Here is a 57,671-nt window from a genome sequence, read left to right as displayed (position 1 = left end):
CTCTTGCGCGTATTTGAAGTCGGATGAACCTGACGAAATGACCCATCTAGTTTGGGGGGACAGCTCTTTCGCTACTCTAATTGCCTCAAGACCATCTATCTTTGGCATACGGATGTCTACGAAAGCGAGCTGAGGCTGATGCAATTGAGACATTTCAATCAATTCTTCGCCATTGCTTGCTTCTCCAACAATATCGAGAGGCATGTCTAGCTCCATCAGCATATTTTTAATTGTCGTTCTAACCCAAGTCTCATCATCGGCAATGATAATTCTCATAAATGTGCTCCTTCTAGTGGAATAGTAATATGAACGGTTGTCCCCACTCCAGGTCTACTCTGAATCATGAAACTAGCATCAGGATAAAGCATTTCTAATCTTGCTTTTACGTTAGAGATTCCAATATGTTGCTTGGTTGATTGAAAGTCACTCATTTCGAATCCGACCCCAGTATCACGTACTTTAATTTGGATGAATTCCTTATCTTCATGGACATAAATAAGAGCCTTAGCTTCAACAAGACCTGGTTTTTCGCTAGGTTCAATGCCATGAATGATCGCATTCTCCACAATCGGTTGAATTAAAAGCTTAGGAATTTGAAAAGAACCTACAAGTTTCTCGTAACCGATATCAATTTGCAGTTTCTCGTTGAACCGGAGTTTTTGAAGCAAGGCATATCCCTGCAAAATTTGAAACTCTTGTTCAATTGTCGTGGTTTGATTATTGGCAAGAATATAGCGGAGCATACCGCTCAAGGCAAATATGGCATCTTCAAGTTTTCGCTTTTCACCTAGTTGATTCAAACCAATAAATCCTGTCAATACATTGTAAAGAAAATGAGGTTGAATTTGTGATTGAAGGGCTTGATATTCAGCTTCTTTTAAGGAAAGGGCCGTTTTATATTCGCGGTTAATCATATCATTCAATTGAGAAATCATCTTGTTTAAGGATTGTCCAAGCTGTGAAATCTCATCCTTTCCGATAGAGGTAAAACGTGCTTGTAAGTTTCCTGTCCGGACTTCTTTCATGACGCCATTCATTTGTTTAAATGGTGTTACGATCCATCTGGTTAAATACATAAAAAGAATGAAAGTGACCAAGATACCACCGGCCGAGACAATGATAGCAACAGTGGAAATCCATTGTATTTTAGAATTCATTTCTGACTCAGAAAGAAGCACGACAATATTCCAATTCGCAGATTTTAGGTTTTTGGAAAGGGTTACGTATTTTTGGTCACCGATTGTAATCTTGCTGCTTTTGTTAGAGAGTTGAGTCACCAAAGTGTCAGGCACTTCTTTATTGGAATAAAGCAGTTGATTGTCCTCATCCATAATCACAATCATAGAATTCATACTAAATGAAATATCTTCCGTTATTTTGCTCAGTGCCCCATAATCTGCATCTGCTATGATAACAGCAATAGGTTCTTTGGAATCGGGATCTTTGATCATACGAGCTACTGAGAATACGCGAGTGTTATTCGTTCCGGATAAGTAGTCTTGTTTATGGGATCCTACAAAAGCTGCATTACCATTGGCTAGAAGTGCCTTCTGGAACCAATTTTGCTCCTGAAAGGGAAAGTCCTGCACAAGATTATTCGCATCAAACCTACTACTCAAATATCCTTTTCCATCTTTGGTCACAATAACTGTGTTTAGGATCTCTTTTCTTGTATTGATCAAATAACTGGGCAAGGCCCCATTAAGAGCACGATAAGTTCTTAGTTTGGTATAATCGTCTAAGCTCGAATTGGACTGGTATGCGGTAATTTTGAGAGCTTGTATAAGTTCATCGTTATAATAAGGTAATAAGGTCAGACGATCCAAGTCATCCAAATATGTTTCTAAGTTTCTGGATAAGGAATTCATGGCGCCGGAGGTTACATGCTGCGTTTCTTCACTAATCAAGCTTTTGAAATAATAAGGTAGAATTATCGCTAGAGTAAGAAAAGGCAAAATAATGGTTGCCGTAAAAATAATCATTAATTTATTGCGAAGAGATAGGCTGATTGTCATGAAAGCGCCTCCTATGAGACAAGCATATAGTTAGGGGGCTGACGTGTCAATCCATGTTGAACTGTGTAGAAAATCGCAATCAGAGTGTAGATATCCATCATTGAAAACGGTTTTACTCATGTTAGGATATGAATGTAAGCAGTTACAAAACATATCTGAGGGGGAAGACAAAGATGAAAAGTGTAAAATGGCAAGCCACATTGTGCATATTAATCGCAACTACAGGAATTTTGTCCGCTTGTGGCTCAAACAAACAGGCAGCCGATATCAAACCTGCTGCTACAACGGAAACAAAGCAAGAGGATAAGAAGGATTCAGCTAAGCCAGTAACGATTAGTGTAGCAACAAACGTGGTTGGTGAACAAGCCAAAGTCCTTCAAACCATCGCTGATAATTTTACGAAAGAGAATCCAACCATCAAGGTTGAATTCAGTGCTCCAGGTAAAGATTACGAAAACATGATGAAAGTAAAAATGGCAAGTAATGATCTACCGGATGTTTTCTCTACACATGGTTGGGCCAAAATCAGATATGGACAGTATTTGGCTGATTTGAAAGATCAAGCTTGGGTAGGAGCTCTGGATGATGCTATTAAACCTGCTGTAACTGACGACAAAGGTAAAGTATACGTTTTGCCAATGGATCAAGATAAATCAGGAATTGCTTACAATGTGGATGTATTAGAAAAATACAACATTGCAGTTCCTAAAACGTATGATCAAATGATGCAAGCGGCAGAAACAATTAAAACCAAAAGTGGTGGTACAGTAGCGCCTTTCCATATGGGTGGTTCAGATAACTGGCCAGTGGGACAGTATTTTGACTATTTTGCTACTCCGCTTTATGCAAGTGCCGCTACAAACAATTCTGCCCAGCTGCTAGATGGTACTTTTGATTGGAATAACTGGGATAAATTCGCCAATATGTTTGCTGATCTATACAAAAAAGGTTACTTAAACAAAGATGTCTTAACGGCTAAGTACAATGATGATGCGAAAGCATTAGCAGAAGGAAAAACGGCCTTTCTTTTCTACGGAGCTTATGTGATTGAAGAAGCAAAGAAAGTGAATCCAAAGTTGAATGCTGGTTTCATGCCAATTCCATCTATCGTTGAAGGTGACAGCCCTACCTTTGTCGGCGGGGAAAAAACAACATGGGGAGTCTCCAAAGATTCCAAAAACATAGAAGCAGCCAAAAAGTTTGTCGCTTACTACGCAAAACCTGAGAATGCTCAATTGGTGGCTGTTTCCAATGCGTTGCCTTCAGGAATCAAAGGTGCCAAAGTGGATGCCGGCGATTTAAGCAAATACTATGAGCAGTATAAAGATGTGCGTGTACTTCCATATTTTGACCGTGTATTTTTACCGAATGGCATGTGGGATGTTATGTGTAAAAATGGTCAAGATATCATTGCTGGCGGAATTACAGCTAAGCAATTCTCTGAAAATATGAAAAAAGAATACACTCGTTTAAGAGCAACAGTTACAAAGTAAAGATAAATAGATGGAAATAGAATAGCCCCTACGTGCATTTATGTTTATGGGCTATTCTTGTTCCGCCTCGCAATGGTTTAGGAAGGAGAGAGAAAAATTGAATACTGTAGATACGAAAGCGATACAAAATAAAAATCGCGTAGAAATACATAAATCTAGTTGGATTAAGAAGCTGCTTTTGTCTCCAAATGCGTTAAACATCATGTACTTACCTGCTTTGCTTTTGTTTGGTTTATTTATTTTTTATCCATTGGTCAAAGGAATTAGAATCTCTTTTACGGATTGGGATGGCTACTCACCAACGTTTAACTGGATAGGTTGGGATAAATATACCCAGATGTTCACGGATAAAAAAATATTCATAACGATGAAGAATACGCTTATATATGGGCTTGGAAGCACACTGTTTCAAAACCTGTTAGGGCTTGCATACGCCTTGTTCCTGGATCAGAAAATACGTGGAAAAGGTTTGGTCAGAACCATTGTTTATCTGCCAGTTATTATTAGTCCGTTGATTATGGGTTACATTTGGTATTTCTTTTTTCAATATGATGGTGGAGCGATTAACGATATTAGGATCCTGTTTCATCAAGCTCCCACCGATTGGCTCGCTAATGGCCCTGTGGCTGTAGGGATTATTACTTTTGTTAACACCTATCAGTTTATGGGAGTAGCGATGATTATTTACTTGGCAGGCTTGCAATCGATACCCAAAGATTACTATGAAGCTGCTTCAATCGATGGCGCCAGATGGTTTGCACGTTTCCAAAATGTAACCTTACCGTTATTGATGCCGTCGATTACGATTAATGTTGTCGTCAATATCATTGGTGGTTTGAAGCTATTTGACGTTATTGTGGCGCTGACCAACGGGGGGCCTGGCTATGCGTCTCAATCATTATCTACGATGATGTACAACTTGTACTTTGCACGACAAGACGCCGGATATGCAGCTGCTCTGGGTAATGTGATGTTTATACTCATTGGTATTGTCAGCTTGACCTTATTGAGAATGCTACGTAAAAAGGAAGTGAGCATGTGAGTAAGAACATTTTGAAGTATTTCATCATCGGGCTCATCTCGATTGTTCATATTGTTCCTTTTTATATTTTAATAAACTTATCATTTAAGGGTGCAAGCGATGTAAGTTCCAAGTGGCTTCCAGCTACTTCATTAAGTCTTAGTAACTTTGTGGACGTTTGGAAGCAAGCGCACTTAGGCAAAGCGATTCTGAACAATATAATCATCACAGCTATCGTTCTTGTGCTAGTTATTCTAATTGGTTCGATTGCTTCCTATCCGCTGGCTAGACATAGAACCAAATGGAACAATTTTATTTACACCGTCTGCATATCATGCTTAATTATCCCTGCACTTACGATTCTAGTACCTCTGTATAAATTGATTGTGGATATTGGAGGTATTAATACGTACTGGGCGATCTCGTTAGCACAAGTAACGTTTGCTCTTCCAATGACCATTTTTCTCTACACTGGCTTTATAAGCACAATTCCAAAGGAATTGGATGAAGCAGGCGTCATTGACGGTTGCAATCAGTACGCTATTTTCTTTCGTCTAATTTTGCCATTATTAAAACCTATCACTGCGACTATTGTTATATTAATTGGTGTCCAAGTTTGGAATGATTATCAATTTTCCTTATTTTTTCTGCAAAAAAGAGAGTTTCAAACGGTTCCCGTTGTTCTATCCATGTTTATTTCACAGTTCCAAAGTAATATTAATTGGGTAGCAGCCGGATGTTTGATGGGGATGTTGCCAATTACAGTTGTTTATCTGTTTCTTCAAAAGTTTTTTGTAAAAGGTATGGCGGATGGAGCCATTAAAGGATAGGTGCTTGTGTTAGATGCATTCATGGAGGAAGAACATGCAGGAAAACAAACAAAGATGGACCCTTGGTGTATATTTACGGAAGGTTTATTCGGTATTAAGCCAACTGGATTAAGCGGCGGAATTTCTCACACTGGCTCGCAAAGGGCATGGCTTGACGGAGGAACCGCTAAAAAAGTAAGTCAGATGATTAGTGTACCTATAGCCGGAACATATACTCTTTCTGGTTGGGTGGCATCTATATCTACAGGCGGCGTGTTTGGGATAAAGGTTAATAATGCGGTAATTGCTAGTGTAAATATTCCTAATAATACAACTTATAACCTACAAACGATGTCCAATATATCGTTAAATGTAGGTGATAGTGTAGAAGTATATGTTACAGGTGCAACTACAAATTGGGTAAACTTTGATGACGTTACTTTATCAAAATGAAATAACTAATGTATTATTTGATCACACAAATTGTGGTATTTCTTAAATGGAATCTTATTTTGCTAAACCTAAGCGACGTCAATACTAAGCTGAAACCCTTTGATTTAACACGGGGGTTCAGCTTGTTTTTATGATTAGCGAAGTATCCCATCTCGTTGGAGCATGGAATGTAACATACCGTAGGCAAAGCCTTGGGTTTGCGGCTCTGCGCAACAATTGCGACTTGTAGGCGACAAGGATTGAATCGTATATTGCAAATATCAAATTCTAAGCAGGCCGCAACAAGAGGTTGTTTCAATATTCTATGAAAGCGAGTGACAAAATGAAAACAGCAGCACAGCTTTATACAATAAGGGATTTTCTAAAAACACCCGAGGATATTTCTATCAGTCTGAAAAAGATTAAACAAATCGGATATCACGCCATTCAAGTTTCAGGAATAGGTCCTATCGGTAATAAGGAATTGAAAGAAATTGCAGACCGGGAGCAACTGACGATCTGTGCGACCCATATTCCATATGCGGATTTAACCAATAACTTGGATGCTGTTATTGAGAAGCATAAGATTTGGGATTGTAAATATGTAGGATTAGGAGGTATGCCGCCGGGAAATCGCAGCAGCAAAGAAGGATATATAACTTTCGCCAAAGAAGCATCGGACATTGGAAGAAAATTAAAACAGGCAGGATTACAATTCTTTTATCATAACCATTCTTTTGAGTTCGCGAAATTCGATGGGAAAACCGGGCTAGAAATCCTCATGGAGGAGACTGACCCAGAAGACTTTGAATTCTTACTTGATCTCTACTGGGTACAATCTGGAGGAGCAGATCCAATAGAATGGATAAACAAACTGAAAGGAAGAATGAAACTCGTACATTTGAAAGATTTTGCAGTAATGAGTGATATGGAGCAGCGATTTGCCGAGATTGGTGAAGGTAATATGAATTACTCCCGGATTTTGGAGGCTTGTAAACAAGTTGGTGTTGAATGGGCGCCGGTTGAACAAGACGACTGTTATGGTCGAGATCCATTTGACTGCTTGGCGACGAGCTTCAATTATTTGAAGAAACTTGGTTTGGATGTTTAATTTTTAAGGTAGGGCAGCTTGCCGCTGAGCGGTAAGTTGCTTCCTTTATGTGTTGTAATTAATTCGAAAGCATCAATAGATAGGCGTTCACTCTATTTGGAGAACGCTTATTATTTTTGTTGTATGGAGGAGGCCTTAGGCGTTATGTACATGGAAGCAAGTCAACCCGGGTATTTAGCTAGGCGTTCAGAATCGAAAAAAATGTATAAAATAGTACAAAATAAACTTCTTCCCGATGAGAGTAAAGACTTGTATAATATTAGAAAACAAAACTTGGGAATTTTTGAAAGCGTTCTCCTTCGATAAGCCGAATTAATGGAGGTGTACACACTGTATAGAATTGTGATCGTCGATGATGAAGCTGAAGTGAGAGAAGGAATAAAGGAGAGTATAGAGTGGGATAGGCACGGTTTTGAATGTATTGGAGACTATCGGAATGGCAAAGAAGCTTTGGAAGCCATTTCAGAACTCAAGCCAGACCTCGTCTTGTCTGATATTTGTATGCCATTTATGGACGGAATTGAATTGACTAGACAAATTCATTTGAATTATCCCTATATCAAGGTGATCATCCTTACCGGTCATGATGAGTTTGACTACGCCCAGAAGGCACTGCGCTTGAAAGTACACGATTTTATCGTAAAGCCTATTACGGCAAACGAACTTCGCAGTCTGCTTGACAAAGTGAAAATAGAGATGGATAAGGAAGCGGAAAATCGCGAAAATCTCTCTCACCTTAAAATGCAACTTCATCAAAGCTTACCTTTATTAAGAGAACGCTTTCTTGAACAGTTAATCAACGGGACATTAAGAGATTTAAAGATCCAAGAAAGGTTTGAATATTTCAGCCTTCCTCTGATATCTCCACCTTATCTTGTCGTAGCGATTGACATTGACGACTTAGACGAAATAAAAAAAGAAAGATGGCAAAACGATCCTGAGCTTTTCCGATACGCGGCCTTTAATATTGTTCAAGAAGTTATGGAGGGTAAAGATGTAATCGTCTTTCGAACGAGGGAAGAACGAATTATCGTTATTTTTTCCGGGGAGGCGGAAGAAGGACTCAATGAAACTGCGATCAACTTATCTGAAGTGATTCGCTTCTGCATAGAGAAATATTTGAAATTTACAGTAACGGTTGGTGTCGGTAAGCTGTGCAGCACCTTAAACGAGCTCCCTTTTTCTTACAAAGGGGCAATCTCCGCACTGGATTACCGTTTTTTGCATGGTAAAAATAGGGTCATCAGCATCCTGGATATGGAAGGTGCAAATAAACCCGCGCAGCAGCTGGATATCGAATGGAACCGCAGGTTTTCTACGCTGATAAAGACGGGGACGTTCGAGGAAGCCCAAATTCTAATTGGGCAATTAATCAGCAAACTAAAGGATTCCTTGATGTCATTGGGAGCCTGTTATTTACAAATTCAAGCGATTATTATTGCTATTATGACTATGATTCACGAGTTGGTTGGAGATGACAGTGCTCATTTTAAAGGACATGAAATCCTACTAGAAGATATCAATCGGTTCAAAACTCTGGATGAAATTGAAACATGGCTCAACACGATTTGTAAAGAAGCAATTTCATATATTTCAGAGCAAAGAAACGATCAAACGAAAATGCAAGTTCTGAGCGTGATTGCCTATATCGAGAAGCATTATTCTGACGAGAACCTTACGGTCGATGACCTCTGCCGCCATGTACATTTGAGTAAAAGCTACTTCAGTACTGTATTTAAGCAGCATAAGGAACAAACGATTATGGAATATGTAACTCGAGTTAGGATTGAAAAAGCCAAAGATTTGCTGCAGCATACCCCAATGAAATCCTATGAAGTTGCGTCAAAAGTAGGCTATGGCGATCCCCAATACTTTAGTGTGCTGTTTAAAAAAAATACGGGGACAACCCCTACCGAATATCGAGAAAAGTTGTTGAGGGAGAAAATTCAATGAGAAAAGAAAGGGATGTCGGGTTGTTTCTTTTCAAATTTAGAAGCATCCAATCCAGTATTTCTGTCGTCTTTTCTTGCTTAATCTTATTTTTAATCGTAATCACGAGCTATATCTCCTATCGTCTCTCGGCTGACGCGGTAGAAACGAATTCCAAACATTACATATCTGAAATTATCCAACAGATTAATATCAACATCCAATCCTACATAACCAATATGGAAGATATCTCTATGCTGGCATCAACGAACAAAGACGTGAAATATTACATTACGGAGACGAGCTTCATAAACGATGAGGAACGTAGGCCGTATGAGAAAAGAATATCCGATTTATTTCAATCGATATTAATTACCCGCAAAGATATTGCCTCGATCATGGTTTTTGGGTATAACAACCGATTTGTCTCAGACCGCAGAATTACAAGTTTGAACATAAACGCAAATATTGAGGAACAGCCTTGGTTCAAAAATGCGAAGGCAGAAGGTGGTAAATCCGTCATTTCTGCCCCGCACGTCCAAAATATTATCCAGAATGAGTACCGCTGGGTCGTTTCATTGAGTCGGGAGCTGAAGAGTGCAGACGGCATAACAGGAGAAGGCATTTTCTTGGTTGATTTGAATTTGAGTGTCATCAATGAAATTTGTAATCACATTAACCTGGGAAAAAGAGGATATGTATTCATCGTCGACAAGGATGGAAGCATCGTTTATCACCCTCAGCAGAAGCTTATTAACAGCAATCTAAAGACGGAGATGATCGATAAGGTCAAACAATCCAGCAGTGGCAGCTTCATAACGGGAGAAGGAAACAAAAAACGGATTTACACGATCCAAGAGACTCATTTCGGATGGAAAATCGTCGGCGTCGCCTATGCAAGCGAGCTGATCGCCAACCAATATCAAATCAATTTGTCTTATTTTTTATGGACGATTTTAGCTTTAGTGATCGCTTTGTACCTCTCCTTTTTCATCTCCCGCCACCTTTCGCGACCCATCAAGATGCTGCAAAGCAACATGAAACAAGTGGAAAAAGGAGACTTCAGCATCCGATCGGAATTTCGGAGCAAGAATGAAATTGGACAATTGAGTCATACCTTCAATATCATGGTGGGTCGAATCAGAGATTTAATGAATCAAATTATTCAGAATGAGGAAAGCAAACGAAAGAGCGAAATGAAGCTGCTTGAAGCACAGATCAATCCCCATTTTTTGTACAATACCTTGGATTCGATTATTTGGATGGCGGAACGTAAAAAGCACGATGAAGTTGTTCTGATGACTTCTTCTTTAGCCAAGCTGTTTCGCTCAATTATTAATAAAAATAATGAAACGGTCCCCGTGCGAGTTGAAATTGAACATATTACCAACTATCTGTTGATTCAAACGATGAGATACAAGGATAAGCTTGACTTTCAGATCGATGTTGATCCCAGTATACTTGAAGTTCATATTCCCAAAATTATTTTACAGCCTATTGTTGAAAATGCGATCTATCATGGTATCAAAAATAAGTTGGAGTCTGGCTTAGTTAAAATAACTGGGAAAGCAGACGGGGATACCATTGTATTTGTCGTTGCGGATGATGGAGTAGGCATGGAACAGGAAAAGCTGGACCAAATTTTGAAGTTGAAAGAGGGTATTATCAGGGGGATTGGGGTCAGCAATGTGAATGAGCGAATTAAATTGTTCGGAAATGAGTTTGGTCTTACCTTTGAGAGCGAAAAGTGGGAAGGTACTAAGGTTACGATCGTACTACCCAAATGTGTCCAGAAAGGAGTTATAGATGGCACATAAGAAGCCTGTTTTTTTGGCCGTACTTCTCGTTATTGTGATCGGATTTTTAGTGGTATACAGCGTGGAGATGCTGCGAATTACGAAGCAAAGAAAGTTTGAGATCGCTGTCGTGTTGAAATCGAACAATATTCGCTCAGACTATTGGCAGATGGTTAGTACAGGTGTAAAGGCAGCAGCAAAGGAATTCGATGTAAATATCGACATTACGGGACCGTTATCGGAATCGGATACAGCTGGACAAATTCGCAACGTGGACGAGGCTCTTGAGAAAAAGCCCGACGCTATCATCCTCGCAGCAACAGATTACGATCGGCTTACACCTGCCGCCCAAAAAATAAAGGAGTCCGGCACTAGGCTGATCCTGATCGATTCACCCATCCATACCCATGTAGAGGCAAGCCTTATTGCAACCGACAATACGGAAGCGGGGAGAAAAGCCGGAATGATATTGGCCGGAAGGCGGAACGGCAAATTATATAAAGTAATGACGCTAAGCAGCGGCACAGGATCGATAGCTGAAAAGGAACGTAAGGACGGATTTAAGGAAGCAGTTGCTGATTCTCCAGGAATTGAATATGCAGGTAATTACGAGTTTAATGGGACAGAGGATGCAGCGTATGACCTGGTGAAGAATCTGCTGTCCATGTATCCGGACATTCAAGGCATTGCCGGTTTGAATGAATCGGCTACTTTAGGGGCAGCCAGGGCTGTTAAAGAGAAACAATGGATAGATAAAGTCAAGATTGTCGGTTTCGACAGTTCCATTTACCAGATCAAACTTTTGGAGGAAGGCATCATACAGGCGACAGTTGTGCAAAAGCCGTTCAATATGGGTTATTTGTCCGTTGAAACGGCGGTACAGGCCCTAAACGGGATCAAAGTGAACCCAAAGGTGAATATAGATGCCATTGTCATTACGAAAGAAAACATGTATACCCAGGAAAATCAAGAGCTTCTATTCCCTTTGGTGGAAAAGTAGCGGTGTGACGGAAGGGTGGATCAATTAATGAGCCAATTACATAAAAGAAAAATGGGTTCTTTGCTCGTACTCCTTCAATTTACGACAATGCTGCTCACCGGATGCATGTGGGGGGACGCTCATCATCCAGTTTCGACCGATACCGACGCTAAAGCGTCTATTATGTTTGTGGCTCCTGAGTATAGCGCGTCTACTAGACCCTATTTTGAAAACTTAGTGAAAGAGTTCGAGAAGAAGTACCCTAACATAAAGGTCGAACTCCAAGTGATTAACTGGGACATATTAGATAGTGCTTACAATACCATGATCAGCCGCAATCAACCTCCAGATTTGCTGCTCACGAACATATACGCGCATTTCGCTAAGGATGGACTGTTGAATCGTATGGAGGACCTTCTTTCTCCCGAATTGAAGGATAAATTTTACCCTTATCTTATGGATAGCAGTAAAATGCTTGGCACTCAATATACGGTTCCCTATGTAACGACGATCCGGGAATTGTATTATAACAAAGATATTTTCAATGAAGTTGGTCTTACAGAACCGCCAAAAACATGGAGAGATCTAGAGGAAGATGCACGCAAAATCAAAGATATGAAACAAGTGGACGGTTTCGGTGTCGATTTGACGGATAATGAAATTTGGGCTTATCTCTCCTATTTTTTCTACGGAGCCGGAGGAGGCTGGATGAAGGATGGCGAGTGGGTTATCAATTCTCCTGAAAATGTGGAAGGTATAACGTTTCTAAGAAACCTTTATGAAAAGGGTTTAACGGACCCAGAGCCAGCAATCACGACGCGCGACGAAAAACAGCGAATTCTAGGAAACGGCAAATTGGGGATGCTCATTTCCGGCAATTATTTTGAGGCGGTCGTACCGCAGGAATTCCCAGGGTTAAAATGGGCGAAAGGACCGATTCCGGTAAAAGAGGGACAGACTCCTCTGGTACTAGGTGTGCAGGACGTTTGGATGTCATTCAAAACTGATCATACCAACAAGGAAGCGTTGTCTAAATTTCTCGATTTTATTTACGAAGATGCACGTTATGAAGAGTTTGTCCTTAGGGAAGGATTTCTTCCTACAATTCGTACGGTAGGCGATAAATTGGCGGCTACTGATACATTCATGAAACAAAATCTCAACTCTATCCAAAGCGCGAGGTTTTACCCGATTAATAATCCAGCGTGGTCTGCCGTTCTTAACGCGACCAGAAATATGGGGCAAACCGTTTTGCTCGGCCAGATGACACCCAAACAAGCACTCGATCGGCTGCAGCAAATCGCACTCGACAAAAGTCACTAATCCATGTAAGAACGAAGGGGCTTGTCCTGCAATTCATTTTTGGATTTTTGAACCCCCACCCTGACATGAATTTTCCTATCAAAAAACGTCTCCATCCCCATTTGCGTAGTGGTTTTGGAGGCGTTTTTGCATGTTTTTTGGGACTCGTTCATTCACTGATACCCTTTTGGGACAGCTCCTTTCATTATTTGTTTTGGGTTTGGGGGAAGCGAAGCATACCCCTTATTTATTAGGCCGTAGCGGAAACGGATGTATTCATCGCAGAAGTGTGGGAATGGTGCTATAGCGAAGTGAGAGCTCGAAATGCACTTTTCAGATGCTCTAAGTAAAGTAGCATATTGAATCCTGAGAAGGCAGAAAGGGGCGTCTCAGAGGCCTGAACTGAGCGAAAGTGTCCTGAGACGCCTGAAAAGGACCTCTCAGCTGCTGAGAGAAGGCAAGTTAGCGGGTTTTGCGTCCTGAGAAGTCTGAAAAGGCTGTCTCGGAGGCCCGAATGCAGCGGAAGTGTCCTGAGACGTCTGAAAAAGACCTCTCAACTGCTGAGTGAAGGCGAGTTAGCGGGTTTTGCGTCCTGAGAAGTCTGAAAAGGCTGTCTCGGAGGCCTGAACTGAGCGAAAGTGTCCTGAGACGCCTGAAAAGGACCTCTCAGCTGCTGAGAGAAGGCAAGTTAGCGGGTTTAGCGTCCTGAGACGCCTGAAAAAGACCTCTCAACTGCTGTTTGCTTATATGCTGCTGCATCAATATTTTAAGAAGTGGAGATCACATTGCATGGGCTTAATTTGTATAAGCTTAGAGGTGATCGTTCTCCAAATGACAAAAGACAGTACATTTTTAACTATTTACAGTACTAATTTCAATGGTTGTATACCGGGAAAATCAATATGATAAAGGTGCACGAACCAATAGACAATTGTTCGAAGTGGATGCTTCCGAAACAGGTATGCTCCGCAAAATTCTAGGGAGGTCGTTTCAATGATTAATTCAAAAAAAGCAATGGCATGGAGTATGGTTTTGTCGACTGTTTTTCTTACACTAACGGGTTGCGGAAGTAACAATGCGGGTACGAAGCCCGCTGAAAGTGTAAAACCGGTCGAAAGCACCAAACCGGCTGCTAGCGCAAAGCCAGAGGGAACAAAGCTTGCTGGAGACTTTGAGATCCAGTATTTTGTAGGTGGGTATGGTGACGCGTGGTGGAAACAAGCCATTGGCGATTTCCAGAAGATGAACCCGGACCTTAAGATCAAAGAATCCGCTGGAGCGAAAATTAATGATCAAATGAAACCGCGCTGGATTCAAGGGAACCCGCCAGATTTTGTTTACATCGATGGAGCCGGCTCCAATACAAGACAAATGGTAACCGATGACCAACTTATGGATATTACAGACTGGTTGAAGGATGCGAAGAACGTAGATGGGAAGAAAATTCTCGATCTCCTGATCGCTCAGCCTGAGGAATATAAGCCAGGAAAAGCATTTGCCGTTCCGTTAGTCTTCGGTTCTTGGGGGACGTTCTACGATAAAGCGTTATTCAAGAATAAAGGCTGGCAAGCGCCTGCCGACTTCGAAAGCTTCATGGCTTTAGGAGAAAAAATTAAAGCTGATGGCCAGATGAGTGATTACATCCATACGGGGGTTTATCCGTACTACATCAACGGGGGCTTATTAGACCCAACGATTATTGCAATGAACAACTATGATACATCCATCTTTAAGAAAATTAACTCCCTCGAAAAAGGTGTTTGGAAAAGCGAACCCGTTATGAAATCACTTGCTAAAATTGTGGGAATGAGAGATAAAGGCCTCATCGACAAAGGGTCACCGGCTCTGAATCACACGGATTCCCAATCCCAATGGCTGCAACACAAAGCGGCTTTCATACCGACTGGCATTTGGGTTGAGAGTGAAATGGCGAAGGACATTCCAGCAGGATTTGAATTTGGATTCTTACCTTCCATTGGTCAAGACAAAGGTGGTAAATTCGTAGCGAATCCATACACCTCTACTGTAGGAATAGCGAAGAAAGCGAAAAACCCTGAAGCGGCCAAAGCGTTCATGCAATTTATTTTCACAGAAAAGCAAAGTAAGGCATGGGCAGAGCTTTCCAAAGCCCCTTCGAACATCAAGGCGGATCTCGAAGGAACGAATGCACCGGCTCTAACGAAAGAGGCAGCCAAATTCTATAATTCACCGAATACCGTTGTTGCGCCTGAAATCGTTATTCCAGAGGAACTAGTAACAGCGAGAAACAACGCAACTGTTGCTCTTACCAAAGGTGAAATTACACCGCAGCAGTGGGCAGATCGCATGGAAGAAGCGACTGATAAAATTCGCTCCAAAGAAAAGAAATAAGCCATATTAAGGATTTGAATGATAATGAGGGAGATCATAAGAGTCCCTTATTATCATTCAGAAATTTAGATTGGAGGAAAGTATGAAAGAGAGCAAGACAGCCGTTACTGGCATGATCGATCAGAAAAAAAGTGTTAGAACCGGCACAGCGAAGATGAAGCGTAATATCTTCATTCTTTCCTTTACCCTTCCAACCTTGCTTCTTTATCTCGTATTTACCGTTTACCCGATGTTTAAAGGTATTTATCTTAGTTTGTTTGATTGGTCGGGCGGCTCTGAAACCTATAACTTTATCGGTCTTGGAAATTTCAATGAGATGATGCATGACAGTGTGATCATGAAGACAATTCGAAACGATTACATTCTTGTCTTCGGCAAAGTCATTGGTTTTATGGTCCTGTCCATGTTCTTCGCGGTAGCGTTAACCCGTTTCAACATCAAAGGCGCGGGTATTTATCGGATCATTTTCTTTATACCTAATGTGCTTTCTGTTGTTGTGGTCGGCGTCCTATGGCGTTATGTGTATAATCCAAACCTTGGATTTTTGAATTCCTTTATTTCTTTATTTACAGATAAAAAGTACGATTTCGCTTGGTTAGGCGATAAATGGTCGATATTTGCGCTCTTGCCACCCTCTATATGGGCAGGTATAGGCTTTACGATCATATTGCTGGTTGCCGGTATTCTTAGTATCCCATCGTCGTTATTTGAATCAGCTGACATTGATGGGGCGTCACAATGGCATCAGTTTTGGCTGATTACCCTTCCCTTGTCGTGGGAACAAATCAAGACATCCGTTCTATGGATCGTCATGACGACACTTAATGGATCATTCGTCATCGTCACGATTATGACCTTTGAAGGCGGAGTAGATAACGCCACACAGGTTATGGGCTCCTATTTGTATTTGAATGCATTCAAATTCGGTAAATTCAGTTATGCGTCAGCGATTGGCGTCCTCATTTTGGTTCTCTCATTAATAACCACAGCAACCCTTCAGAGGCTGATGAAGAGAGAAACCATTGAATTAACGTAGAGGAGTTATTCTTATGGGTCAAGGTGTAGTCAATCCTGTATTTCGGTTGTTTTTCAAATTTTGTCTTATTGTTTGGTCGCTATGTATTCTTTATCCGCTGCTTTGGACAGTCTTTAGCTCATTAAAAGATAATCAGCAGTTTTTCTTAGGCAAACCGTGGGATCTGCCGAAGCTCCCTTTGCTTTGGTCCAATTTTTCATTTGTGTGGGAAAAATATAACTTTGGTCAAAATTTTATGAATTCTCTTTTGGTGACAATAGTAAGCACAGTATTTGGCGTGCTCTTATCGGCTACGACGGCCTATGTGATTGCCCGATTTACGTTTAGAGGAAATGGATTGCTTTATTATTCATATCTTTCCTACATGATGATTCCAACATTTCTTGGCATCATCCCCTTATTCTTTTTGCTGAATGATCTTCATCTAACTAACAATTTGTTCGGCCTAATTTTAGTTTACATGGTAACGGCAGTGCCCTTTGCCGTTTTCGTCTTAGTCAGTTTTTTCAAATCACTGCCAAGTGAACTAGAAGAAGCGGCTTCTATTGATGGTGCTTCCCATTACGGGATTTTTTTCCGGATCATGCTTCCACTCGCTAAGCCGGGATTGATGTCTGTGGCTATTATTACTGTGCTGAATATATGGAATGAATACGTTTTTGCACTTGTGCTTATTAATGATCCAACGAAATATACGATACCGGTAGCCATTGCGGTCATGCAAGGTGAAATGCAGTACAGGACAGAATGGGGACCTCTTTTCGCAGCCCTGATCATTTCTATGGGTCCGACGATTATTTTTTATAGCATTTTCCAAAAACAAATTACAGGAGGGATTACGGCTGGGGCATTAAAGGGTTAAGAACCCCTCGGTAGATTGGCCAAAGTTGAGAATGAAGAGGAGAGTGTATGATTTGAAGACGCTTAAAAACGCTTTTGGGTTTGCTTTTTGCCTGGTGTTCGTATTAGCGATTCTTTTCATTGGTGGAACAACGACTCATGCAGCAGCGGTTGGCGACATAACGAATTTTGAGAAAACAGATGCTAAGACATTTACGATCACGTCCGGTTCCGATAAGGTGAAAGTTGTTTTTAATCGCGATGACATGGTTCGTATATGGCTTGGAGTAGGCGGTAATTTTCAAACGCTAGCCGGTAAAAGCTCGGCAACGCCAAAAGAGCCGATCGTCGTGAAGGAAGATTTTGGTCCGGTTGCTGTAAATTGGTCAGATGAGGGCAGCTACTACAAAATCGCGACGGGCAAATTCGTTTTACGCGCCTACAAAAGTCCGCTCAAATTCGCGATGTACAAGAGTGACAATGCGACTGTCGTATGGCAAGAGGAGTCTCCGTTAAACTACAGCTCATCATCGACAACTCAAAAGCTTGTACGAGGAGCAGATGAGTATTACTACGGCGGAGGGATGCAGAACGGATTTTTCTCTCACCGTGACAAGACGATTAAGATTGCCAAAAACTTCGGCGACTGGGGTAGCGGCACCGTGTCCAATCCGTCTCCGTTTTATCTGAGCACGGCTGGCTACGGCGTACTGCGGAACACATTCCAAGATGGAACATACGATTTCGGCAGTCCCACTCAGCTGACACATAATGAGAACCGATTTGACGCGTATTACTTTTATGGCGATACGTTCAAAGATATTTTGAATGGCTATACGGATTTGACCGGCAAGCCTTCACTGATTCCTAGATGGGGAATGAGTATGGGGGATGCGGATTGTTATAACACAAGCAATACGGGTGCTAACAAGCCGAATAAGCTTACGACGCCGGATGTGCTGAAAGTTGCTCAAGGCTTCCGCACCAACGACATGCCGGGCGGTTGGCTTCTGCCGAACGACGGATACGGCTGCGGGTATGTGCAGTTGCCAAGCACTGTTCAACAGCTTCATGATTTAGGCTTTTACACCGGCCTGTGGACGCAGAATGGTCTTGCTAATATCGCAACAGAGGTAGGAGTGGCTGGAACTCGCTTGAACAAGCTGGACGTAGCTTGGGTCGGACCAGGGTACGACTTTGCTCTTGATGCAACAAAACAAGCGCATCAAGGGGTTGAAAACAACTCAAACGATCGCGGTTTCGTATGGTCCGTCGGCGGATGGGCAGGTACGCAGCGTTACTCAACCGTTTGGTCGGGAGATCAATCCGGGAACTGGGAATATATCCGCTTTCATATTCCTTCCGTGATCGGTGCGGGGCTGTCAGGCATGAACTACGCTACCGGTGACGTGGATGGGATCTTTGGCGGCAGTGCCCAGACCTATGTACGTGATTTGCAGTGGAAAGCATTCACACCGATCCTTATGAGTATGTCCGGTTGGGCATCGGTAGATAAACAGCCTTGGCGTTATGGAGAGCCATACACAAGCTATAACCGCGATATTTTGAAGCTCAGACAGCGCTTAACGCCTTACTTCTACACGTATTTGAACGAAGCTTATGAATCGGGTGCACCGATGGCGAGAGGGATGGTGTATGAATTCCCGAACGACCCGAATACGAAGAACACATTGACACAGTACCAATTCATGTCTGGGCAGTCACTGTTGGTTGCGCCTGTATACAAAGATACTGCGGTAAGAAACGGCATATACTTGCCGAAAGGCAAATGGATCGACTACTGGACAGGTACAGAGCATTACGGCTCCAAAATGCTGGACGAATACAGCGCTCCGCTAAGTCGTTTGCCGCTTCTCGTCAAAGCAGGGGCAATTATCCCAATGTATCCGGAATCGCTGTATGACGGTCAAGTGCAACCGAATCCGATTACGTACGACATCTATCCTTACAAAACCTCTACCTTCACGATGTATGAGGATGACGGCGTTTCGAGAGAGCACCGTAATGGCAAATTTGCGAAAACACTTATTACTTCGATCGCTCCTGAAACTGGAACAGGCGACTTAAAAGTTCAAGTAGGGGCGAGCGTAGGCGATTACAGTGGCAAACTGGCTGCGCGTACGAACCAATTCCAAATTCATATGCATGCGAAACCGGCAAGCGTTGTAGTTGGCGGCTCCAATTATACGGAATATGCAAGTAAAACAGAATGGGCGAGCGCTGCAAGCGGCTGGTACTATGATAGCGCGGATAAAGGCGGCATCGTATATGTGAAAACGCCGGATATGCCGGCGGATCAAGGCTTTGAATTGACAGTGGCCGGTTTTGTGGCAGATACGACTCCACTTACAGACGCAGTTGTCATTTCGCTGCCAGAACCAGATAACGATCCGACGAAAATCGTACAGGCTGACATCGTAGCAACGGCTACGAGCACCGATGCTACAAGTCCTGTAGCTAATGCGTTGGATGGCAGCATAGAGACTATCTGGAGCACTAAGCTGGATGGCAGCACACCGCTACCACAGTCGATCACGCTCAATCTCGGCACGAAGCTTTCCGTCAATAAATTGAAATATTTGCCGAGACAATATTTAGGCTCGGATGGTATTATTACAGCTTATAACGTCTATGTGAGCACGGATGGAACCAACTTCACGAAGGTGGCCACCGGTGCATGGAATGCGGATAAGCTAGAAAAAACAGCGACATTCACTACCGTGGAAGCGCAGTATGTAAAATTGGAAGCGACAGCTGGTGTTAATGGTTTTGCGGCTGCAGCTGAACTGAACGTGTACCGAGACGCTTCTGTTCCGATACCGCTGGCGATTCCGAAAAATCAGATGACAGCTACAGCAAAGAGCTTCCAACCGGGCAGTGAAGCGTCCAAAGCCATTGACGGCGATTCGAATTCCGTCTGGCATACGAAATGGGACGGTTCTGACAAACTACCGCAATCGATTATTCTTGATCTCGGCAAGGTTCGCAACATCAGCCAATTCCGTTACGCACCGCGTACGGATGCTGGAAATGGCACGATTACGACCTACAATCTGTATGTAAGCACCGATGGAACGAACTATACCCAAGTCAGTACGGGGACCTGGGTTCGCAACAATATAAAGAAATATATCCAATTTACGCCTGTGGATGCGCGTTATGTGAAATTAGAGGCGGTAGTGGCAGTAGGCGGCTTCGTATCCGCTTCCGAACTTGATGTATATGAAACGCCTCAGGCACCGCCTACTTTGGGTGACATTTTGAAAGGCAAGCCGGCAACGGCAGACAGTGTGGATCCGGCGTTCCCAGCAAGTAATGCCAACGACGGCAATGCGGCTACGATGTGGTCGGCAAATGATGCCAACCAGGGTCATGTTTGGTCCGCCGATTTGGGTAAAATGCATTCGATCCAAGGATTAGAGATTTCGTTTGGACAGAGCGACAAAGTGTACAAATACAAGCTGGAAGTCCGGGAAGCGGGCAGCAGTAACTGGATTCAAGTGTTAAACCGTATGAACAATACCGAAGCTGGTCAAGTGCTGAAAGATACATTCGGCAGCCAAGGACGCTATGTAAGAATTACAATTACCGGGCTGCCAGACGCAAATACGAAAGCAAGCATCGCGGATGTGAAGCTGATTGGCTTACCAATCATCGGAACGGCGCCTGTGACTGGTGTAACGCTGAATCAAACGGCATTGAATTTGAATGTACTTGATGCGCCTGTTGCTCTAGAGGCAGCGGTAGCGCCTCTGAATGCGGCGAACACTTCGGTTACGTGGAGCAGCAGTAATCCGGGCATCGCGATGGTGGACGGAAACGGCGTCGTATCTCCAAAAGGAGCAGGCACGGCAACAATTACGGTCACTACGGCGGATGGAGGCTTCAAAGCGACTGTGGATGTCACCGTAACCGGGCAAACAGGTTTGGTGAAAATTACGCAAAGCCAAATGACGGCAACGGCTACAAGCTTCCAACCTGGAGATGACCCAAGCAATGCACTCGACGGCGATGTGAACACGTGGTGGCATATCAAATGGTTCGGTACCGATCCACTGCCACAATCGATTATCTTGAATTTGGGTGGAGCTTACAAAATCAGCAAACTGGACTATTTGCCCCGTCCCGATGGCGGTAACGGCACAATCACTGCATACAACGTATACGTCAGCCAAGACGGTGTGCAATATACGAAAGTAGCAAGCGGTGCGTGGCTGCAAAACAACTTGCTGAAAGAAGTGAACTTCGCTCCAGTAAATGCTTCTTACATCAAGCTTGAAGCAACTGCGGGTGCAGGCAACTTTGCTTCCGCATCCGAACTGAACGTTTATAAGATCGTTGAAGCACCGACGCTGCAAACACTCGCGTTTGACGCAGCGAGCTATGAAGTGTATAAAGGACAATCCGCAGCGGTGAAAGTGACCGGACAGTATTCGGACGGTACAAATCAAGACGTGACAACGGCATCTATGTTCGAGGTCGGGAATACTTCATTCGCAACGGTTACGAGCGGTACGATCATCGGTGTATCGCAAGGTGAAACCGTCGTTACGGCAACGTACGGAGGAAAGCAGGCCACTGCTGCGGTAGTGGTGAAATTGGTCATTGATACAACACCACCAGCAGATGCAACCTTAGCTGCAGATATTACAGCACCGACGAACACAGGTGTCACGGTAACGATTAACTATCCAACTGACGCAGCGGTGAAGGAATATAAAGTGGGCGCAAGTGGCACATGGACAGCGTACACGGCACCTATTGTCCTTTTAGCAAATGAAACCGTGTATGCAAGAGGAACGGATGCGGCAGGTAACGTATCCAATGTAACTAGCATTGTCATAAGCAATATCGATAAGATTGCACCCGTAAGTGTCGCATCTTTAAGTCCGACTGCACCTAATGGCAGCAACGGATGGTATATGTCGGATGTAACGGTAAGCTTCTCTGTAAGTGATAATGTATATGGCATGGCAAAAACAGAATACCAAGTGAATGACGGGGGTTGGATTGCCTATACCGGTTCCATTCCTGCCTTTGGTGAAGGGAACTATAAGGTCGGTTATCGCAGCACGGATCTAGCAGGCAATGTAGAACCGATCAAAACCATCGAGTTCAAGATTGACAAAACGGCTCCAGTATTAACCGTTCAATTAGATAATACGTCAATATGGCCGGCGAATCATAAAATGGTGACGATTCATGCTACGCTGAATTCGAGCGATGCTGCGTCAGGCGTTGCCTCTGTGGTGTTAACCTCCATTACCAGCAATGAGCCGGATAGTGGTCAAGGTGACATTGGGGCTAATATCGGTACTGCGGCCACTTCATTTAGTTTACGTGCAGAAAAAGGTCGCATCTATACCATAACCTATACAGCAACGGACAAAGCGGGCAACCAAACGGTTACTTCTGCTATCGTCATAGTGCCTCATGATCAATCAGACAATCATTAAGAAAAATACCCCCATTTGCAATACGGATCATTCAGGAGGATGGCATTATGCTATCCTCTCTTTTTTTTTGCAGATTATCGAAAACCTATTCATCTCTCCTAATGACTCGAATTGGCGAAATTCGGACATATACCACTGATCCTAGTTGGAATTGCTACAGGTTTAATGGGTGACCCTAGGGGCTCTCTGAATCCTGTGAAAAAAACATGTTTTCGGTGGTATGCCCCTGATTGGTTTTCAGCTTGTCGATCATACCGTGCAACTCTTCGGTAGTTGCGGTGGACGTCAGACCGATGTTCAGCGTACCTTTCAGCTCGTTTACGTGCAGTTCCTGAATTTTGTAGGTAATATTCGGGGGCGTTGTGTGCTTTAGATCGGCCAAATAATTGTTCAGCTTCTCTTTGAGCTGGTTATCCAGATGATCCTTCAGTTGAGCCTGGAGCTGATCTTTCAATCGTTGATTTTCCGCCTTCAACTCGCATTGCTTAAACTCTAGCATGGCAATTCTTTGTTCGAATTGGCATATACAGGAGTGCAGATAAGCATGTGCATCATACATGATGCCGCCTCCTTCAGGTATGGAAAAACTTGACTTTACAGCCACCGATCATTTGGCTACAGGGTGTATGGGCGGTATCAACTCTTCTTCCGGAACCACGGCGGACGTCTTCTCGTTCACGCCTTCCGCAATCTCCGTCGCCCTGTTATCCGACAAAATGTTGTAGCCTATATTGAGGGAGCCCAGGTTGGCGATGGAGTTGATTTTAATATGGTTAATATAAAAGTTCATCGCTTGCGCTCTCCTATACGAGGTTGCTATTTCCCTGATCGATGATATCCGGATCCAGAACGCTGTTTCGGTCCGTATTAACTGAAGATGTGGCGTCACCGATGACAGTGTTGCCTCCGACCGCTTTGGAATTTGCCGCATTTCCGCGCAACAGGTTGTCTCCGAAATTGACGACGCCGCCAGTAGCGACTTGATTGATATTGATGTTAAAGATGTTAAACACATTCGGCATAAAGCTCATCCTTTGGGCAGTTTGACCGCGAAATATAGGTCTTTTGCACGCTCGGTACATTAACAATAAGATATTCCGGCATTTTATGGATTCGATAGCCGGGTTGTCCTTGCGGAAGGGCATCGGACTTTCCGGAATACCGTTTCAATTCGCCTCGGATATCGGATTCAATGAGTTCAGGCTTTTGCAGCCGCAGTTGCGGATTGGACGTGAGTTCCGGCGTGAAGATGTGTGTGATGCTATTCCACTGAAAAGCCGTCTTCGTCTGTTTCATCCGATTCCCACTCCCTTTCATTCACTCTTGTGATGTAGTGTATTCATTTTCGTAGGCATCTGTGTCTCAAATTCTTGCTGGTAATGAACGGAGCGAACCAATTCTGAGTGGACATGATGATTTTAGACATTTGACAAGGTCCTTTTTGATAATACCTGATTTTGATCCTTATTTATGCAATAATGTAATAACATATATCTTTAAAGGAGAAAAACATGCCAAAACAACGCAAACTGATAGAACCTTCAGACTTTGAAAGGATGCGGGTATTTCGACAGCCAATCTCGATCTTTTTACAAGGTGAACAAATTGGTGAAAATGTCATTATTCAATCTCATGATGACGATATTGTTGTAAGCACGACTGGAGAACAATACGTGAAGGCAAATTGTGAATTTCTAAGTAAAAGATAATGCCAATTTCAGTTCACTATAAAAGTCATGTTATATTTAGATAGCATTATATAGTAGTAATAGGGGGTACATTGACGACTGGAGGTTTTCAAATGCCTAAGGTAGATTTCGATCGAGACTCTGTTTATCAACAAGTATATACGTTTGCTCCAAATGCTATAGCGTTGGTGTCCATGGATGGAACTATCAGGAGTGTCAATCCCTCTTTCTATCCAACTCTCGGTTATACGGAGCAAGAAGCAATTGGACTTACACTTAAGGAAATAACCCATCCTGATGATTTGAATAAAGTTAATGCACTAATCCAAGAGGTATTGAATGGAAATTCACTATTCTATGAGTTAGAAAAGCGTTGTATTCAGAAGAACGGTAACCTGATTTGGGCGTCTGTAAGGCTCTCTTTGGTACGAGACGAAAAACAAGGAACACCATTATACTTTATTGTTCATATCATCGATATTTCAGATAAAATAGCCACTGAACAAAAACTTTTAAAGATTGAAGAATTGTATGAACTTATCTCAGAAAATGCTCAAGATATTATTACTTTAGTGAATCCTGATGGTAACATCGAGTATTTATCACCCTCCGTTCGTGATTTATTGGGATATGAGACAGAAGAATTGATCGGAAAAGATAGTTCTGAATTAAATCATCCTGAAGACTTAGAAAAAATAAGATCTGAACCTTTTTCGGATAATGAGGTAGTTACCTATCGTTCACGCCATAAGAATGGTACGTATATTTGGTTTGAGACTGCGATTAAACTCATTAGAGATGATCAAGGCCGTTTACAGAAGGTATTAGGGATCGGGCGGGATATTACAGAGCGAAAGAAATACCAGGATAATCTTGCGGAGGCTCAGCATATTGCCATGCTTGGCAGTTGGGAATTGGATATTCTTGACGATAAGATCACATTCTCTGAAGAATTTTACCAAATTAATAACTTGTTCAAAAAAAATTTACCATCCAATCCGACGGATCTTGCATTTATGATTCATCCAGAGGATCAACAACGATTTCATGAATTCATTGATCAAACCATGCAAGGTACAACGATTAGCTCGGAATTTCGCAATCTGCAGCTCGATGGAACTATTAAGTATATGCAAATTCGCGTTTCAGTAACATTCGACGAAAATGGAATTCCTGTCAAAATGAATGGAACTACACAGGACATTACGGAACGTAAAAAAGTAGAGTTGAAGCTGCAAGAGTCTGTTGAGCGCTATACGTCTCTGAAAAAATACAACCACGATGCTATTATTTCCCTGGATGTGAAAGGCAGGATCATTAACACCAACGAAATGGCAGAACGACTGACTGGATATAAGGTTATTGAGATGAGAGGAGAGCGTATTTCCAAATTTATTGGTGAACGAAATCTCCGTAGGATACTTTCCTATTCCATTGAAGACGTTACTACGGAAAGAAAGATTAATAAAATCAGACATAAAGATGGACATCATGTTGAAGTGTTAACAACGATAGCGCCCATCATCATAAATAAGGAAAACGTCGGGTACTATGTTATTGCGAAAGATATGACTGAACAGAAACAACTGCTTATTGCTAAGGAAGCTGCCGAAAATACAAATAAAGCAAAGAGTGAGTTTTTAGCCATGATGAGCCATGAAATCAGGACCCCTATGAATGGTGTGATCGGCATGACCGACTTGCTATTAACTACGACGGATTTGGATGACGAGCAAAAAGAATATGTAGAAATCATTAATAAAAGCGGGAACACGCTGATTAAGATTATTAATGATATTTTGGACTTTTCCAAAATTGAAGCAGGCAAGACTGAATTACAAGAGCAGCCATTTGATATTAGAGACTGTATCGACGATACGCTCGCTGTACTGATGCCAAAAGCACATGAAAAAAAGCTCGATATTCAAGTTTCTATGATTACAGAATTACCATATAAATTAATTGGTGATTACGATCGCGTTAAGCAAGTATTAATGAATCTCATTAGTAATGCGATCAAGTTCACATATAGCGGCGGGGTTTTCATTGAGGTGGAAAATAATGGGCGGGAAAATCAAAAGCTCCAGCTTAAAATCTCAATTAAAGACACTGGGATTGGTATCCCCAAGGAAAAACTCAATCATTTGTTTGACCCATTCTATCAATTGGATAGTTTCATGACGCGGCAATCGGAAGGAACTGGACTAGGCTTAGCCATTAGCAAAAAAATTGTTGGGTTGATGGGTGGAGATATTTGGATCGAACAAACGGGCGAACCTGGGGCGACTTTTGTTTTTACAGTTTGGTTTAAAGAAGAGGTATCGTATCAAGAAGACTCTTCATTACAGGAGATCTTTTTTGTTCAAAAACCTTTGAAAGTTCTAATAGCTGAAGATAATCAAATTAATCAGCTCGTATTAAGAAAAATGATTGAAAAGATGGGGCATTTCACTAGCATTGTAGAAAATGGCAATCAGGTTATTCGAGCGCTGGCTTACGAAACATATGATATCATCTTTATGGACATCCAGATGCCTGTCCTGAATGGTCTCGAAACGACCAAACAGATCAAAGAAACTATGCCACCAGAGAAAGTCCCTTACATAATTGCTGTGACAGCTAACGCTTTAAAAGGCGATCGCGAAAAATGTCTTGAAGCTGGAATGGATGATTACATCAGCAAACCCATCAAAAGCGAGGTCATTTTCGATAGGATTGAAAAGTTCCAAAAAACTCAAAGGCGGGAAATAAATGGCGGAGTATATAAATGAAGGACAAGACAAAAAGCCGAATATCAAATTCGCTGTCATTACAGATACACATGTTGAGGATGAAATAGAAGGCGTACATTCGCAAAATTTCATTCAGGCCATACAGGATATCAGGGCAACTTCGCCCGATAGTCAAGGAATTATGCATATTGGTGATCTGACTAACAATGGCAAGCAAACAGAATTTGAAACGATGACTCAAATTTTGAAGGATCATAGAGAGGGTCTGCCACCCATCTATTTTACTTACGGCAACCATGATGTTCGTTGGGCGGACCTTGATACCCAAATGTCTTATTTTACAGCAAGTACGGGTATGGATAAAAAGTATTACGATGTTTGGATGAACGACTATCATTTTATTTTCCTAGGGACAGAGATAGGGTTAAAAGATTTTTCGTATTTATCAGAGACGCAGCTTGAGTGGTTAGATCTTAAGTTATCGGAGCACGAAGAGGTTCACAAACCGTCCTTTATTTTCGTTCATCAGCCTTTGAAAAACACCGTTTCAGGGTCACAAAACAAGTTCGGTTGGCATGGTATTCGACAGGATAAGGAGCTTAAGACAATTCTTGCTAAGCATCCACAAACGATTGTATTTACGGGTCATACCCATTGGGAACTGGGCTCGGCAGATACCATGTATAACGCAAAGTATGCAACTATGTTTAATGCAGCCTCCACAGCCTATTTATGGACGGATGAGGATGTGGAGAAAGCTGGTTCCCAGGGATATTTCGTAGAGGTATATGATCATAAAGTAGTCGTAAAAGGAAGGGACTTTCTCGCAAAAACGTGGATTGAGGATGCCACTTTCACAGTACCACTTCCTTCGTTAATTCCGATAGTGGACCCTGAAGACGATCCCGATCTGACGCTCGGTAGCCCGACAATGCAGATAGACAAGGCCGTTTATCAGACTCGCGATTTAATTGAAGTTACTTACAAGGGGTCAGTGGGAGAAGATGCGTTCGGTATTTTCCCAAGAGGTGCTGTACCAAGTGAGATTCTACCTATTACTACCATTGCGCATATTAAAACCAATTCGGCTAGTCAGCCGGATGGGAAAATTATATTCACTGATCTGAATCTTCCAGTGGGATCTTACGATATCATCTATTTGGGGGAAACGTTGAATACTGAGATGGTTCGCATATCTTTTGAGGTTGTTTTAGAGGATTAGATGATGGTTGAGTGCAAGATGAACAATTAAAGTACTAGGAATCCGGTTTTATGCCGGATTCCTTTTTGTTATCTACTTTATTCTAGATCCGCAAGTAAGTTTGCCTCTTCAAGCGATGGGATAAGAAGTTTAGGTTCAATTGGTGATGACATCACGATTAGAATCGTATACGTCCCATATTTATCACATTGGTTGCCGAACTCTTCGAGAGACCGTGTGGAGTCGGTCATTACTTTCAATAAGTAGTTGTGCTCTCCGCTTATGCGGTTGCATTCGACGACATCGGGTGATGAGCGGCAAAAATCAAGGAATGCATGACAATCCCACGTACGAAATAGGATGTAGGCGGCTGCTTGCTTCCCGATTTTCTCCGGGGAAATCATGGTGCGATACTCCTGGATGATCCCTTTTTCCTCCATACGTCTTACTCTCTCCGTTACTGCGGGTTGCGATAACCCGACACACTTGCCTAGTTCCGTCATTGATATTCTTGCTTGGTTTTGAAGATGGTAAAGGATTTGTTTATCAACATGGTCCATTGAAATCGGCTCCTTTAAATTTAAAGTTTTGTTTATAAACTAACTCGTTTTTATTTGTTAAAGAGTAGATATAACTTGAATGCCTTATGTAAAGCAAGTCACTTAATTATTATAATAAACTAACAATAGTGAAGTGATCAAATCTTTCCTATTCAGAGAGGATGAAAACCAATGAATAAGTTGAATACAAACAGAATGAATCCTGAGCGATTACAATCACGCATGGATGAAGTAATCGATCGTACCCTTGCCGATAAACGGTTGGTCGGCGCTGTCATTAAAATAGCGATAGACGGGGTACTGGTTTATAACCGCGCTGCCGGTTTTGCAGACCGTGAAAAGAATCAGGCGATGCAAGGAAATGCCTTATTTAGGCTTGCTTCTGTAACTAAACCTATCGTTTCAACAGCTGCGATGGTACTAGTTTCGCAGGGACGCTTACGACTGGACGACCGCGTTGATCGTTGGCTTCCAGAGTTTCGCCCACGTTTGGAGAGCGGAGAATTCGCGAATTTGACGATTTGGCATTTGATGACGCACACGGCAGGACTGACTTATCGCTTTTTTCAGGAAGAGAATGGTCCCTATCATCGCGCCGGTGTATCGGATGGTATGGATCAGGCTGGTATTACTTTGGAAGAGAACCTGCGTCGTATTGCCTCTGTTCCGCTCCTTTACACGCCTGGCACTCAGTGGAAATATTCAATCGCGACTGATGTTCTCGGCGCCGTGATTGCGAAGGTTACAGATTTACCGCTTGGCGAAGCCATTCGTACGCTAGTTACAGCGCCGCTTGGCATGGACGACACTGCGTTTACAGCAGTCGATCCAGAGCGACTAACGACGGCCTATGCCAATGCTGTTCCAGAGCCACGGCCTTTGCGTGATCCCGATAGCATTGATTTTATAGAAGGCACGGCTGGCTTCCGGCTTGCCCCTGGCCGGGCACTTGACGATACGGCCTATCACTCCGGTGGAGCCGGCATGGTCGGGAGCGCCGGCGACTTATTGCTGCTGCTGGAAGCATTACGCAAGGGCGGAGCACCCCTGATGCCGGAGAGTCTGGTTCGGGAGATGGCTACTAACCAAATAGGTGATCTGCCAATGGCCTATTGGCCAGGGAGAGGCTTTGGCCTAGGATTTATACTGCTCAATGATCCTATCGCCGCAAACACTCCGGAATCACCGGGCACCTGGCGCATGGGTGGTACCTATGGTCATTCCTGGTTAGTTGATCCTGAGAAGCAACTAAGTGTCGTAGCGTTTACCAATACAGCTTTGGAAGGCATGTCAGGCCAGTTTACCGTTGATCTTTGTGAAGCCGTTTATGACGGGATCAGGAACGAATGAATGAACTGAAGATAAACCCTATATTCTTTATCGCTCTGGGCTTATTCGGCGTGTATACCATTGAGTTTGGCGTTGTTGGAATTTTACCAGCTATTACGGAGCGTTTCAATGTCAGCACGTCTCAGGCCGGCATGCTCGTCGGGGTGTTTGCACTTGTTATAGCACTATGTGGTCCCTTTATGGTACTGATTCTTTCTAAATATAATCGTAAAAACGTAATAATGGTGTCTTTACTCATTTTTGCTGGAAGTAGTTTATTATCAGCTTATGCTCCTAATTTTTATGTTTTGCTGGCACTTCGGATTATCCCGGCATTGTTCCATCCCGTATATTTTTCCTTGGCCTTTGCAGCTGCAGTTTCGCTCTATCCAAAGGAAAAATCCACTCAAGCTTCTGCGAAAGCATTTGTTGGTACTAGTATGGGTATGGTACTTGGAATTCCGATAACAACCTATCTCGTAGATCAATTCTCATTTGAGGCCGCTTTTATATTTTGTGCCGTTGTAAACACCGCTGCTAGTGTGGGGATCGCCATCATGCTTCCGAAATCGTCCAAAGCTGAGAAAGTCTCTTATGGGGAACAGCTCGGAATATTGCGTAAAGTCCCCCTTTGGATCAATATTGGAGCTGCAACTTTCATATTTGCCGCTATGTTTTCGGTCTATAGCTATGCTGCCGAATACTTGGAACAAGTGATGGGGTTGAGTGGGAAAATCGTTAGTGTTATGCTTGTCATTTTCGGTGTAGGGGGAGTGGCAGGTAACTTATTGGCAGGGAGATTGATTGGGAAAAATAGGGTCAGAACGACTGTTTTCCATCCGATCGTATTAGCCATCTCGTTCTTGCTGCTTTACATGGGGGAAAAATCCATTGTTCCTATCATTGTTATTGTGGTTTTGTGGGGAGCCGCTCATACCAGTGGTCTCATCGTAACCCAGATATGGTTAACTTCTGAAGCTCCGGAAGCTCCTGAATTTGCCACGGGGTTATATATTTCCTTCATTAATCTGGGTGTGTCCATCGGTTCCTTAGCAGGTGGGTGGTTTATTACCACTACAGGAATGAAAGGGACTATATGGAGTGGTTTATTGTTTATTATGTTGGCACTTGTATGTATTGCAATAAAAATAGTTTACTTTAACCGAAAAGGCTTGGAGGTAAATCGGGTTTCAAACGGGGCCTAACTGGAACAGCAAGGAATATGAGAATACGGGCGTCGAATAAGAAAAATATGCTATAATTCAGTGAGATTTATTTCCAGATTTATGATAATAAATAAAAAGCTATATTGGATCGGGGAGGAACTGGATCAAGATGAAACGAAGATTAATGAAATGGGCACTTGCTAGACTAATGCTCGCAACATTCGTGTTAGTTTCCAGTGGATACGCGTTATTAAGCAAAGAGAATCATGCTATTGCTAGCGTACCTACACCGTCTATACTAATCTCACCTATACGAACGGTTATAATGGACACTACACCTGAAGTTATTATGCGAGCTCCAATAGGCTCAACGATCGAGATTTTTGAAGGCATATCGAAGCTTGCTTATAAAGACGGGAATGGAAATTCGAATGTAATTCTTGAATTGCCTCCACTTCGTAATGGAGTGCACATGCTTACAGCAAAAGTCGTATCGAACAGTGAAACGAATACTTTTTCTTTGCCTCCTATCGTTGTCGATGATAACGAAGCCTTCAATATTGAAGACATCGTACCGATTGCTTCAGACGTGGCTGACCACGAGTGGGATATGAATGGAGATGGTATATTTGGCCTCAAAGGGGAGATTGAATATTTACTTTCTCGAATTGAACCAAACACGATAGCATATCCAATCGATGATTTCACCATTGTACCAACTGCTACGTCAGCCACATACGCGACCTTTACTTTTAGCAAGCCATTTGGGGCGACAAGTGTGAAGTTGTTAAAGAAGACTGCTGCGGAATCAACATTTATGGACGCAGGGACTCTCAGCGTCAGCGATGCAACCTATACCGTAACCGGACTTACACCGAACACATCCTATGAATTTAAATTGATAGTAACAGGAGGACCCAAGGCAGGGGAATCGAATAGAGTCTCTGTTATGACCCCACCTATTCTAATTGTCGCCGAACCGCATCAAGCTTTGGATTTCAACGGTGCCGGCGATTATGTAGAAATCGCGAATGACATGGTCTATAATTTATCGTCATTCACGATCGAAGCATGGGTTAAACCGAAGGATTTCGAATGGAAGACAGGAATTGTGTCCAAATATCAAGCGCACGGTCAAGATTCCTTCACACTTCGTTTGAGTGACGGTCCGCCGACTTATCCTGACTACAATAAAATAAACTTCCAGATAGGGGATGGAATGGAGGTTAATTCAGTTACCAACCTTGAATTAAATAAATGGTATCATTTAGCAGCTTTATACGACGGTACGACTCAAACTATGAGATTATACATTAATGGAGTACTCGATTCCATGAGTTCGGGCGTCACTTACAAGACAAATTCGTCCCCGATTACGATTGGCGCCGATTTTTTGGAGGATCCTCGATATTTCAATGGTCAGATCGGAGAGGTCAGATTCTGGACGACGGTAAGAACAGAAGTTGAAATCCAAGATGATATGAACAACCATGTTGAAACCGAAAACCATACGGGCCTTGCAGGCTATTGGACTTTCAACGTAGGGGCCAAGGATGAATCTGGCAACGGGCGAAACGGAACGATTCATGGCAGTCGCAACGATTAAGTAATGACTTGTGGAGAATAAAGACGTACCATAAAAGCAGGCGCTTAGGGCGACCTGCTTTATTCTTTGAAGTAAAGGGCAGGTTAATAGGTAAAGTTTGTCTTCATGGAATTCCGTTAAACACATAGCCCTTTCAGTTCTGGAGGAACGATATGAACATATTTAAAGAGCCGATTCATTATGATGATCCTCTTCTTCGTATTCAAGTGCTTAGCTTTAACAGCATGAAAATATGTCAAGATGGATGGCATTTCCATCCTCAAATAGAGATTATAGCTGTTCGGTCCGGAAGAATGGAAATTCACACACCTGCGGAGGTATACCACTTGCAAGCGGGAGATGTGCTGATATTGGGTTCTTGCCAACCCCATATCGATCTGAGAAAACAAAACGAGGTCGTTGATTATGTAGCGCTTCAATTTGAGCTGGAAGCATTCTTTGATTCCAACATGCTTCCATACTTGTATCTGTTTCAGGAGTCAATCCTACCTTTAGTTGAACTAAACACATTGTTTAAAGATTCGGAACTGCGTCAACAATTCTTCAACACGGTCATTGAATTGCAGCAAGAACATCAGCAGAGGCAGAGGGGCTATGAGCTCGCAATGAACTATTTGGTAAAGAAATGTATTTTTTTATTATTACGTCATGACAACATGGGATTGTTAGGACCAAGCCGATCGATAAACGACTCCAACTTAAAGTCGGTGTTCGATTATGTGGAAGCCCATTTATCGGATAAAATATCTGCCCAGCAAGCATGTCACCTCGTTAATTTCAGCTATACCTATTTCCTCAAATATTTCAAACAGATCATGGGCATTTCCTTCACAGACTATGTGATTCACCGCAGAATCAAATATGCCGAACGTCTCCTTTTGACCGAAGATCTTAGCATTGCTCAGATTGCTGAACAGGTTGGCTTACCGAACATTTCCCACTTCTACAAACTTTTTAAACGACACCATCAATGTTCTCCTAAAAGCTTTAAAGACACTATGATAGCCCGAACTCATGAAACTACTGGCTTGGGCACAATGATCACAACAGAATAGCATCATAATGGAGTGGAATCGGATATGGGCAGCCTTTTTCTTTACTGCTACTATAGGAGAAGAGATGAATACGAAGGAGCTCATACAATGTCACCTGACTTTCCAACAAAAGGAACAAATGGCGTGCGGTTTGTTTATTACACAGATATTGAAGTTGATAGTGTCGCCTTAGCAGGGACCTTTAATAACTGGAACGGCGATAGAAACTATATGAACAAAAGGGAAGATGCGAAAGGTTGGGAGATTGAGTTAGCGATACCTAAGGGTAGACATCTATATAAGTTTGTAGTGAATGGAGAAGCATGGATTTTGGACCCATTGAATCCGAGTGTGTCGGAAGATGGGCAAAATAACTCCGCTATTACAGTTACTGAACAGGGAGAAGTACTGATCAGAACCCTTGATGTTTCAAAAGAACAACCTGGATTTATGTATGAAAACTTTACGGCTATCCAAAGTCCCGACTGGATTAAAAAATCGGTGATTTATGAACTTCATCTCAGGGCGTTTACCGAAAATGGTTTTAATGGACTAACAGACAAAATCGACTATTTCAAAAAAATGGGGATAAATACACTTTGGCTGATGCCTTTCAACGAAGTTGGACATGAGGGACGGTTAGGTAAGTATGGCGACCCCTATGCGGTAAAAGATTTTTATTCCATTGATCCCAGCTTCGGAACCAAAGAGGATCTACTCTCATTTATTCGAAAAGCTCATGACAACGGGATCAAAGTCATTATGGATTGGGTGTTGAACCGCACAAGTGTGGATCACATTATGACAAGAAGCCATCCGGAATATTTTACTCGAAATGAACAAGATGAGATCTATTATGATGTTCCCAATCGGGCGTATTTCGCTGGGCTAGAATTTAGTAACCGTGAGATGAGGAAATATGTCATTGAGGCTATGAAATATTGGATAGTCGAGTTTGATTTTGACGGTATTCGATTGGACGATTCGGACATAACTCCCTTTGATTTTCTCTCTGAAATTAAGCATGCGCTCCAAGAAGTAAAAGCTGATCTCATCCTAATCTCACAGTCCTACGATGAGTATCATCATATTGAATCTTGTGACTTGACTTACGACGGCAGCCCCCGCATTCTGATAAGCGATATGGTTGACGGTACAATCACACAGAGCGATTTTATAACGATTTATAACTCTTATAAGTACAGCTTTCCTAGGAATGCGCTAAGAATGAGTTGGCTGGAGGAAAAAGAACGGTCGAGAGCATGTGACTTTTTTGGCGAAAAGCTTGCAAAAGCTGCAGCTTCTATCTTGCTGACGCTTGAAGGTGTTCCATGCATCATGATGGGGCAGGAATTTAATGAGAGTACGTTGGAAACATGGACATCCTTATTCGATGAATATAAGCTGAACTGGGATCAATTCGATATGGATATGTTCGAGCACTATCAATTTCTGATTCATCTTCGGACGAACAATCCGGCATTTTGGAGGGGAGAATTAATGTTCATTCGCAACTCTGAAGAGCAGGTTTTATCTTACTTGAGGCAGTACGAGGATTGTAAGTATTTGATCATAGTTAACTTAACAAAGGATGCTTTGTTTGTTCAATTAGATAATGACGCGTTAGCAGGCGATGTTATCAAGGACAGTAAAAATGTGATCTATCGAACCGGAAGAGACAACCGCCGCCCTGAAAATGATTCATCCAGTCTATGGATCGATAGCTATGAAACAATCATATATAAAATATAAAACTAAATTTCATAATTGCTGAAAAGCCCTTTTTGAATTCTTACAAAGAGGGCTTTAATCATATGTGGAAAACTATTGGTCTTTTGCAATTTCTTTTCTGTTTGGTGCAATTGGAGGTTGCTCCAACCATTTATTTTTTATCATGAGATCAAACCAATTTTTTGACACAGTTAGATCTTTGAGAATGATTCGCTCATAATCAAGAATTAGATCAGACCTCATGGAACCTGCTAGTCCTAATCCATGATAGGATTGAGAAGTCAGAAACAAAAAACCAGTGTGATACATGATAAGTTTATCTGAAAACGGTGAATCTGTAGATTCGGTTATTTCCGTTTCCCATGACATCGGAACAGGTAAATTATCATCTTTTAGTTTTTTACTTAGCAATTGAATGTGGTCATTTGACGTTTGAACGGCATCTGTTAGAAATTTCCTTATTTCTTTGGATCCGGCAATTTGACTAAATGCAATTCCAAGTGTTTTTGCCATAATACTTTTCTTTAAGTTTAGGGAAATATTACCTATTTCAATGGCTGAAAGAGGACGTTTATCTCCCCAAAAACCATCGAGATATTTTTTGCTATCAATAAACTCTGGGTTTGCACGGGGGAAGAAATACGGGTCTCTTTGAAAGTGCCCCTTTTCAAGTAATAAATCAACGGTACGTTGGAACATATTTTTTCCATCCGTCAAACACGAATCAAAAAAATCCCTTAAATCTCTTCTAACTGATGTAGTAAGCGAATATACGTGACCGTTTAATCCATGTATGGTCATGAGATACAAATAATCCAAACAGAAAACATCTGAAAATAACCTTCCAATATTGGGATTGGTATCTGCTTCTGAAAAACCAATGGGTAATGGAAATCCATCATTAAGAATAAAAGTCGAAACCTGCTGCAATTGATTTTCTGATATTTTTATTGCATCGGCAAAAATCTCTCTAATGGACGTATCTTCTATAATGGAAAGCATATATTTATTTACTTGATTTACCATAGTTTCATTTACATATTGCCCCCACAAAGCTCCGATTTCAGTCGAAGTTAGTTTTAATTGTGTTTCGTTCATATCTATATCACCTCTAAGAATTAGACTGTCCAATTAAAAAAGGATTTATCATTTATCTCCGTAGGAAACTGCCAGAGGTGCTGTAAGCTTGTACCACAGCAACATGCCCAGAGAACTCAGACCTATCAAAAATAAAAGGCCATAGACGTGTTTGAAGGAATAAGGAAGTGACGTATTCTTTTGAATTTCGAGTAGTATGCCACAAATCGCAACAGAAATTGAACCTCCAAAAAATTGGATTAGCTGCATGAGCCCCATGCCCGATCCTATTAATGATTTTGGAAGAATACGTGAGGTCTCGTTGTTCAAAGACGCTATCGTTGCTGAAAAAGCAGGAGAAAAACAAAGATATCCAAGAAGTATAACAAGTGGTGAAGCGCCGAGAGTCAAATAAAAAGCGATCATAACGAAAGATAAAATACAATGCCCTATAAACATAAAGCGTAGATTACCGTATCGATCAATCCATCGTCCGACGAAACGTGTTAAGAAGGCCGATAAAATGGCTCCTGGCGCAATGGTTAAGCCAATCATCATAGCCGAGTGATCAAAGACCTTGGCTAACACCAACGGCATAAGAAATAAATTGCCAAGGTTCAATACTAAGATACAAAACCCAATCGTAACAAGTTTACGATAAGCTGGATTGCCTAATAATTCTGGGTTAATGAACGTATTGTTCGCTCGTTTCAAGTGCCAAGTGTGTACAAGCAATGAAAGACAACTCGCGACAAGCCAGGAGACAGAAAGTTGTGTCACAGCTAAAAGCAGCGTAGTAGCATTGACGATCGTTAAGAGAGCACCCAGAATATCGAACCGAAAGGCTGTCGCATTTTCTTTGGGAAGCAAACGCACGAGAATTGGAAGTATGACCAGAACTAGACATGTAACTGCAAATAACCCGTTCCAACCAAGGTATTCGCTAATCAAGCCGCCAACGATCGGACCGAGCCCGAAAGCCATAGCACTCCCTGCGGAAATCATGGCGATGGCTGACCCCCGTCTTTCGATCGGAATATATCGACTAGCCAGAACCAAACCAAGGCCGGCCATCGCCCCTGCACCTGCGGACTGAAGAATTCGAGCCATAAGCAATGCATTGAAATCCCGGGCAAATAATCCGAAAACCGATGAAGATCCAAGCACCAAGAGCCCCACGGTCAGCAGCTTGCGAATCGATAGGACATCTGAAAGCCTGCTGTAAATAACTGTTGATAAGGCATACCCGATGGAGTAGCTTGAAATTACCCACGACCCGAGATCTGCGGTGATGCCAAGATCTTGAATAATACTAGGGATAGAAACATTGAACATCGTCGTATTCATGACCACAATGAACAAGCCAATTGTCCATACCGGCATTACAATTTTATCGTTCATCTAATACCATCCTGTCTAACTAGAGATGTGTTTTATCTATCCCCTTATTATACAAATGTCAGTCAAACATAAATAGAGCTGCCCGCGGCAGCTCTTTTTAGTTCTTTGGTTAGCTGACAATTCCTTATATGCATAATAGAATGTTCTTTTATCCACACTAGAAGGTATGAAGCAATAGCAAAAAAGCGAGGGGGAAAGATCTATATGGAAAAGATATTATTACGAATTTTATTTGCCTCATCATTAGCAGCTGCCCCATTCATCTTGAAACGTAAAAACCTGCTCATGTATCTGACTGTATTCTTTTCGAAATGCGTTTTATCAAGTTCGATAGATTCCTTCTTTATTAAAAAAGGGAAGATATCGTACCCCGTTCGTCCTTTCGCCAAAGTATTTGACACGAATATTTTGTACGATTTGTTATTCTATCCGCTTTTAAGTGTTATCTGGGTAAGATCGACTTATCAAAGCAAGCCAGTTGAACTCCTCACGAGAAGTTTATATTTTAGTGGACCAATGACTTTGCTTCAATGGTTTTTAGAAAGAAAAACCGATTTGTTTAGATGGAAATCCTGGTCTGTTCTTCATACATTTGCATCAATTAACTTTACTTTGTTTACAATAAGAGGTTTTGTAGGTTTATTAAAAAGGATTACGCCCGAAGTAAGAGGAGGAAATTTTGTAGAGGAACGATCCCATAGCAAGATGCCTTCACCTGAGTTCATAGCAAGTACGGCAAATCACCGTCTGCCAAATGACAACTATGCACAAATCCAATAAAATTGAGAAATTATTATGGGCCATCGCACTCCCTGGGTTTGGTCAATTTTTAAACGGGAAATATGTCAAAGGAATCACGTTGATCATATTGGAATTTATCGTGAATTATATGTCCGATCTCAATCAAATTATAATCAACAGCTTCAAAGGAAACATTCAAGAGGCCATCCAGCAAACCGATTATCATTGGCTAATGTTTTACCCTTGTCTTTACATGTTTGGTATCTGGGATGCTTATAAAGACGGGGGAGATACGGCAGAGTATGCGTATATTCCTTTTGTATTAGGCGCTTTTCTGGGGACGGTAGGAATCATCTATTCGGATGTGTTTCAACCTTTCGGTTTTCTCTTGGGTCCAGTTTGGCTTCCTATGCTCTTTTCATTTGTTGGAATTGCAATTGGCGTTGTTATATTTCTTTTTATAAAACGACGCCAGCCGATATTATAAAGGGTATCCCTGTCAGATATATAAGACAGTTGGAGATCCCTTTTTCTTTTTGTATCTATTACTAGTGTGTTCGTCTATGTTTTTTGACTAGTAGGATTATATATCATGAGTGTCGGTATATACCCAATCGTCATTTCTCTCATAAGCATAAGATATAGTATGGGGGAAATGGGGGGTGAAAAGTAATGCCGAAAAAAGTAATAGTGAAGAAAGGAATAGTAAAGAAAGATACAGTAAAGAAAGATACAGTAAAGAAAGAAAGAGTGAAGAAGGAAATTCCAAAAAAAGAAATAGATATAGAGATAGTGGAAGAAGAAATAGTGAATAAAGATATGATGAAAAGCCCAAGTGCGAGGGAGGGGAAAAATGGTATGACGAGAGTCTCAAGAGAAGAAATTATTGACAAAATTAACGAAGCGATAGATGTACTGGGAGCCTCGAAGCGAAGTGTCTCGGCAGATAAACTGAGACGAGCAGAGGAAGAAATTGATAAGGCCTTACGTATTCTTTTAAGAGCTCAACGTGAAATAAATACGAGAAGAAGTTGGTATATATCAGAGTGAAAAATGCGAAGCAGAGATGAAAATCCTTGCTTTTTTTATTTATCGGTGTTAACATCACTTTCAACGTTAGCGTTTATTTGGACCAAATAAACAAACAAAATAAGATTTGAACCTTCGGGGCAGGGTGAAATTCCCTACCGGCGGTGATGGATACGTAAGTATCCAAAGCCCGCGACTCCCAGTCTGTATGGATTGGGACTGACTTGGTGAAATTCCAAGGCCGACGGTATAGTCCGGATGAGAGAAGGTGAAGGACAACTTGTTAAAAATTCAATTTTTAATAGGTCTGTTTGTCAATGCCCCTGTTGCTTGTAAACAGGGGCATTGTCTCTTTCAGAAGGTTCAATTCAAAACATCATCTAGGGATCTTTGAGCTAATCTCTCAAAGTCTCTCCTATTGGGAGGTTTTTGAATTGGAAAATGTATTTAAGCTAGGAAGTAAGCGCGCAAGTTTGTATTCATCAAGTACCAAGGGCATCAATGGGATCTGGTATGTGGCACTCGGAGCTACACTGTGGGGGTTGGACCCTCTTTTTCGAATCTTATTGTTGAAAAGTTTTTCCTCTGCTCAAATTGTGTTCATAGAGCATCTACTGCTGGCCTGCTATGCACTTCCGGTGCTGATAAAGTACCGTAAGTCCTTAGCTGGCAAACTAACTCTAGCAATTATTGGCGCTCTTCTATTTATTTCTTGGGGTGGATCGGCCATAGCCACCATACTCTTCACTTCAGCTTTCGCTCACGGCAGTGCAAACTCCGTTTTGCTTTTGCAGAAATTGCAGCCCTTATTCGCCATTGTATTGGCTCGTTTGCTGCTTAAAGAGACACTGCCTTCTAAATTTTTTGCCTATATCGTAATGGCGCTCTTAGGCACGTATCTGCTGACGTTTGGTTTTGCTTCCCCGCAGATGGGCTTGAAGGATTTAGGTATGTTAAGCTGCTTATTTTCCATTCTGGCGGCTGTCTTATGGGGGGGATCGACCGTCATGGGTAAGTTCCTGCTTCAAAAAAACTTGGATTTCCCTGTTGTCACATCACTGCGCTTCCTGATGGCGATCCCGCTGCTAACGGTTGTTCTTTTGGTAAGTGGCGATGCTTGGCATGTAGGAGGCTCTAGTGGTGATCTAACACTTATTGCAGTCAACCTGCTGTTCCAAGCCTTTTTCCCAGGGTTGATCAGCATGCTCCTCTATTATAAGGGGCTGTCATCAACAAAGGCATTCTTTGCAACGCTTGCCGAGCTTGCTTTCCCGGCAGTAGGTGTCTGCATAAACTGGGTTGTATTTGGTCAAAAACTGACCGTGGGACAACTAGTAGGCTTTGTATTTATTTGGTTAACCCTCTGGTTAATGAGCCGCAGTAAAGGGAATGTTTCTATTTGAAAATATGGACTGATTACAAGAACTTCATTCATTGAACGTAAAAAGAACCCGCTAGATTTAGCGGGTTCTTACTATTTTCTTAGAAACTAGCAGCAACTTCTTTTGCTTGAGCAATTGCTTTTTCTTTAATGGATTGAGCTTGATCCGGCGCTACAGCCATGCCTTCAACAAAAATGGCTTCGAAGGAAGGGATGCCGTAGAATTGCGAGATTTTTTTCAGGTAGCTGAAGCCACTTTCAAATGCAGCAGCAGGGCCTTCGGAATAAATGCCGCCACTCGCTTGAATATGTAGACCTTTTTTGTTTGTCAACAAACCAACAGGACCACTTTCCGTATATTTGAAAGTTTTACCTGCAACGGAAATTGCATCAATGTAAGCTTTCAATACTGGAGGGAATGAGAAGTTCCACATTGGAGAAACGAAAACATATTTATCTGCAGCTACGAATTGGTCAACTAGAGCGCCTAAACGTGCTACTTTTGCTTTTTCTGCATCAGAAAGCTGGTCAAAAGCTGTTCCTGATTGAAGTTTTCCCCAACCGCTGAATACGTCTGCATCAATTTGTGGAATATCTTGTTTGAACAGATCAACATGAATAACCTCATCTGATTGATTCGCTTCACGGTAAGCCTCGATAAATTCTTTACCTACCGCTAGACTGAATGATGTTTGGTTGTCATGCGGGTGTGCAGTGATATAAAGTACTGTTGCCATAATTAAAACTTCCCTTCTATACTTAAAATAATTACAGTTATTATAACTTATTTTGAGTAAATATCAAACAATAAATTAGTAACTTATAATATGTGTCGAAAAAGACCGCCCAGTGAGCATGTTAGCTCGCTAATGGGCGGTCTTTTTTTATGATAAGAAGCATAAAAAAGTAATCAAGGTATTTGATTGTTTTGAAGATTTACAATTTATTATCTTGTGGTTGACACAGGAAAAACAAAAATACGTTATTTTTGATATGTGGGAACGGTCTCACACGAAGAAATGAGGTTGCAGCATGGAGCTTACGATTAAGGAAATTGCCCTGCGTGCCGGCGTATCCAAATCAACCGTGTCGCGGGTGATTTCTGGCAAGGGCTATACCAGCTTGGAGGTACGCGATAGGGTGCTCCAGCTGATTGAAGAATTGCAATATAGGCCCAATGCAGTAGCAAGGGCTATGGTTTCACAGAGAACGCATAACATTGGCGTACTTATTTATCGCCAGCATCATCCCATTGCGTCTCATCCGTTTTACGGCAAAATTCTTGATGCTATTTTAATGACAGCCGCAAGTTTAAATTATTCCGTTTTCGTTACAACAGATCATGATATGTCGCTGCGTTCTGCTGATTTTATGATGGAAAAAAGGGTGGACGGACTGATCCTGATCAGCCGCTTGCAGCAGAACGTCATTGATTACATCACGAACTTCGGAGTTCCCTACGTGATGGTCAATGGCTCCACGGATGTCGACGGCGTCATGCATATTGTTAATCAAGACGAGGAAGGCGGACGGATGGTCGCCGAGTATCTAACGGATTTAGGACATCGTCAGATTTTCGTGATTGCTGGACCACAGACGCATCGCAGCCACAATTTGAGGCTGAAAGGTTTTAAGAATTACATGGCAGGAATTGGGGTTCCGATCCCATCATCATCGATCTTACAGGCCTCGACTTCCACCTTCGGAGAAGGGTATGAGTTAATGCGCAGCCACTGGGAGCAGTTTCGTGCAGGCGGGTTTACATCGCTTTTTGCCACCAACGATATGATAGCGCTGGGCGCCATGAAGTTTATGTTGGAGCAATCGGTACGCATTCCTGAACAGGTAGCGGTTGTAGGCTTTGATGATATCGATTTTGCGGCGATGTTCTCACCCTCTTTAACTACCGTCAGGGTCAATACAGAGGAGATGGGGACTCAGGCCTTGAGCTTGTTAGACAAGCTTATCCGTCAGGAAGTGAACATTGAGAATCCCAAGCAGCTTGTACCCAGATTGATTGTCCGGCAATCAACCCAATAAATTCTCTCGAAAAGGAGTGGTTAGTCCTCATGCGTTGGTATTTAAAAGCGATAGGGCCACGTAAAATCGTGGAATTTATCATACTTGTTGTGTTCGTCATCTTCTTCTTGGGCCCGCTGCTCAACCTAGCCATACTGGCTTTTACCGGCAAATGGACCTACCCAGATATCTTGCCGCACGAATGGTCACTCAAATGGTGGACATTTGTGTTAAAACAGGAGGATATCGCGAAATCGATCGGCTTGTCGTTTATGATCGCATCCATCGTGACAGCTCTATCCATTGTGCTTTGTATCCCAGCGGCCTATGCGTTTGCTCGCATACGTTTTCCGCTTAGCCGTTTTTTCTTGTTCTCGTTTCTACTGACACATGCTTTTCCGAAAATGGGACTTTATGTTTCGATCGCTGTACTCTTTTACAAACTGGGATTGATGAACACTTTGATAGGCGTTGTTTTGATCCATATGATCAATGTACTCATGTTCATGACCTGGATTCCAACGGCTGCTTTCCGCAATGTGCATACAGCTCAGGAGGAGTCAGCCAGGGATGTGGGGGCGACCCCGTTCCGCGTATTCCGCAGCATTACGCTGCCGATGGCGATGCCAGGTATTATCGTGGCTTCGATCTTTACGTTCCTTAACTCGCTTGATGAAGCCCAGGGTACTTTTCTGGTGGGTATCCCCAATTATAAAACGATGCCGATCGTCATGTACTCTATCATCAGTGATTATCCAGCCTACGCTGGTGCTGTATTTTCCATTATCTTGACAGCGCCGACGATTATCCTACTGCTGGCCGCGCAGCGCTTTGTGAGTGCAGATATTATGTCCAGCGGCTTCCAACTCAAATGACGATATTCCAATTAGCAAAGCGTATGCTTCCGATGCGAGTTTTGTTTCGAAGTAATCGCTTAGAAGCAATGCTCAACAAAACTTTTAGGGGGCACCTATGGACATTCAGCTTTCCGTTCAACAATTGACGAAGCGCTATAAAACTGGTGAAGGCGTATCAGGGATCAACCTCGATGTTCGCAAAGGCGAGTTAATCACACTGCTGGGCCCATCAGGCTGTGGTAAAACAACGGTGCTTCGCAGCATCGGAGGGTTTCTCGACCCAGATTCAGGAGACATTCTCATTGAGGGCAAAAGCGTGCTAAAAGCACCTCCGGAAAAACGTCCGACTTCCATGGTGTTTCAAGGTTACAATCTATGGCCGCATATGACGGTGTTTGACAACCTGGCATTCGGTCTCAAAATACGCAAGATGAAAAAGGCTGACATCGAAAAAGCTGTTAACGAAGTTCTTCAGCTGGTTCGCTTACCTGGAGCTGAGCTCAAATATCCGGGTGAACTTTCCGGGGGTCAGCAGCAGCGCGTAGCGGTTGGCAGATCCTTGCTCCTTAATCCTGCCGTTCTTTTGCTGGATGAACCTTTTTCAGCACTTGATGCGAAGCTTCGTCACGAGATGAGAGAAGAGCTGCGAGAAATTCAATCCAAGACAGGCCTTACGATGGTATTTGTCACTCATGATCAAGAAGAAGCACTATCGATTTCTGATCGCATTGTCGTTATGAACCAAGGCAATATTGAGCAAATTGCTACTCCGCAAGAAATTTACGATGAACCGAGTACGTTGTTTGTTTCCCAATTTATTGGGAAAATGAACTTTTTGAAAGGGGTGATCACGGCCGGCGGGTTGACCGTAGGGCATCTAAGTTTTCCAAATACAAAAAATCTGTCCGGGCAAGTAAATGTGGCAGTTCGACCTGAAGACGTGATGATAGAAGGTGAAGAGGGACTAGGCCTTTCCGGCGTGATCAAACAGGTAATGGTACTTGGGCATTATGCCGAAGTGTCCATCGATTTGCCAGAGTATGGCACAATCCGGGCGTTTCAACCACGGGATTTCGTCAAGGATCTTTATACAGGGCAACAAATAAAAGTAAGCTTTGCAAAAGTTTTAGCCTATCCGGAAAATTAGACCCATATCCCAAGGAGGAATTATCTATGTTTCGCAAGAAATCCGCTGTTATGTTAGTGACGTTAATGACCGCTACCGCTGTTTTTGTATCCGGGTGCGGCAGCTCATCTACAAATGCAGGTTCCGCAACTCAAAGCACCAGTCCGGCCAAAGAAACAGCTGGTACGAAACAGCCTGTCGAGTTTAACTTCTATTTTACCGGCTCACAAAATGTAAAAGATCTGTGGGATACGCTGATTCCTATGTTCGAGAAACAAAATGCGGATGTTAAAGTAAAACCAGTCTACATTCCTTCAGGAACAGGCGCACAACCAACCTATGATCGCATTACGGCTGCAAAGCAAGCTAACAAAGGCTCAGGTGATATCGATTTATATGAAGATGGCTTGTCTTATGTAACTCGCGGCCAAAAAGATGGCCTGTGGGACACTTTACCAGGTGACAAAATTAAAAACTTGGCAAATGTCGATGAGAAAACGTTGAAAGATATCTCCAATCTCGCTATTCCTTATCGTTCATCTGCGGTCGTATTGGCTTATAACAGTGATAAAGTAAAGACACCTCCAACTAATTTGGATGAGCTGTATGATTGGATCAAGAAAAATCCAGCCAAATTTGCTTACAATGATCCATCCACAGGGGGTTCCGGTAATTCTTTTGTAGCGACAACTTTATATAAATTCCTGCCAGAAGAAGCTATTCATAATTCCGATCCAAGTGTTGAAAAAGGGTGGGATCCAGGCTTCGCGCTGCTCAAGGAACTGGGGAAATCCGTATACGGCAAAGGTATTTATCCAAAGAAAAACCAAGGAACTTTAGATTTACTGACAAGCGGTGAAGTGGATATGATACCGGCATGGTCGGATATGGTTCTTGAGCAATTGGCAAAAGGTCAGCTTCCAAAAACAACAAAAATGGCGCAAATCAAGCCAGGATTTAACGGCGGACCAACCTACTTAATGGTTCCTAAACTATCTGAAAAGAAGGATGCGGTCTACAAATTCCTGAACTTCGTTCTTTCTTCTGAAGCACAAGCCGTGGTTGTAGACAAAATGCATGGTTTCCCAGGGATCAAGCTAACAAATATGTCTAAAGAAATTCAAGACTCATTCAAAGGTGCATCCGAAGGATTCCGTTCTTTCAATATCGGCGAACTGGACAAAGATATGACCAAACGCTGGCAAAGTGATGTTGCTGCCCAATGAGTAAACAAATGAAAATGGGGATACTGGGATTGCTTCTGGTCATCCCCTCTTTTTTATTGCTCTTTGTCACTGTCGTCATTCCGATCATCATTTCCTTCAAAGAAAGCTTGACCAATAAGTCTGGCGGTTACGATTTGTCCAATTATACGTATTTATTTACGGATAAGCTGATGCGCTCCAACATCATTTTTACACTGGAAGTGACGATTATTTCGGTCATTCTTGTGCTAATTATCAGCTACGCGCTGGCGGCTTATATGAGGTTCAATAACGGGACGATGGTGAAATGGATTCGCAACATGTACATGATTCCAATCTTCATCCCATCTGTCATCGCTACGTACGGATTAATTCAATTACTTGGCAACCACGGTTGGGTATCCCGCATGTTACTTCTGGTTAACGGAGGGGACATGCCGCGAATTATTTTCGACATGAAGGGGATTATTATCGCTAATTTGTGGTTTAACATTCCTTTTACGACGATGCTGCTTGGCTCCGCCTTATCCGCTGTTCCCAATTCTATTATTGAAAGCGCGAAGGATGTAGGAGCACGTAGATTGCAAATCTTCGTCCGTTTCATTTTGCCGCTTACGTATAAGACTTTGCTCGTTGCTGTTACTTTTGTATTCATGGGTGTGATCGGTTCGTTTACGGCTCCATTTCTAATTGGACCCAATGCACCACAAATGCTAGGGGTATCTATGGAACAAGTTTTCGGCGTTTTCCAAGAAAAACAGTTAGCAGCGGCTATCGCTTTCTTTACGTTCCTGCTTTGTTCAGTAATGGGATACTTTTATATCCGCAGTATGATCACGGAAGAGAGTGCGAGGTCACGATGAATCAACTAATTCTGGATGTACAAGGAATTGTACATCCCAATGCCTCCAAAACGCATATTTCGTATCGCTTTCACTTAGGTACGCACGGTGGTAAGCTAAGGATCCATTTTGCTTATGAACCCAAAAATTTAGATGATCGGGAACAATCGAAAACGATGATTTTCGAGAGTATCAACAAGTACACGGAACCCAATCAGCGTGAGCGGATTCAGGCGAAATGGGAATCCTTCCTGCCGCTGAAAAACTTAATAACTGTGTCCGTTGACGACCCTGAACGACACCGCGGTGCGGGGCATCGGCATGATCCTGAGCAGCTGTTAGTTATCAGTGAACTGGAATCTTCCCCCGGCTTTGTCAGTGGTAAAATGCTAACAGGCATGTGGCACGTTACGTTAAGTTTGCATGCGATTGTTACAGAAAGCTGCCGTTACACATTGCAAATTCATCAAGAGGAGGAATAGCGGCATGCCCTGGATTGCCTGCGAATTACACAGTCATACGTTCCACAGCGATGGAAGACAAACGCTTATGGAGCTGGCTAATGGTGCAAAGGCTCTTGGTTTCGAGTGTTTTGCGTTGACCGACCACAATACCATGACAGGTTTACATGATAAAGATGCCGTGGAACAAGAAACGGGAATTTCGATCATTTCCGGGATGGAATGGACGACCTTTTATGGACATATGGTGACGATAGGACTGACCAATTTTGTTGACTGGCGTCCGGCGGGCCCAGACGATATCCACAAAGGGATTGCCGATGTTCATAGAAGCGGGGGGATTGTCGGTATGGCACATCCTTATCGCATAGGAATTCCAATTTGTACGGGCTGCTTCTGGGAATTCAACATCGAGAATTGGAACGATATGGATTATATCGAGGTTTGGTCTGGCACGTTCCCTTCGATTAAAACAGACAACGACCGCGCTTACCGATTATGGACGGACAAGCTGAATGAAGGCTACCGGATTGCGGCCACGTCAGGGCGTGATTGGCACGCCCAAGAGCAAACGGATGAACCGGTATCGGTGACGTATCTCGACATCGATGACGGGGAAGGGACGGTGACGAACCGAGCGGTGCGTGCACTCGCGGCTGGTAAAGTATCGGTAACCATAGGACCTTTGGTAACGCTAGAAATTCGGACAGATACTGCGTGCTACGGTGTCGGCGCCGTCGTTTCTCGGCAGGATCACTCCCACAGTTATAAGGTCCATGTAAACATAGATTTTCATGTACGGAAAGAGATTTGGGATTTTCAGGAACCCCATTATACGCTAAACTTGATAGGGAATACCGGTGTTCTAAGCGAGCAATTCGTTACTGTGGATCAACCGAATTACGAGATTGAAATTCCTGGCGATGAACTTCTATGGATTCGGGCTGAGCTCAAAGGTAACGTTCGTGGAGTTCGCACATTGATCGCCTTTACGAATGCTATATATGTGGATCGATGAAAGGGAGTGTTTTGTAGCATGGGTTATCGATTTCCGCTCATAACCGCTCACTGCGGCAGCATGAACACGATTGATCATACGCTCGAATCTGTGCAAACGGGGCTTAGGCTCGGTGCAGACGTGGTTGAGGAAGACGTTAGAGTGACGAAGGACGGCATCCCGGTTTTGGCTCATGATGATGAATGGGTTACCGTTGATGGCTTGAAAATGTCCATTTCGCAAATGCTCTTTGATGAATTTAGAGAGCTTCAGTTTGAGGTCACTCATGGGGAACAACGTGAAACGATTCAAATATGCAGACTGGAAGATATGTTTCCGCTTATCCAAGCTTCGGGTAAAGTCGTGAATTTGGATTTGAAAGTGGACGAGAGTATCGAACCTGTTGCTTCGTTGGTGAAGCAATATGGGATGTCAGAGCAGGCTTTTCTATCCGGCTGTGGGATGGAACGTGCGATGCTAGCAGAGAGATTGAACCCAGAAATACGCAAACTGCTCAATACCGACCACGACTTGTTTAGAACACTTCCGTATAGAGATGCTATGGTACAAACCTGCGAGGATGCACTTGCAGCCTCCTGTTTTGGCATCAACATCCATTACAGCATCGTGAGCCAAGAGTTAATGGATTATGCAACATCCCTAGGGCTGCCGGTTTATGTATGGACTGTGAATGAAGAAGACTTAATGATGCAGTATGCGGATTTGGGCGTTGCATCTATAACCACACGAAATGTTGCAGCTCTGGTGCAATTGAGGCAAAAGATGCGTGGTGAGCGTTTATGATTGAAATTTACGCCCATGAATTCAAGCTTGCTAGTGAGACACTTGCGGCAAAAATGCTGAGCGGTGAAGTTAAAGCGGGAAGCGCCTATTACCAGGCCATCCTTCCATTATTGGAGCTGCTCCAGCAGGTTTGCCCTGAGCAATCCGAATACTCGGCCTGGCGGGCGGAATATTTTCATCTCGATGGAAATTTACGGCGCGCGGGCGAGCAGTATAAGCGTACGCTGGAGTTGGCTCCGCCGCAGCCGCTGGAAGAGCGCGATATTCGTTTTATTCGCAAATTTTGCCCGTTGTTACTTACAACGCCGCTCGAGTGTTTTCCTCTAAAGGATGTGGTGGCTGTTCATCATCCAACACTTCCGCTTATTGGCTACCATTTGTTTTGGGAAGACGATTACGATTTCCCTGACGATTATGAGCCATGTGATCATGAAGAGATTTGGGTTGCGTACGATCCACACACGGAAGCCGTTACGAATGTGCTGACCTTTTTTCATAGTAGTGTCATCGAATCACAGGCCGCCGTACAGGAGGCGCATGAAAATGACGGGCGCCCAATCGTGCGCATTGAGTGGGGGAAACACGGTTCCCTTCTCAAGGGATGGGAGAGTATAGTGATCCCGATTAAGGAAGTCACTGCCATGGAGTGGCTGCAGGAGACTTTTGAGCAGGTGAAAGCTGGCGGGCGTGTCCCCGATCATCCCTTGAAGCGACATTGGCCAAAAGGATTCGAAGGTGACTTTGAAGCCTTTACCAACTTCTCGGTTCCGGTCGATCCGCTGCAATTTCTCGATCAAAAGCCTCTGATTTTCAAATCACTATGGGTAAATGCTATTATATATACAGAGGGGCTGCTGTACAATTTCCATCCGAAGATGGAATGGCCGCAACGCTTTCAGCGCATTTAAATCAGATCTCTCTGGGGGATACGATGAGAATTCAACTTGAAACAGACCTTTGTAAAATTTTTAATATTCGTTATCCGATCTTCCTCGCGGGAATGGCGGGTGGACCTGGAACTGCTGAGTTGGTGGCAGCTGTCTCTAACGCAGGCGGACTTGGGACGCTGGGGGCTGCCTATATGACGCCTAGTGCAATCCGCAAAGCAATTCAGGAGATCCGTCAGCTAACGGATGCGCCATTTGGCGTGAATTTATTTTCAATTCAAATGACGGACAAGAATGAAAGAACGAAGGAAGTTCAGCGACAGCTTAACCAGGTAAGAGACCATCTTGGAATAACGCAAGCAACTGAGGAGCTCGTGGTAACTCCGGATCATTTTGAAGAACAGTTTGCGGTCGTGTTGGAAGAAAAAGTGCCTGTCATTAGTACGGCATTTGGTGTTCTTCCTGAACCCCTAATGCGACAAGCTAAATCGGCTGGCATGCGAATTGTCACCATGGTGACCACGGTTAATGAAGCTATCTTGGCTGAGAAGTCCGGTTGTGATGCCATAGTTGCACAAGGAAGCGAAGCGGGGGGACACCGGGGAACATTCGACATTTCGAATCATCCTATGGGTGCAAACATCGGAACGTTTGCACTGGTACCGCAAATAGTTGATTGTGTTCAGATTCCAGTCGTTGCCGCTGGCGGTATAATGGATGGTCGTGGGCTTGTCGCCGCCCTCGTTCTTGGAGCGCAAGGTGTACAGATGGGAACGCGTTTTTTGACTGCGATTGAATCAGGTGCTCATGTCTCCTACCAGGAGGCACTATTAAAAAGTACAGAAGAGAGTACAGTCATTACCAAGGTGTTCTCAGGTCGACCAGCAAGAGGGGTTCTCAACCAATTCATTAGACAATGGGATGCGAGCAGCGTAGAGCCACTTCCTTTTCCTACGCAAAATACTGCTACACGGGATATTAGGAATGCTGCCGCTAGTCAAAGCAATGCTGACTACATGTCCTTATGGGCAGGACAAGGTACAAGAATGCTTACATCCGGACAAAATGCTGGGGATATTGTTGCTGAAACGATCCAACAGGCCATGTCTATATTGTCGATCGGAAGTGTAGGGAATACCAACTAGTAGGTTGAAATGGTAGATGAAAAAACGGAGCCACGCATAATTGCGGGCTCCGTTTTCTAATTATATTTACTTATGAATCCAAACTAATCCAGCAGAATTATCTTTAGCTTCACCGACAACTCGGAACTTTAATCCATAACTTGGGACAAGGCGTCCAGCGTCTGGAATTAATGAGTTCATATAGCTGTTGGAATCTGAGAATTCCTCTACACCTTGCAAGGATTTATAATTGTACTCGCCTCTAGTCGGGTTGTTGATGTACCATGAAGGCGTTTTATCCAAGGAGAAGGCCGCATCCGCAACTTGATAACGTGTCGTTTGCGCGACGGAATCCTGTCCATCTTTTTTGAATACTAAAGCGTCAGAGTGAGAATCGACTACGCCAAGGAATCCTTGACCTGGATGGATACCGACCCAGTTGTCTAGATAACTGTCATCTGCATACCAAACGACAAGTCCGGTATTGTATTTGACACCACGGCTGTAGGCAAGAGCTTTATCAGCTCCAGCGTAGTTTCTCCATTCCAGATAGTAATAGTGCTTCTTAAGTTCTACACCATTCGACACGACAAAGCCGTCCAGGTTAAATTTAGCAGCGCCTTCAGCATCGTCCGAGAATACGACTTGACCATTTACGGTTAATTTCGCATTATCCATTGCAAAACCATTCAATGCAAGTCCACCATCCGTAACGTAGTCAAAGTGGAGGGTAACTTTTTTGCCGGCAAAATGGCTTAAATCGTAGGACTTGTCTACCCAAGCTCCGTTGGTAGTTTCCGCGCGTGCGTCGCCGTTCGTATCATTGTCACCAATGATATCAAGGGTAACTTGCTCATTATAAGTTGATGCTGTAACCGTTAAGTAGTCATACTCAAACTCGACATCATACAAGGTTTTAAAATCAAATGTAGCGGTTTGTGCTTGGGTTAAATCAAACTCAGGAGTTGAGAGTGTGGTATGAAGGTTATCGCCTTTTGTACTGTAATAATAGCGTGCACCGAATGCAGGTTGAATACCTGGAACGGATTTATCCGGCAAGTTGACTTTAACAATACCTGGGTTTTTCGACTTCGTTACACTTTGATCAATGATGGCAGCTGTACCTAATTTCGTAATGTCAGCGGCATCAATCTCACTCACATTTGCCCAGTTTCCGCCCATTGTCTTCTGGAAAAAGTCTTTATTTTGTGGTGAAAAAGAGCTAGGTGTTGTGCCGGCAATTTTACCATTCCAACTACCGCCGCTCATGATGGACCAAGAAGCAACGGGCTCACCTTGTCCGGTATACTGGGTATCATACTCATCTGGCAGTCCTAAGTCATGACCGTATTCATGAGCAAAAACACCTACTGCACCATCTTCAGGCTGAATGGTATAGTCGTAAGCAGCCATACGGCCACCCCAATAGTCGACCCCCGCAGTTGTGCCTGCAATAGGATACACACCATTTAAAGTCCAACGGTGAGACCAGATGGCATTATCGCCTAATTGTCCGCCGCCAGCTTCTTGACCTGTTCCTGCATGAATAATCATCAAGTGGTCAACTAAACCATCGGGTTCGTTTTGGTTGCCATCCCCATCCAAATCATACAAGTCAAACTTGTCATAATCCGCTAAATTAAGGCCGGTTGCTACTGCCGCATTTAGCGCATCTTTCACTAGATCACGAGGCCCCTTAGGGCTTAAGTTATCATGACCGCCAGCAGGGTTATCATCTCCGTATTGGGCTGCTTGACCAGGAACGGTTAACCAATCGGATACGTATCCATTTACGGTATAACTGCCACCGGACTGTTCTTCATAGTACTGTTTAAAGGTTTGAATTTTAGAACCATCAAATAAGGTGAAATCTGTATTTCCAAACATGAGCTTCTGATAATGATCACGATTGAAATCGTTTGCAAACATGTAACCAGGTTCTTGTGTTACGTTGTTATGTTTAAAGTCAGAGAATTCAGTCAAAAGAACGAGTACTTTATCTTCACGAACAGGACCGCTGTATGTATCTTGTATTGCCGAGGGAACGGGTATGCCATTTGGATTTCCTTTTTTAAAGTTCTCTTGGCCATTGTTCAGTTGGGAAAACAACTTGGTTTTCTGCTTTTCTATAAAATCCTTTGACTTTTTGTCTATTTCATCATGATTTGTGTCTTCTTTTGATTTAACACTTTTATTGTTTTTAGCTGATACGTATGATTTGACGGCTTTGGCAATCTGTTCAGGCGTAGCACTTTTGCTTAACAGCCCTCTGTCCATTAACCCTTTTGCCAAACGCTCATCGTCTACAATATTAAAATCTACCGGCGGTGCTTCAATTGCCTCTGAGTAGTTTGATTCTGCTGCGAATGCAGATGATGTTGTGAAAAGCCCTGCTGTTAAACTAGTTGCTAGTAAAAGTCTAGTGATTTTCAAGGTGCTTTTTTTCAAAATGAAACCTCCCATAATAGAGTATGAAACCAACCTATTAATTTAACCATTGGTATATTAAAATTTATAATAGTTTAACTATTCTAGTAAGTGCTTTTAGTCCTGCGTAGTTTGACCCATATATTTCCTATTTCGACTATATCCTTAATTTTTCGCGGCATTTTGATGTGACAAGAGTGCGCGTTCGACACAGTCTTTTTGTTCTCTTTTATTTTTTACTAGACTCTAGTATACTGAACCTGAATTTTTAAGACGGGGGGGGGGGGGATTCAAAGTGGAAACTTCGAAATGGATTACGAATGTCCGTGTTGTAGCGGAGACAGGAATCATAGAACAAGGTTCGGTATGTGTGGAAAATGGACGGATCACCGCGATTGTGGAAGGCGAGCTCGTTCACTCGGAGGGGCTTGATATTCTCGATGGGGAGGGTAAGCTACTAATTCCTGGCATGATTGATGTCCACATTCACGGGGCGAAAGGTTATGACATGATGGATGGCACCGTTCGGAGTATCGAAGTCGTATCAGAGACATGTGCTGCCACGGGATGTACCTCATTCTTGGCTACGTCGGTAAGCTCCAAAATGGAGGATTTACTGCGAATGATCGACAATGTCAAGCAAGTGGCAGGTAAGGAGCGGGGCGCATCGATTGTCGGGATTCATACGGAAGGTCCTTATTTGAATATAAAACGAAAAGGGATGCAGAATGAAGCCTTTCTTAGGCATCCGGATATCATGGAAATGGAGCGGGTCGTGGAGCAAGCGGGCTCTCTGTTGAAAATGGTCACGATCGCACCCGAGCTCCCTGGTGGGATGGAGCTTGTTACTTACCTGCGAGAACGTGGAATTATCGTGGCGATTGCGCATTCCGACGCTACATATGACGAAGCAACAGAGGCTTTCCGTCTGGGGGCAAGCCATATTACGCATTGCTTCAACGGCATGCGCCCGATTCACCACCGTGACCCGGGGCTGATTGTCGCTGCTTTCGAGCAACCGCATGTTAGCTTGCAAGCGATTGTGGACCATGTCCACCTTCATCCCGCAATTATACGGCTGATGCATAAGATCAAGGGAGCGGAAGGGATGGTCCTTATCACGGACGCGCTCCATGCGATGGGACTGGGTGACGGGGACTACCAATTCGGCGGACACGCCGTGAAGGTCGCTTACGGAGTCGCACAATTGCAGGACGGAACACTCGCTTCCAGTACAGTAACGATGAACAAGGCATTGAGAAATACTGTGGAGCTAGGCATCTCCCTAGAGGATGCTGTTACTATGGCGTCACGAACACCTGCGGATCTGCTAGGTCTGCCGCAGAAGGGCAGGATCGCCCTTGGCGCCGATGCCGACATGGTCTTGTTGGATGACAAATTCCAAGTTGCATGGACGATGATCGGTGGCAGGATTTACAGTCAGACGAGCTAGCGAGTCAGAAAAGAAGAAATCTCCCGATCCAATGGATTCGGGAGATATTTTAGGTATTTGATTTGTAGGGTTTGGGGGACATTCACACATTAGCGTTAGCCCCGCTAGTGTTTTTTTGTATCTCTTAAGATGTCACCTTTAATCCCTTATCGTTTGAACCACAGCAAGTACAAGATTCTCCGATATATTTAAATAGTTTGCAGCTAGGGCAAATCTCAACAGCCTTATTCTTTATTTCAGGTAGTTTTTTAGAATCAGAAAGCACTTTTACTATTGAATTCATCGAATCTAAATGTTCCTCGTACTGTTCGGCGCCACCAATATATTGATTATGTTTTATCCTAGATGCCATCTGAGACCTATCACCAACCTAAAATTTCTTCAAAACTTTCCTATCCTATTAGGCTCAGGAAAGCCATGTGAAGCTATTGAAATCATCCTCCACGAATCTTCTCCAGTCACTCTATCAAACTCGTTATAAGCAGCATCCTCATGTTCATCACAAGCATGCAGTTCATAGTCAACATTTCCGATTCGAAATGTCGCTGGTTGATCGCAATAAGAGCATATTGCCGACTTTACTTTCTCCATAGTATTCACCCACCCTTTAAACAAACCGTATAACGACCATAATGCCACCTTCTTGACATTTCTAAACATAGAACATACATTCTCCTAATGCTTAGTTCAATTTCTTTTTGACTTAATCCGATGTTTGCCATGATGTTCACTTACCTCATTCCATACATTTTTCAATGTGATTGTGAATGTGATTGAGGTTGTGATACCTGAGTTCCACTGTGTAATAGTGAGTAACTTTGTATCGATTTCTAGCTATTGGTTCAATGAAGAAGAGGGAAATCAGGAACCTTTTTGCTCGTCCATACTATGCATATATGAGGTAAGTTGTAAAGACCTTGTTCGAGAATGGGTTCTCGCGCTTTCGTTCGATGCTCTTAGACTATGACATTTGGCTAAATAAGCAATCAAAAAGCTAACCTTTACAGGCTAGCTTTTTTTTGTGCAATAATGATATTCTGGAACAAATATAATATAAAGGGAGATTAAGGAATTGAACAATTGGAGGTTAATCCTTGAGAAAAAGCATTAAAATCATCGGCCTTATTATCGTACTCATTTTGAGTTATATCGTTATCGCGCCCTATCAATATAACATGACAGCCATGCAGTTTTACGTGGTAACCGTTGGATGTATATTGCTTTCATGCCTGCATGTCTTCCTATTCGCCAAAAGAATTACACTTGGAAAAGGTGTGGGTATTGTATTTCTCCTATCAACTATCATCTTCTCTCTGGTAGAAATTCACCACCAAATCCCCAATTTAAGAATCAAGCAAATGATCGAACCCTATGTGCATAACGCGCCAATTAAAATAATAGGATTTGATACATCTCAATCGGCTTCTCTGCCCGGTGATCCTAGCAAAAATGAGTTAAGCGAAGCCCAAGGATCTAGAACTATATTTCTGGAAAAAGAAATAAATACTGGAAAAAATGTGGATAGGTATACGGTTTTGTTTAAACGTCCTCTTTTTATTAATCGTGTCGATGTATCCCGGAAAGCTTGTATTGATGGCTTCATTTTATGTAATAATTATTATATAGGCGTTGTTATTATCGACCCAGATAATAACGAGTTGATCGCATTTTCAGTAATGAATAAAGGGGTAGGTAAGTGAGCTGTCATTAATAATCGGAATCCGGATGAATGATTCCATTTTCTCGGTTGGATGAAGTTGTAGAAAGTAGAGCGACCGAGCTAGATTGAGTAACTTAGTAGGTGGAGACCCTACTTGGAAAGGCGAAAGCCACGCCATCAATAGCGAGTCTTGGAAGGGCACTGGTAACAGTGCCGTTTAAGCGTAGACAGTTAGGGTGCAGGCCTGAAAGTGATTGAGCCTCGAAATGCAATAAAAATGGGAAGGTCGACGGGCTTACTATACATCGTGATCTCAATCTGGTTTCTCAAAATACTAGCCACAATCTCTATTTTTCTTTGGGCCGCCAGCAGAGGGGTGAAAACTACAGTAAATATCAAACACCGAACAAGCTTGCTTATTTTTCTAGCTGGATTGTTGGCATTGCAATTCCTATTCTTTAAAGATAGACCTGGCATTAGTGAATTGTCCAAGTTTAACTCCAATGTAGGCTTTTATTTTAAT

General features: G+C 42.8%; 50 protein-coding genes and 1 riboswitch (1 of these 51 running past the window's edge). Of the genes, 38 read left to right on the top strand and 12 right to left on the bottom strand.

Annotated features, from left to right (window positions below; translation table 11 throughout):
• Together GC098_RS11005 and GC098_RS11000 are read right to left on the bottom strand one after the other, a co-directional pair.
• A protein-coding gene (locus GC098_RS11005) for a helix-turn-helix domain-containing protein (RefSeq protein WP_171643208.1) crosses the window boundary here: on the bottom strand, positions 1–276 show its beginning. Its footprint begins 1,224 nt before the window's first position; only the first 276 of its 1,500 coding nucleotides appear in the window; the start codon lies at positions 274–276; its stop codon lies beyond the left edge, outside the window.
• On the bottom strand, positions 273–2,015 hold the full coding sequence (locus GC098_RS11000) for a cache domain-containing sensor histidine kinase (protein WP_171643207.1): 1,743 nt from the start codon (positions 2,013–2,015) through the stop codon (positions 273–275). Before GC098_RS11000 ends, GC098_RS11005 begins: the two co-directional genes overlap by 4 nt.
• 173 nt (positions 2,016–2,188) lie before the next feature.
• Here GC098_RS11000 and GC098_RS10995 point away from each other — a divergent pair, with 173 nt between their 5' ends.
• The 13 genes from GC098_RS10995 to GC098_RS10935 all read left to right on the top strand — a co-directional run bounded on the left by GC098_RS10995 (position 2,189) and on the right by GC098_RS10935 (position 22,610).
• Positions 2,189–3,508, top strand: coding sequence for an ABC transporter substrate-binding protein (locus GC098_RS10995; RefSeq protein WP_171643206.1), 1,320 nt, complete (start codon positions 2,189–2,191; stop codon positions 3,506–3,508).
• A gap of 202 nt (positions 3,509–3,710) precedes the next feature.
• On the top strand, positions 3,711–4,550 hold the full coding sequence (locus GC098_RS10990) for a carbohydrate ABC transporter permease (RefSeq protein WP_246320903.1): 840 nt from the start codon (positions 3,711–3,713) through the stop codon (positions 4,548–4,550).
• Entirely contained in the window at positions 4,547–5,359 is an 813-nt protein-coding gene (locus GC098_RS10985) for a carbohydrate ABC transporter permease (RefSeq protein WP_171643204.1), read from the top strand. Before GC098_RS10990 ends, GC098_RS10985 begins: the two co-directional genes overlap by 4 nt.
• Before the next feature lie 6 nt (positions 5,360–5,365).
• A complete protein-coding gene (locus GC098_RS10980) occupies positions 5,366–5,791 on the top strand; it encodes a carbohydrate-binding protein (protein WP_171643203.1) in 426 nt (141 codons plus the stop codon).
• A 322-nt stretch (positions 5,792–6,113) separates the two neighbouring features.
• Complete coding sequence (locus GC098_RS10975; protein WP_246358551.1) at positions 6,114–6,881, top strand: sugar phosphate isomerase/epimerase family protein; 768 nt, start codon at positions 6,114–6,116, stop codon at positions 6,879–6,881.
• 315 nt (positions 6,882–7,196) lie between these two features.
• Positions 7,197–8,834: a response regulator gene (locus GC098_RS10970; protein ID WP_246358550.1), complete on the top strand. Its 1,638-nt coding sequence runs from the start codon at positions 7,197–7,199 to the stop codon at positions 8,832–8,834.
• Positions 8,831–10,627 (top strand): sensor histidine kinase, encoded by a 1,797-nt coding sequence (locus tag GC098_RS10965; RefSeq protein ID WP_171643201.1) that lies wholly within the window; start codon positions 8,831–8,833, stop codon positions 10,625–10,627. Before GC098_RS10970 ends, GC098_RS10965 begins: the two co-directional genes overlap by 4 nt.
• The gene (locus GC098_RS10960) at positions 10,617–11,606 is read left to right on the top strand and encodes a substrate-binding domain-containing protein (protein ID WP_171643200.1); all 990 of its coding nucleotides are present in this window, start codon (positions 10,617–10,619) and stop codon (positions 11,604–11,606) included. The genes GC098_RS10965 and GC098_RS10960 overlap by 11 nt, the downstream gene beginning before the upstream one ends.
• Before the next feature lie 27 nt (positions 11,607–11,633).
• Entirely contained in the window at positions 11,634–12,908 is a 1,275-nt protein-coding gene (locus GC098_RS10955) for an ABC transporter substrate-binding protein (RefSeq protein WP_171643199.1), read from the top strand.
• Positions 12,909–13,880: 972 nt separating this feature from the next.
• Positions 13,881–15,257, top strand: coding sequence for an ABC transporter substrate-binding protein (locus GC098_RS10950; RefSeq protein ID WP_246320896.1), 1,377 nt, complete (start codon positions 13,881–13,883; stop codon positions 15,255–15,257).
• Positions 15,258–15,369: 112 nt separating this feature from the next.
• Positions 15,370–16,293, top strand: coding sequence for a carbohydrate ABC transporter permease (locus GC098_RS10945; RefSeq protein WP_171643309.1), 924 nt, complete (start codon positions 15,370–15,372; stop codon positions 16,291–16,293).
• A gap of 13 nt (positions 16,294–16,306) precedes the next feature.
• Positions 16,307–17,155 carry a carbohydrate ABC transporter permease gene (locus tag GC098_RS10940; RefSeq protein ID WP_171643198.1) on the top strand — a complete coding sequence of 283 codons (849 nt, stop codon included), beginning with the start codon at positions 16,307–16,309 and terminating at the stop codon, positions 17,153–17,155.
• 52 nt (positions 17,156–17,207) lie between these two features.
• Complete coding sequence (locus GC098_RS10935) at positions 17,208–22,610, top strand: discoidin domain-containing protein (RefSeq protein ID WP_171643197.1); 5,403 nt, start codon at positions 17,208–17,210, stop codon at positions 22,608–22,610.
• A gap of 175 nt (positions 22,611–22,785) precedes the next feature.
• On the opposite strand, the gene gerPC is transcribed toward GC098_RS10935, so the two are convergent.
• From gerPC to GC098_RS10915, 4 genes are read right to left on the bottom strand one after another with little or no spacing between them, the layout of a single operon-like run.
• Positions 22,786–23,169 (bottom strand): spore germination protein GerPC, encoded by a 384-nt coding sequence (gene gerPC, locus GC098_RS10930; RefSeq protein WP_171643196.1) that lies wholly within the window; start codon positions 23,167–23,169, stop codon positions 22,786–22,788.
• Positions 23,170–23,217: 48 nt separating this feature from the next.
• Positions 23,218–23,400, bottom strand: a complete 183-nt coding sequence (locus GC098_RS10925; protein WP_171643195.1) for a hypothetical protein — start codon at positions 23,398–23,400, stop codon at positions 23,218–23,220.
• Between the two features lie 13 nt (positions 23,401–23,413).
• Positions 23,414–23,632: a spore germination protein gene (locus GC098_RS10920; RefSeq protein WP_029199095.1), complete on the bottom strand. Its 219-nt coding sequence runs from the start codon at positions 23,630–23,632 to the stop codon at positions 23,414–23,416.
• Positions 23,616–23,906 carry a hypothetical protein gene (locus tag GC098_RS10915; protein ID WP_171643194.1) on the bottom strand — a complete coding sequence of 97 codons (291 nt, stop codon included), beginning with the start codon at positions 23,904–23,906 and terminating at the stop codon, positions 23,616–23,618. The genes GC098_RS10920 and GC098_RS10915 overlap by 17 nt, the downstream gene beginning before the upstream one ends.
• A gap of 215 nt (positions 23,907–24,121) precedes the next feature.
• On the opposite strand from GC098_RS10915, the gene GC098_RS10910 reads away from it, so the two are divergent.
• The 3 genes from GC098_RS10910 to GC098_RS10900 all read left to right on the top strand — a co-directional run bounded on the left by GC098_RS10910 (position 24,122) and on the right by GC098_RS10900 (position 28,252).
• Entirely contained in the window at positions 24,122–24,319 is a 198-nt protein-coding gene (locus tag GC098_RS10910; protein WP_171643193.1) for a hypothetical protein, read from the top strand.
• 92 nt (positions 24,320–24,411) lie between these two features.
• Positions 24,412–27,069, top strand: coding sequence for a PAS domain S-box protein (locus tag GC098_RS10905; RefSeq protein WP_171643192.1), 2,658 nt, complete (start codon positions 24,412–24,414; stop codon positions 27,067–27,069).
• A complete protein-coding gene (locus GC098_RS10900; protein ID WP_171643191.1) occupies positions 27,050–28,252 on the top strand; it encodes a metallophosphoesterase family protein in 1,203 nt (400 codons plus the stop codon). Before GC098_RS10905 ends, GC098_RS10900 begins: the two co-directional genes overlap by 20 nt.
• A gap of 77 nt (positions 28,253–28,329) precedes the next feature.
• On the opposite strand, the gene GC098_RS10895 is transcribed toward GC098_RS10900, so the two are convergent.
• Positions 28,330–28,791, bottom strand: a complete 462-nt coding sequence (locus tag GC098_RS10895) for an Lrp/AsnC family transcriptional regulator (RefSeq protein ID WP_171643190.1) — start codon at positions 28,789–28,791, stop codon at positions 28,330–28,332.
• 171 nt (positions 28,792–28,962) lie between these two features.
• Between GC098_RS10895 and GC098_RS10890 the strand changes: the two genes are divergently transcribed.
• From GC098_RS10890 to GC098_RS10870, 5 genes are all read left to right on the top strand, one after another.
• Positions 28,963–30,141, top strand: a complete 1,179-nt coding sequence (locus GC098_RS10890; RefSeq protein ID WP_216625236.1) for a serine hydrolase domain-containing protein — start codon at positions 28,963–28,965, stop codon at positions 30,139–30,141.
• Entirely contained in the window at positions 30,138–31,325 is a 1,188-nt protein-coding gene (locus GC098_RS10885) for an MFS transporter (protein ID WP_216625235.1), read from the top strand. The genes GC098_RS10890 and GC098_RS10885 overlap by 4 nt, the downstream gene beginning before the upstream one ends.
• A 130-nt stretch (positions 31,326–31,455) precedes the next feature.
• Positions 31,456–32,892, top strand: a complete 1,437-nt coding sequence (locus GC098_RS10880; RefSeq protein ID WP_171643189.1) for a LamG-like jellyroll fold domain-containing protein — start codon at positions 31,456–31,458, stop codon at positions 32,890–32,892.
• Positions 32,893–33,044: 152 nt separating this feature from the next.
• Positions 33,045–33,947 (top strand): AraC family transcriptional regulator, encoded by a 903-nt coding sequence (locus tag GC098_RS10875; protein ID WP_171643188.1) that lies wholly within the window; start codon positions 33,045–33,047, stop codon positions 33,945–33,947.
• Between the two features lie 87 nt (positions 33,948–34,034).
• Positions 34,035–35,678 carry an alpha-amylase family glycosyl hydrolase gene (locus GC098_RS10870; protein ID WP_171643187.1) on the top strand — a complete coding sequence of 548 codons (1,644 nt, stop codon included), beginning with the start codon at positions 34,035–34,037 and terminating at the stop codon, positions 35,676–35,678.
• Positions 35,679–35,750: 72 nt separating this feature from the next.
• On the opposite strand, the gene GC098_RS10865 is transcribed toward GC098_RS10870, so the two are convergent.
• Together GC098_RS10865 and GC098_RS10860 are read right to left on the bottom strand one after the other, a co-directional pair.
• Positions 35,751–36,755: a DUF3231 family protein gene (locus GC098_RS10865; RefSeq protein ID WP_171643186.1), complete on the bottom strand. Its 1,005-nt coding sequence runs from the start codon at positions 36,753–36,755 to the stop codon at positions 35,751–35,753.
• A 48-nt stretch (positions 36,756–36,803) separates the two neighbouring features.
• Complete coding sequence (locus tag GC098_RS10860; protein WP_171643185.1) at positions 36,804–38,135, bottom strand: MFS transporter; 1,332 nt, start codon at positions 38,133–38,135, stop codon at positions 36,804–36,806.
• A gap of 204 nt (positions 38,136–38,339) precedes the next feature.
• On the opposite strand from GC098_RS10860, the gene GC098_RS10855 reads away from it, so the two are divergent.
• The 4 genes from GC098_RS10855 to GC098_RS10840 all read left to right on the top strand — a co-directional run bounded on the left by GC098_RS10855 (position 38,340) and on the right by GC098_RS10840 (position 41,308).
• Complete coding sequence (locus tag GC098_RS10855; RefSeq protein WP_216625234.1) at positions 38,340–38,915, top strand: CBO0543 family protein; 576 nt, start codon at positions 38,340–38,342, stop codon at positions 38,913–38,915.
• The gene (locus GC098_RS10850; RefSeq protein ID WP_171643306.1) at positions 38,899–39,363 is read left to right on the top strand and encodes a hypothetical protein; all 465 of its coding nucleotides are present in this window, start codon (positions 38,899–38,901) and stop codon (positions 39,361–39,363) included. The genes GC098_RS10855 and GC098_RS10850 overlap by 17 nt, the downstream gene beginning before the upstream one ends.
• A 185-nt stretch (positions 39,364–39,548) precedes the next feature.
• A complete protein-coding gene (locus GC098_RS10845; protein WP_171643184.1) occupies positions 39,549–39,926 on the top strand; it encodes a hypothetical protein in 378 nt (125 codons plus the stop codon).
• A 106-nt stretch (positions 39,927–40,032) separates the two neighbouring features.
• Positions 40,033–40,179, top strand: a riboswitch (FMN riboswitch).
• 160 nt (positions 40,180–40,339) lie between these two features.
• A complete protein-coding gene (locus GC098_RS10840) occupies positions 40,340–41,308 on the top strand; it encodes a DMT family transporter (RefSeq protein ID WP_171643183.1) in 969 nt (322 codons plus the stop codon).
• 79 nt (positions 41,309–41,387) lie between these two features.
• On the opposite strand, the gene GC098_RS10835 is transcribed toward GC098_RS10840, so the two are convergent.
• Positions 41,388–42,023, bottom strand: coding sequence for an FMN-dependent NADH-azoreductase (locus GC098_RS10835; protein ID WP_171643182.1), 636 nt, complete (start codon positions 42,021–42,023; stop codon positions 41,388–41,390).
• 295 nt (positions 42,024–42,318) lie between these two features.
• On the opposite strand from GC098_RS10835, the gene GC098_RS10830 reads away from it, so the two are divergent.
• The 10 genes from GC098_RS10830 to GC098_RS10785 all read left to right on the top strand — a co-directional run bounded on the left by GC098_RS10830 (position 42,319) and on the right by GC098_RS10785 (position 51,629).
• Positions 42,319–43,326 (top strand): LacI family DNA-binding transcriptional regulator, encoded by a 1,008-nt coding sequence (locus GC098_RS10830; protein ID WP_171643181.1) that lies wholly within the window; start codon positions 42,319–42,321, stop codon positions 43,324–43,326.
• Between the two features lie 29 nt (positions 43,327–43,355).
• Positions 43,356–44,180, top strand: a complete 825-nt coding sequence (locus GC098_RS10825) for an ABC transporter permease (RefSeq protein WP_171643180.1) — start codon at positions 43,356–43,358, stop codon at positions 44,178–44,180.
• 97 nt (positions 44,181–44,277) lie between these two features.
• Positions 44,278–45,309 carry an ABC transporter ATP-binding protein gene (locus GC098_RS10820; protein WP_171643179.1) on the top strand — a complete coding sequence of 344 codons (1,032 nt, stop codon included), beginning with the start codon at positions 44,278–44,280 and terminating at the stop codon, positions 45,307–45,309.
• 26 nt (positions 45,310–45,335) lie between these two features.
• Complete coding sequence (locus GC098_RS10815; RefSeq protein WP_171643178.1) at positions 45,336–46,514, top strand: extracellular solute-binding protein; 1,179 nt, start codon at positions 45,336–45,338, stop codon at positions 46,512–46,514.
• Positions 46,511–47,356, top strand: a complete 846-nt coding sequence (locus GC098_RS10810; protein ID WP_171643177.1) for an ABC transporter permease — start codon at positions 46,511–46,513, stop codon at positions 47,354–47,356. The genes GC098_RS10815 and GC098_RS10810 overlap by 4 nt, the downstream gene beginning before the upstream one ends.
• A complete protein-coding gene (locus GC098_RS10805; protein ID WP_171643176.1) occupies positions 47,353–47,817 on the top strand; it encodes a hypothetical protein in 465 nt (154 codons plus the stop codon). Before GC098_RS10810 ends, GC098_RS10805 begins: the two co-directional genes overlap by 4 nt.
• 4 nt (positions 47,818–47,821) lie before the next feature.
• Entirely contained in the window at positions 47,822–48,814 is a 993-nt protein-coding gene (locus tag GC098_RS10800; RefSeq protein WP_171643175.1) for a CehA/McbA family metallohydrolase, read from the top strand.
• Positions 48,815–48,832: 18 nt separating this feature from the next.
• On the top strand, positions 48,833–49,597 hold the full coding sequence (locus tag GC098_RS10795; RefSeq protein WP_171643174.1) for a glycerophosphodiester phosphodiesterase: 765 nt from the start codon (positions 48,833–48,835) through the stop codon (positions 49,595–49,597).
• On the top strand, positions 49,594–50,505 hold the full coding sequence (locus tag GC098_RS10790; RefSeq protein ID WP_171643173.1) for a hypothetical protein: 912 nt from the start codon (positions 49,594–49,596) through the stop codon (positions 50,503–50,505). Before GC098_RS10795 ends, GC098_RS10790 begins: the two co-directional genes overlap by 4 nt.
• A gap of 23 nt (positions 50,506–50,528) precedes the next feature.
• Positions 50,529–51,629, top strand: a complete 1,101-nt coding sequence (locus tag GC098_RS10785) for an NAD(P)H-dependent flavin oxidoreductase (protein WP_171643172.1) — start codon at positions 50,529–50,531, stop codon at positions 51,627–51,629.
• 66 nt (positions 51,630–51,695) lie between these two features.
• On the opposite strand, the gene GC098_RS10780 is transcribed toward GC098_RS10785, so the two are convergent.
• Positions 51,696–54,071, bottom strand: coding sequence for an immune inhibitor A domain-containing protein (locus tag GC098_RS10780; RefSeq protein WP_171643171.1), 2,376 nt, complete (start codon positions 54,069–54,071; stop codon positions 51,696–51,698).
• A gap of 259 nt (positions 54,072–54,330) precedes the next feature.
• On the opposite strand from GC098_RS10780, the gene nagA reads away from it, so the two are divergent.
• Positions 54,331–55,488, top strand: a complete 1,158-nt coding sequence (gene nagA / locus GC098_RS10775) for an N-acetylglucosamine-6-phosphate deacetylase (RefSeq protein ID WP_312880045.1) — start codon at positions 54,331–54,333, stop codon at positions 55,486–55,488.
• Between the two features lie 381 nt (positions 55,489–55,869).
• Here nagA and GC098_RS10770 read toward each other — a convergent pair whose 3' ends face one another.
• On the bottom strand, positions 55,870–56,148 hold the full coding sequence (locus GC098_RS10770) for a hypothetical protein (RefSeq protein WP_171643170.1): 279 nt from the start codon (positions 56,146–56,148) through the stop codon (positions 55,870–55,872).
• A gap of 434 nt (positions 56,149–56,582) precedes the next feature.
• Here GC098_RS10770 and GC098_RS10765 point away from each other — a divergent pair, with 434 nt between their 5' ends.
• Positions 56,583–57,188: a hypothetical protein gene (locus GC098_RS10765; protein ID WP_171643169.1), complete on the top strand. Its 606-nt coding sequence runs from the start codon at positions 56,583–56,585 to the stop codon at positions 57,186–57,188.
• A gap of 237 nt (positions 57,189–57,425) precedes the next feature.
• A partial coding sequence (locus tag GC098_RS41535; protein ID WP_171643168.1) for a GerAB/ArcD/ProY family transporter occupies positions 57,426–57,671 on the top strand: 246 nt, incomplete at its 3' end.

Origin of the sequence: Paenibacillus phytorum, from assembly GCF_013141715.1 — a bacterium.
In the GTDB taxonomy this organism is placed as follows: Bacteria; Bacillota; Bacilli; order Paenibacillales; family NBRC-103111; genus Paenibacillus_E; species Paenibacillus_E phytorum.
Note: the sequence above shows the minus strand (reverse complement) of the source record. Positions and strands in the feature narration are given on the sequence as shown.

Coding starts and splice junctions, on each gene's coding strand:
- GC098_RS11000 (WP_171643207.1), bottom strand. CDS start 2,015: ATGACAATCAGCCTATCTCTTCGCAATAAATTAATGATTATTTTTACG.
- GC098_RS10995 (WP_171643206.1), top strand. CDS start 2,189: ATGAAAAGTGTAAAATGGCAAGCCACATTGTGCATATTAATCGCAACT.
- GC098_RS10990 (WP_246320903.1), top strand. CDS start 3,711: ATGTACTTACCTGCTTTGCTTTTGTTTGGTTTATTTATTTTTTATCCA.
- GC098_RS10975 (WP_246358551.1), top strand. CDS start 6,114: ATGAAAACAGCAGCACAGCTTTATACAATAAGGGATTTTCTAAAAACA.
- GC098_RS10970 (WP_246358550.1), top strand. CDS start 7,197: ATGGAGGTGTACACACTGTATAGAATTGTGATCGTCGATGATGAAGCT.
- GC098_RS10965 (WP_171643201.1), top strand. CDS start 8,831: ATGAGAAAAGAAAGGGATGTCGGGTTGTTTCTTTTCAAATTTAGAAGC.
- GC098_RS10960 (WP_171643200.1), top strand. CDS start 10,617: ATGGCACATAAGAAGCCTGTTTTTTTGGCCGTACTTCTCGTTATTGTG.
- GC098_RS10955 (WP_171643199.1), top strand. CDS start 11,634: ATGAGCCAATTACATAAAAGAAAAATGGGTTCTTTGCTCGTACTCCTT.
- GC098_RS10950 (WP_246320896.1), top strand. CDS start 13,881: ATGATTAATTCAAAAAAAGCAATGGCATGGAGTATGGTTTTGTCGACT.
- GC098_RS10945 (WP_171643309.1), top strand. CDS start 15,370: ATGATCGATCAGAAAAAAAGTGTTAGAACCGGCACAGCGAAGATGAAG.
- GC098_RS10940 (WP_171643198.1), top strand. CDS start 16,307: ATGGGTCAAGGTGTAGTCAATCCTGTATTTCGGTTGTTTTTCAAATTT.
- gerPC (WP_171643196.1), bottom strand. CDS start 23,169: ATGTATGATGCACATGCTTATCTGCACTCCTGTATATGCCAATTCGAA.
- GC098_RS10925 (WP_171643195.1), bottom strand. CDS start 23,400: ATGAACTTTTATATTAACCATATTAAAATCAACTCCATCGCCAACCTG.
- GC098_RS10920 (WP_029199095.1), bottom strand. CDS start 23,632: ATGCCGAATGTGTTTAACATCTTTAACATCAATATCAATCAAGTCGCT.
- GC098_RS10915 (WP_171643194.1), bottom strand. CDS start 23,906: ATGAAACAGACGAAGACGGCTTTTCAGTGGAATAGCATCACACACATC.
- GC098_RS10910 (WP_171643193.1), top strand. CDS start 24,122: ATGCCAAAACAACGCAAACTGATAGAACCTTCAGACTTTGAAAGGATG.
- GC098_RS10905 (WP_171643192.1), top strand. CDS start 24,412: ATGCCTAAGGTAGATTTCGATCGAGACTCTGTTTATCAACAAGTATAT.
- GC098_RS10900 (WP_171643191.1), top strand. CDS start 27,050: ATGGCGGAGTATATAAATGAAGGACAAGACAAAAAGCCGAATATCAAA.
- GC098_RS10895 (WP_171643190.1), bottom strand. CDS start 28,791: ATGGACCATGTTGATAAACAAATCCTTTACCATCTTCAAAACCAAGCA.
- GC098_RS10890 (WP_216625236.1), top strand. CDS start 28,963: ATGAATAAGTTGAATACAAACAGAATGAATCCTGAGCGATTACAATCA.
- GC098_RS10885 (WP_216625235.1), top strand. CDS start 30,138: ATGAATGAACTGAAGATAAACCCTATATTCTTTATCGCTCTGGGCTTA.
- GC098_RS10880 (WP_171643189.1), top strand. CDS start 31,456: ATGAAACGAAGATTAATGAAATGGGCACTTGCTAGACTAATGCTCGCA.
- GC098_RS10875 (WP_171643188.1), top strand. CDS start 33,045: ATGAACATATTTAAAGAGCCGATTCATTATGATGATCCTCTTCTTCGT.
- GC098_RS10870 (WP_171643187.1), top strand. CDS start 34,035: ATGTCACCTGACTTTCCAACAAAAGGAACAAATGGCGTGCGGTTTGTT.
- GC098_RS10865 (WP_171643186.1), bottom strand. CDS start 36,755: ATGAACGAAACACAATTAAAACTAACTTCGACTGAAATCGGAGCTTTG.
- GC098_RS10860 (WP_171643185.1), bottom strand. CDS start 38,135: ATGAACGATAAAATTGTAATGCCGGTATGGACAATTGGCTTGTTCATT.
- GC098_RS10855 (WP_216625234.1), top strand. CDS start 38,340: ATGGAAAAGATATTATTACGAATTTTATTTGCCTCATCATTAGCAGCT.
- GC098_RS10850 (WP_171643306.1), top strand. CDS start 38,899: ATGCACAAATCCAATAAAATTGAGAAATTATTATGGGCCATCGCACTC.
- GC098_RS10845 (WP_171643184.1), top strand. CDS start 39,549: ATGCCGAAAAAAGTAATAGTGAAGAAAGGAATAGTAAAGAAAGATACA.
- GC098_RS10835 (WP_171643182.1), bottom strand. CDS start 42,023: ATGGCAACAGTACTTTATATCACTGCACACCCGCATGACAACCAAACA.
- GC098_RS10830 (WP_171643181.1), top strand. CDS start 42,319: ATGGAGCTTACGATTAAGGAAATTGCCCTGCGTGCCGGCGTATCCAAA.
- GC098_RS10825 (WP_171643180.1), top strand. CDS start 43,356: ATGCGTTGGTATTTAAAAGCGATAGGGCCACGTAAAATCGTGGAATTT.
- GC098_RS10820 (WP_171643179.1), top strand. CDS start 44,278: ATGGACATTCAGCTTTCCGTTCAACAATTGACGAAGCGCTATAAAACT.
- GC098_RS10815 (WP_171643178.1), top strand. CDS start 45,336: ATGTTTCGCAAGAAATCCGCTGTTATGTTAGTGACGTTAATGACCGCT.
- GC098_RS10810 (WP_171643177.1), top strand. CDS start 46,511: ATGAGTAAACAAATGAAAATGGGGATACTGGGATTGCTTCTGGTCATC.
- GC098_RS10805 (WP_171643176.1), top strand. CDS start 47,353: ATGAATCAACTAATTCTGGATGTACAAGGAATTGTACATCCCAATGCC.
- GC098_RS10800 (WP_171643175.1), top strand. CDS start 47,822: ATGCCCTGGATTGCCTGCGAATTACACAGTCATACGTTCCACAGCGAT.
- GC098_RS10795 (WP_171643174.1), top strand. CDS start 48,833: ATGGGTTATCGATTTCCGCTCATAACCGCTCACTGCGGCAGCATGAAC.
- GC098_RS10790 (WP_171643173.1), top strand. CDS start 49,594: ATGATTGAAATTTACGCCCATGAATTCAAGCTTGCTAGTGAGACACTT.
- GC098_RS10785 (WP_171643172.1), top strand. CDS start 50,529: ATGAGAATTCAACTTGAAACAGACCTTTGTAAAATTTTTAATATTCGT.
- GC098_RS10780 (WP_171643171.1), bottom strand. CDS start 54,071: ATGGGAGGTTTCATTTTGAAAAAAAGCACCTTGAAAATCACTAGACTT.
- GC098_RS10770 (WP_171643170.1), bottom strand. CDS start 56,148: ATGTTTAGAAATGTCAAGAAGGTGGCATTATGGTCGTTATACGGTTTG.